Origin of the sequence: Archangium sp., assembly GCF_045802675.1 — a bacterium.
Taxonomy (GTDB): domain Bacteria; phylum Myxococcota; class Myxococcia; order Myxococcales; family Myxococcaceae; genus Archangium.
Genome location: NZ_JBJMQO010000091.1, coordinates 57672 through 115342, shown reverse-complemented (window position 1 = coordinate 115342; position 57671 = coordinate 57672). Strand labels below are relative to the sequence as shown.

General features: G+C 67.9%; 45 protein-coding genes and 2 pseudogenes (2 of these 47 cut by a window edge). 27 read left to right on the top strand and 20 right to left on the bottom strand.

The window, feature by feature from the left end:
• From ACJ8AN_RS26230 to ACJ8AN_RS26180, 11 genes are all read left to right on the top strand, one after another.
• On the top strand, positions 1-71 hold the end of the coding sequence (locus ACJ8AN_RS26230) for a protein CrdC (protein WP_407758204.1). Its footprint begins 280 nt before the window's first position; only the last 71 of its 351 coding nucleotides appear in the window; its start codon lies beyond the left edge, outside the window; its stop codon occupies positions 69-71.
• The gene (locus tag ACJ8AN_RS26225) at positions 68-1888 is read left to right on the top strand and encodes a methyl-accepting chemotaxis protein (protein WP_407758203.1); all 1821 of its coding nucleotides are present in this window, start codon (positions 68-70) and stop codon (positions 1886-1888) included. The genes ACJ8AN_RS26230 and ACJ8AN_RS26225 overlap by 4 nt, the downstream gene beginning before the upstream one ends.
• Positions 1889-1892: 4 nt before the next feature.
• A complete protein-coding gene (locus tag ACJ8AN_RS26220) occupies positions 1893-3707 on the top strand; it encodes a methyl-accepting chemotaxis protein (RefSeq protein ID WP_407758202.1) in 1815 nt (604 codons plus the stop codon).
• Positions 3704-6229, top strand: coding sequence for a response regulator (locus tag ACJ8AN_RS26215; RefSeq protein WP_407758201.1), 2526 nt, complete (start codon positions 3704-3706; stop codon positions 6227-6229). The genes ACJ8AN_RS26220 and ACJ8AN_RS26215 overlap by 4 nt, the downstream gene beginning before the upstream one ends.
• A 69-nt stretch (positions 6230-6298) precedes the next feature.
• A complete protein-coding gene (gene cheB, locus ACJ8AN_RS26210) occupies positions 6299-7363 on the top strand; it encodes a chemotaxis-specific protein-glutamate methyltransferase CheB (RefSeq protein WP_407758200.1) in 1065 nt (354 codons plus the stop codon).
• Positions 7364-7369: 6 nt separating this feature from the next.
• Positions 7370-8905: a CheR family methyltransferase gene (locus ACJ8AN_RS26205; RefSeq protein WP_407758199.1), complete on the top strand. Its 1536-nt coding sequence runs from the start codon at positions 7370-7372 to the stop codon at positions 8903-8905.
• 77 nt (positions 8906-8982) lie between these two features.
• Entirely contained in the window at positions 8983-9846 is an 864-nt protein-coding gene (locus ACJ8AN_RS26200) for a tetratricopeptide repeat protein (protein ID WP_407758198.1), read from the top strand.
• Positions 9847-9854: 8 nt separating this feature from the next.
• A complete protein-coding gene (locus ACJ8AN_RS26195) occupies positions 9855-9986 on the top strand; it encodes a hypothetical protein (protein ID WP_407758197.1) in 132 nt (43 codons plus the stop codon).
• 72 nt (positions 9987-10058) lie between these two features.
• A complete protein-coding gene (locus tag ACJ8AN_RS26190; protein WP_407758196.1) occupies positions 10059-10967 on the top strand; it encodes a 5'-nucleotidase in 909 nt (302 codons plus the stop codon).
• Between the two features lie 126 nt (positions 10968-11093).
• Positions 11094-11399, top strand: a complete 306-nt coding sequence (gene rpmE / locus ACJ8AN_RS26185) for a 50S ribosomal protein L31 (RefSeq protein ID WP_407758195.1) — start codon at positions 11094-11096, stop codon at positions 11397-11399.
• A gap of 196 nt (positions 11400-11595) precedes the next feature.
• Positions 11596-12477: a DNA-methyltransferase gene (locus ACJ8AN_RS26180; RefSeq protein ID WP_407758194.1), complete on the top strand. Its 882-nt coding sequence runs from the start codon at positions 11596-11598 to the stop codon at positions 12475-12477.
• 3 nt (positions 12478-12480) lie between these two features.
• On the opposite strand, the gene msrB is transcribed toward ACJ8AN_RS26180, so the two are convergent.
• Positions 12481-12903, bottom strand: coding sequence for a peptide-methionine (R)-S-oxide reductase MsrB (msrB, locus tag ACJ8AN_RS26175; protein WP_407758193.1), 423 nt, complete (start codon positions 12901-12903; stop codon positions 12481-12483).
• A 329-nt stretch (positions 12904-13232) separates the two neighbouring features.
• Between msrB and ACJ8AN_RS26170 the strand changes: the two genes are divergently transcribed.
• A complete protein-coding gene (locus ACJ8AN_RS26170) occupies positions 13233-13646 on the top strand; it encodes a ribosome-binding factor A (RefSeq protein ID WP_407758192.1) in 414 nt (137 codons plus the stop codon).
• Positions 13643-14800, top strand: a complete 1158-nt coding sequence (locus tag ACJ8AN_RS26165) for an RtcB family protein (RefSeq protein ID WP_407758191.1) — start codon at positions 13643-13645, stop codon at positions 14798-14800. Before ACJ8AN_RS26170 ends, ACJ8AN_RS26165 begins: the two co-directional genes overlap by 4 nt.
• Positions 14801-14851: 51 nt before the next feature.
• Here the strand turns inward: ACJ8AN_RS26165 and hxsC are convergent, their stop codons facing one another.
• From hxsC to ACJ8AN_RS26140, 5 genes are read right to left on the bottom strand one after another with little or no spacing between them, the layout of a single operon-like run.
• Positions 14852-16006, bottom strand: coding sequence for a His-Xaa-Ser system radical SAM maturase HxsC (hxsC, locus tag ACJ8AN_RS26160; protein WP_407758190.1), 1155 nt, complete (start codon positions 16004-16006; stop codon positions 14852-14854).
• A gap of 4 nt (positions 16007-16010) precedes the next feature.
• On the bottom strand, positions 16011-17453 hold the full coding sequence (gene hxsB, locus ACJ8AN_RS26155; protein WP_407758189.1) for a His-Xaa-Ser system radical SAM maturase HxsB: 1443 nt from the start codon (positions 17451-17453) through the stop codon (positions 16011-16013).
• A gap of 14 nt (positions 17454-17467) precedes the next feature.
• Entirely contained in the window at positions 17468-17824 is a 357-nt protein-coding gene (gene hxsD / locus ACJ8AN_RS26150; protein WP_407758188.1) for a His-Xaa-Ser system protein HxsD, read from the bottom strand.
• A 35-nt stretch (positions 17825-17859) separates the two neighbouring features.
• Complete coding sequence (locus ACJ8AN_RS26145) at positions 17860-18417, bottom strand: hypothetical protein (protein WP_407758187.1); 558 nt, start codon at positions 18415-18417, stop codon at positions 17860-17862.
• Positions 18414-20948 (bottom strand): hypothetical protein, encoded by a 2535-nt coding sequence (locus ACJ8AN_RS26140; protein WP_407758186.1) that lies wholly within the window; start codon positions 20946-20948, stop codon positions 18414-18416. Before ACJ8AN_RS26140 ends, ACJ8AN_RS26145 begins: the two co-directional genes overlap by 4 nt.
• 132 nt (positions 20949-21080) lie before the next feature.
• Between ACJ8AN_RS26140 and ACJ8AN_RS26135 the strand changes: the two are divergent.
• From ACJ8AN_RS26135 to ACJ8AN_RS26125, 3 genes and pseudogenes are all read left to right on the top strand, one after another.
• Positions 21081-21434: pseudogene (locus ACJ8AN_RS26135) on the top strand (RtcB family protein); the annotation flags it as partial.
• 416 nt (positions 21435-21850) lie between these two features.
• The gene (locus ACJ8AN_RS26130; RefSeq protein ID WP_407758185.1) at positions 21851-23773 is read left to right on the top strand and encodes an ATP-binding protein; all 1923 of its coding nucleotides are present in this window, start codon (positions 21851-21853) and stop codon (positions 23771-23773) included.
• Between the two features lie 160 nt (positions 23774-23933).
• Positions 23934-26330, top strand: coding sequence for a glutamine--tRNA ligase/YqeY domain fusion protein (locus tag ACJ8AN_RS26125; protein WP_407758184.1), 2397 nt, complete (start codon positions 23934-23936; stop codon positions 26328-26330).
• A gap of 85 nt (positions 26331-26415) precedes the next feature.
• Here the strand turns inward: ACJ8AN_RS26125 and ACJ8AN_RS26120 are convergent, their stop codons facing one another.
• On the bottom strand, positions 26416-27711 hold the full coding sequence (locus tag ACJ8AN_RS26120; protein WP_407758183.1) for a hypothetical protein: 1296 nt from the start codon (positions 27709-27711) through the stop codon (positions 26416-26418).
• A 235-nt stretch (positions 27712-27946) separates the two neighbouring features.
• Between ACJ8AN_RS26120 and ACJ8AN_RS26115 the strand changes: the two genes are divergently transcribed.
• The 4 genes from ACJ8AN_RS26115 to ACJ8AN_RS26100 all read left to right on the top strand — a co-directional run bounded on the left by ACJ8AN_RS26115 (position 27947) and on the right by ACJ8AN_RS26100 (position 32793).
• On the top strand, positions 27947-30052 hold the full coding sequence (locus ACJ8AN_RS26115; protein ID WP_407758182.1) for a catalase: 2106 nt from the start codon (positions 27947-27949) through the stop codon (positions 30050-30052).
• Between the two features lie 75 nt (positions 30053-30127).
• A complete protein-coding gene (locus ACJ8AN_RS26110; protein WP_407758181.1) occupies positions 30128-30319 on the top strand; it encodes a hypothetical protein in 192 nt (63 codons plus the stop codon).
• A 164-nt stretch (positions 30320-30483) separates the two neighbouring features.
• Complete coding sequence (locus ACJ8AN_RS26105; protein ID WP_407758180.1) at positions 30484-31224, top strand: WD40 repeat domain-containing protein; 741 nt, start codon at positions 30484-30486, stop codon at positions 31222-31224.
• Between the two features lie 129 nt (positions 31225-31353).
• Positions 31354-32793: a hypothetical protein gene (locus ACJ8AN_RS26100; protein ID WP_407758179.1), complete on the top strand. Its 1440-nt coding sequence runs from the start codon at positions 31354-31356 to the stop codon at positions 32791-32793.
• Between the two features lie 119 nt (positions 32794-32912).
• On the opposite strand, the gene ACJ8AN_RS26095 is transcribed toward ACJ8AN_RS26100, so the two are convergent.
• Both ACJ8AN_RS26095 and ACJ8AN_RS26090 read right to left on the bottom strand, forming a co-directional pair.
• Positions 32913-33821, bottom strand: coding sequence for an endonuclease/exonuclease/phosphatase family protein (locus ACJ8AN_RS26095; protein ID WP_407758178.1), 909 nt, complete (start codon positions 33819-33821; stop codon positions 32913-32915).
• 90 nt (positions 33822-33911) lie between these two features.
• Positions 33912-36200 (bottom strand): right-handed parallel beta-helix repeat-containing protein, encoded by a 2289-nt coding sequence (locus ACJ8AN_RS26090; RefSeq protein ID WP_407758177.1) that lies wholly within the window; start codon positions 36198-36200, stop codon positions 33912-33914.
• 223 nt (positions 36201-36423) lie between these two features.
• On the opposite strand from ACJ8AN_RS26090, the gene ACJ8AN_RS26085 reads away from it, so the two are divergent.
• Together ACJ8AN_RS26085 and ACJ8AN_RS26080 are read left to right on the top strand one after the other, a co-directional pair.
• The gene (locus tag ACJ8AN_RS26085) at positions 36424-36939 is read left to right on the top strand and encodes a transposase (protein ID WP_407758176.1); all 516 of its coding nucleotides are present in this window, start codon (positions 36424-36426) and stop codon (positions 36937-36939) included.
• A gap of 51 nt (positions 36940-36990) precedes the next feature.
• Positions 36991-37263 carry a transposase gene (locus ACJ8AN_RS26080; RefSeq protein WP_407758250.1) on the top strand — a complete coding sequence of 91 codons (273 nt, stop codon included), beginning with the start codon at positions 36991-36993 and terminating at the stop codon, positions 37261-37263.
• A 187-nt stretch (positions 37264-37450) separates the two neighbouring features.
• Here ACJ8AN_RS26080 and ACJ8AN_RS26075 read toward each other — a convergent pair whose 3' ends face one another.
• Positions 37451-38653: an ISAs1 family transposase gene (locus tag ACJ8AN_RS26075; RefSeq protein ID WP_407758175.1), complete on the bottom strand. Its 1203-nt coding sequence runs from the start codon at positions 38651-38653 to the stop codon at positions 37451-37453.
• Between the two features lie 632 nt (positions 38654-39285).
• Between ACJ8AN_RS26075 and ACJ8AN_RS26070 the strand changes: the two genes are divergently transcribed.
• A complete protein-coding gene (locus ACJ8AN_RS26070) occupies positions 39286-39501 on the top strand; it encodes a hypothetical protein (RefSeq protein WP_407758174.1) in 216 nt (71 codons plus the stop codon).
• Between the two features lie 108 nt (positions 39502-39609).
• Here ACJ8AN_RS26070 and ACJ8AN_RS26065 read toward each other — a convergent pair whose 3' ends face one another.
• On the bottom strand, positions 39610-41013 hold the full coding sequence (locus tag ACJ8AN_RS26065; RefSeq protein WP_407758173.1) for a hypothetical protein: 1404 nt from the start codon (positions 41011-41013) through the stop codon (positions 39610-39612).
• A gap of 729 nt (positions 41014-41742) precedes the next feature.
• On the opposite strand from ACJ8AN_RS26065, the gene ACJ8AN_RS26060 reads away from it, so the two are divergent.
• Positions 41743-42201: a hypothetical protein gene (locus ACJ8AN_RS26060; RefSeq protein WP_407758172.1), complete on the top strand. Its 459-nt coding sequence runs from the start codon at positions 41743-41745 to the stop codon at positions 42199-42201.
• A gap of 96 nt (positions 42202-42297) precedes the next feature.
• Positions 42298-43008, top strand: a complete 711-nt coding sequence (locus ACJ8AN_RS26055; protein ID WP_407758171.1) for a hypothetical protein — start codon at positions 42298-42300, stop codon at positions 43006-43008.
• Between the two features lie 266 nt (positions 43009-43274).
• Here the strand turns inward: ACJ8AN_RS26055 and ACJ8AN_RS26050 are convergent.
• The 8 genes and pseudogenes from ACJ8AN_RS26050 to ACJ8AN_RS26015 form a co-directional block, all read right to left on the bottom strand.
• Positions 43275-43625 (bottom strand): annotated as a pseudogene (locus ACJ8AN_RS26050) (DUF2019 domain-containing protein); the annotation flags it as partial.
• Positions 43619-44932 (bottom strand): hypothetical protein, encoded by a 1314-nt coding sequence (locus tag ACJ8AN_RS26045; RefSeq protein ID WP_407758170.1) that lies wholly within the window; start codon positions 44930-44932, stop codon positions 43619-43621. The pseudogene ACJ8AN_RS26050 and the gene ACJ8AN_RS26045, both read right to left, overlap by 7 nt.
• Positions 44933-45211: 279 nt before the next feature.
• Positions 45212-46180 (bottom strand): DUF2381 family protein, encoded by a 969-nt coding sequence (locus tag ACJ8AN_RS26040; RefSeq protein ID WP_407758169.1) that lies wholly within the window; start codon positions 46178-46180, stop codon positions 45212-45214.
• Between the two features lie 84 nt (positions 46181-46264).
• Positions 46265-48457, bottom strand: a complete 2193-nt coding sequence (locus ACJ8AN_RS26035; RefSeq protein WP_407758168.1) for a protein kinase domain-containing protein — start codon at positions 48455-48457, stop codon at positions 46265-46267.
• 181 nt (positions 48458-48638) lie between these two features.
• Entirely contained in the window at positions 48639-49013 is a 375-nt protein-coding gene (locus ACJ8AN_RS26030) for a helix-turn-helix domain-containing protein (RefSeq protein ID WP_407758249.1), read from the bottom strand.
• Positions 49014-49072: 59 nt separating this feature from the next.
• A complete protein-coding gene (locus ACJ8AN_RS26025) occupies positions 49073-49501 on the bottom strand; it encodes a helix-turn-helix transcriptional regulator (RefSeq protein ID WP_407758167.1) in 429 nt (142 codons plus the stop codon).
• A 7-nt stretch (positions 49502-49508) separates the two neighbouring features.
• Entirely contained in the window at positions 49509-50711 is a 1203-nt protein-coding gene (locus ACJ8AN_RS26020) for a serine/threonine-protein kinase (protein ID WP_407758166.1), read from the bottom strand.
• Positions 50712-50747: 36 nt separating this feature from the next.
• The gene (locus ACJ8AN_RS26015; protein WP_407758165.1) at positions 50748-51203 is read right to left on the bottom strand and encodes a hypothetical protein; all 456 of its coding nucleotides are present in this window, start codon (positions 51201-51203) and stop codon (positions 50748-50750) included.
• 2545 nt (positions 51204-53748) lie between these two features.
• Between ACJ8AN_RS26015 and ACJ8AN_RS26010 the strand changes: the two genes are divergently transcribed.
• On the top strand, positions 53749-54282 hold the full coding sequence (locus ACJ8AN_RS26010; protein ID WP_407758164.1) for a hypothetical protein: 534 nt from the start codon (positions 53749-53751) through the stop codon (positions 54280-54282).
• Here ACJ8AN_RS26010 and ACJ8AN_RS26005 read toward each other — a convergent pair.
• Complete coding sequence (locus ACJ8AN_RS26005; protein ID WP_407758163.1) at positions 54260-55384, bottom strand: site-specific integrase; 1125 nt, start codon at positions 55382-55384, stop codon at positions 54260-54262. The genes ACJ8AN_RS26010 and ACJ8AN_RS26005 overlap by 23 nt on opposite strands.
• Positions 55385-55953: 569 nt before the next feature.
• Here ACJ8AN_RS26005 and ACJ8AN_RS26000 point away from each other — a divergent pair.
• Positions 55954-57671: the 5' portion of an ATP-binding protein gene (locus tag ACJ8AN_RS26000; RefSeq protein ID WP_407758248.1), read on the top strand. The gene runs 475 nt beyond the window's last position; 1718 of the gene's 2193 nt are visible here — the first part of the coding sequence; it begins with the start codon at positions 55954-55956; its stop codon lies off the right edge, out of view.

Sequence of the window (57671 nt, the reverse complement as noted above, 5' to 3'; positions counted from 1 at the left end):
TGCTGTGGCCGTTGATGTCGCTGGTCGAGTTCGGGCGTTTCCTGACGCCCTCCACCCGGGAGGCCGCGTGAGCACGCCAGTGGCACAGCAGCAGGGCCCCGAGGGCCTCGAGGGCCAGGCGGTGTGGACCACGCGTCCATCCGCGCTGGGCGGTGGGGTGGGGCTGGTGCTGGCGATGCTGTACGGACGCCTCACCCACTCGCTGCTGCCCGAGGGCAGTGGCTGGCTCTTCTGCGGGTTGCTGGTGGCGGTGCTGGTGATGAACGCCGTGCTGTCCGGCGCCCAGGAGCGGCATGCGCTGCGCGTGCTGCGGGCGCTGGAGGAGGGCCGGCTGCCCCGTAGCCCGGACAACCTGCGCCGGGCGTTGCAGGAGGTCCGCCGCATCCCCGGGCGCTGCTTCTGGTTCACCCTCCAGGGGTGGCTGGGCGGCGGGCTGATGCTGGCGGTGACGTTCGTTCCCCTGGCGGACGCCCACTGGACGGTGGGGATGCGCATCGGGCTGGTGGCGCTGTCGCTCGGGCCGCTGTCCTCCATGCTCGTCTACCTGATGGTGGTGCGCCGGGGCCGCCGGACCGCCGAGCGCATCGCCGCGCAGGGCCTGTCGCCCCAGGAGGTCATCGCCGCCCTTCCCAACGAGCGGCTGCGGCTGCGGCGCCGGTTGGTGATGTTCACCGCGGTGGCGGTGCTCAGCCCGTCCGCCTTCATCCTCGACGTGTCGGTGACGCGCACGGTGCGCACCTTCGATCAGATCCTGGAGACGAAGAATCCCCAGGAGCAGCTCGTGGTGGTGCAGCGCACACGCAAGGCCACCGGGCTGCCGCTCGGGCTGTTCGCCGGGCTGGTGGTGCTGCTGGTGGTGGGCACCTCGTACGTGGCCGGCACCGCGCTGGCCGAGCCCCTGCGCGCCCTCTCCGAGGACGCCACGCGCATCGCCCAGGGCGAGGTGCGCACGCCCCGCTTCATCCCCGCCGAGGACGAGGTGTGGGCCGTGTCCGGCGCCTTCACGCGCATGCAGGCGCAGCTGGCCCAGGCGCTCGTGCAGTTGCAGCGCGCGGGGCTCCAGATCTCCTCCACCACCGAGCAGCTGGTGGCCACGTCGGCGGACCAGGAGTCCGGGGCGGGGGAGCAGGCCATCTCCCTCAACGAGACGCGCGCCACCACCGAGGAGCTGGCGCGCTCGGCCCAGCAGATCGCCGTCAACGCCGAGTCGGTATCGGCCATGGCGGAGACCACCTTCGGAGCGGCCCAGAGCGGGCAGCGCAGCGCGGCGGCCTTCCTCGCGGCCATGCACCGCATGAAGGGTGACAACCAGGCCATCGCCGACGCGGTGGTGCGGCTCAACAAGCGCGTGCAGCAGATCGGCAAGGTGGTCGAGTTCATCAACGAGATCGCCGACAAGTCGGACCTGCTGGCGCTCAACGCCGAGCTGGAGGGCACCAAGGCGGGCGAGCCCGGCCGGGGCTTCTCGCTGGTGGCCGCGGAGATGCGCCGCCTGGCGGAGAACGTGCTGTCCTCCACGCTGGCCATTGAACGGCTCATCGACGAAATCCGCGACGCCACCCAGGCGGCGGTGATGGCCACCGAGGCGGGCTTGAAGACGACGGATCGCGGTGCCTCGCTGGCGGCGCAGGTGGACCAGAGCCTGGGCCTCATCCTCGAGCTGGCGCGGCAGACCTCCCACGCGGTGCGCTCCATCTCCCTGGCCACCCAGCAGCAGCAGACGGGCACGGATCAGCTCGCCGCCGCCATGGGCGACATCCTGCGCGTCACCGAGGAGAACGCCTCGGCCACCCAGCAGATGGTGGCCGCCAACACGGACCTGTCCGCGCTGGCCAGGGACTTGAAGGCCACGGTGCAGCGCTTCCGCGTCGCGGAGAAGGAGGGCTGAGGCCATGGCACGCATGCCCCGTTTGAGCCGCTCCTTCAGCCGCAGTCTGTTGATGGCGATCATCTACGCCAACGGCACCACCGCCATTCTCGCGGGACGCTACGCGCAGCTCACGCTCCTGGAGCAGCTGCGCGACACCTTCCCGCTCTTCCTCCAGCTCATGGGCGCCTTCTCGCTCGTGGCCATCGGGATGGAGGCGTTCCTCTGCCTGCGCCGGCTGCGCGTGCTGCGCGGCGTGGAGCGGGAGGCCGGTCCTCAGGAGCCGGAGCGGCTCGCGCTGGCCCTGGGGGAGGTCCACCGCCTGGCGGACTTCGCCTTCGTCTCCACGCTCGTGCTGTGGCTGCTCACCTCCGTCTTCGTCAACCTGGGGATGTGGGCCTGCGGTGCGTCCACCAGCCTCATCCAGGCGCTGCGCATGGGCTGGCCGGGGCTGCTCTTCGGCCCCATGTCCGCGCTGCTGTCGTACTGCATGGTCACCCTGCACGCCCGGCGCGTGGTGCTGGACATGGCTCCCCTGGGCGTGACGCCCGAGCTCGCCATCTCCGTGGCGCCCCGCCGCGCGCAGAACCGTCCCCGGCTCGTCCTCTTCACCACCATCGTCGTGGTGACGCCGGCGGTGCTCATCTGGGACGTGTCCTCGGTGCTGGCGGAGCGGGCGTTCGATCAGATGCTCGCGGAGACGCACCCGGCGAAGCAGGCGGAGCTGGCCGCGCAGCTGAGCAACGATGCGCTGTGGTCCGGGGGCGCGCTGTGCCTGCTCGTCTTCGGCGTGGCCCTGGCCGCCGCCTACCTGGGGGGCACGTTGCTCGGCCGCCCCATGCGCCAGCTCGGCGAGGAGGCCCACCGCATCGCCGAGGGTGACCTCAGCCGCTCGAGCATCATCCCCGCCGAGGACGAGGTGTGGGCCGTGTCGGCCGCCTTCTCCACCATGCGCAGCCACCTGGCCAACGTGCTGGCGCAGCTGCAGCGCGCGGGCACCCGCATCGGCTCCACCACCGAGGAGATCATCGCCACCTCCGCCCGCTACGAGGCGGGCGCCGCCGAGCAGGCCAGCTCCCTGGACGAGACGAGCGCCACCACCGAGGAGCTGGCGCGCTCGGCGCGGCAGATCGCCGAGAACGCGGGCTCGGTGGCGGAGATCGCCCACAAGACGCTCGCGGCGGCCCGGGGAGGCCAGGCCAGCGCCGAGTCCTTCCTGGAGACGATGAACCGCATGCGCCACGACAACCAGGCCATCGCCACGGCGGTGGCCCGGTTGAACAAGCGGGTGCAGCAGATCGGCAAGATCGTCGAGTTCATCAACGGCGTGGCCGACAAGTCGGACCTGCTGGCGCTCAACGCCGAGCTGGAGGGCACCAAGGCGGGCGAGGTGGGGCAGGGCTTCTCGCTGGTGGCCGCGGAGATGCGCCGCCTGGCGGAGAACGTCATCGAGTCCACCAAGGAGATTGAAGGGCTCATCGAGGAGGTCCAGGACGCCTCGGGCGGGGCGGTGATGGCGACCGAGGGCGGCGTGCGCGCCACCGAGACGGGCACCGCGCTGGCGCAGCAGGTCTCCGAGTCGCTGCGGCAGATCGTGGAGCTGGCCGGGCGCACCTCGGACGCGGTGCGGGCGATTTCCCTGGCCACCCAGCAGCAGCAGGGCGGGACGGATCTGCTGGCCGAGGCCATGGCGGACATCCTGCGCATCACCCAGCAGAGCCACAACGCCACCAAGCAGGTCATCAGCGCCAATGGCGACCTGTCCTCGCTGGCGCGTGACCTGAGGGGCGTGGTGGAGCGCTTTCAGATCGACCCGCCGGCGCCAGGGAGCAACGGGTGAGCGCGCGGGAGAGGCTCCTCAAGCAGTTCCGCGAGCTGGTGGGGGTGCGCCTGGAGCGCATCAACCGCCGGATCGTGGAATTGGAGGCCGGGGCGAGCGTGGAGGCGGGCCGCACGGTGCTGCGCGAGCTGCACGGGCTCAAGGGCGAGGCCCGGATGATGGGCTTCGACGACATCAACACCGTCGTCCACGAGATGGAGGAGTTGGTGCGCTCCACCGAGCGCGTCGAGCATGCGCTGAGCGCCGGCTCCATCGACGCGCTCCTCCAGGCGGGAGACGCGGTGCTGGTGCTGGCCGGGGCGTCACCCGAGCCGCAGCAGACGCCGCCCGAGGTGGCCAGGCTGGTGCGGTGGTTGCAGCAGTGCACCCGCGCCGAGGCCTCTGGCCAGGGTGAGTCCGGCACAGCTCCGGGCGCGCCCCTGAAGGTGGACCCGTCCACACCGTCCGCGTCGGCCTCGATGCAGGCCGCCGCCCTGCGGGTGGACCCGTCCACGCCAGGCACGGCGACGCAGGCCCCGCCTGTGCGCAGGGAGCCGCAGGAGCGGGACGAACAGGACGTCACGCCGGCCTGGGGCTCGGCTCCCCTGGGCGTGGCCACGGGCCCCTCGCTGGTGTCCCGGCAGGCCCCTGCGCCGGCTCCGGCACCGGTGCCCCCGGCCGCGTCCCGCACGCCCATGGGGGGCCGCACGGTGGCGGTGGAGCCTCCGCGTGCGCAGTCCTCGGCGGCGTCCACGGCCAGCACCACCATCAACCGCATGCCGCCGGCCACTCCCGAGCCGCCGCTGACCCGCACGGCCACCGTGACGACGGGCGTGCGCAGCGGGGACAGGGCGGATGGCTCGGTGCGCATTGGCGTGGCGAGCCTGGACCTGCTGACGAGCGCGGTGACGAACCTCACCCAGGTGTCTCGCCGCCGCGAGCTGGCCACGCTCCGGCGCCTGGAGCTGGCGCGCGAGCTGAGCCTGCTGGCGCGGGCCGCGGAGGACCTCGGGCTCGCGGGCGGCATGCTGGCCGAGCGGCTCGGCCGGGCCAAGGAGCTGGCCGCGGAGCTGCACCGCGAGGCGAAGCTGCTGGCCAACGAGGAGCTGCGCGACCTGGGCTACGTGGCCGACGAGGTGCAGCGCCTGCGCATGCTGCCGCTGTCCGTCCTCTTCGAGCCCTACCCGCGCATGGTGCGGGACCTGGCGCGCGAGCTGGGCAAGGAAGTGGAGCTGGTGGTGGACGGCGAGGACACCCGCGCCGACCGGGCGGTGGTGGAGGCGTTGAGAGACCCCCTGCTGCACCTGGTGCGCAACGCGCTGGACCACGGGCTGGAGTCGCGGGTGGACCGGGTGGCCTCGGGCAAGCACCCGCGCGGGCGGCTGACGCTGGGCGCGGCGCGCGAGGGCAACCGGCTGGTGCTGCGGGTGGAGGACGATGGCGTGGGGCTGGAGCCCGCGCTGTTGCGCCGCTCGGCGGTGCGCAAGGGCTTCCTGGACGAGGCCACGGCGTCGGCGCTGACGGACCAGGCGGCGCGCGAGCTCATCTTCCTCTCGGGCTTCACCTCGCGCGAGGTGGCCACGGACATCTCCGGGCGCGGCGTGGGGCTGGACGCGGTGCGCAGCTCGCTGCGGGCGCTGGGCGGGGACGTGCTGGTGGAGTCCACGCCGGGCCGGGGCACGCGCTTCGAGCTGCGGGTGCCGGTGTCGCTCACCGTGGCCCCGCTGCTCTTCGTGAAGGTGGCCGAGGAGACGCTCTGCCTGAGCGCCGCCCATGTGTCGCGGGCGGTGAAGGTGGAGGCCTCGCAGGTGAAGGAGGTGGCCGGGCGCGCGGTGCTGGAGGTGGAGGGGGAGGCCATGCCCTTCGCCTCGCTGGGCGCGCTGCTCGGGCTGGGGCCGGATCAGGTGGCGGAGGAGGGCGCGCTGGTGCTGGCGGTGCGCAGCCAGGGCGCCACGGCCGCGCTCGCGGTGGACCGGGTGCTCGAGGAGAGCGTCCAGGCGATCCTCCCGCTCAAGGGCCTGCTCGGGAGCTTCCCGCACCTCACCGGGGCCACCACCCTGGCGGATGGCCGGCTCGCCATGGTGCTGTCGGCGGCCCACCTCATCGCCGGTGCCCAGGGGGCCATGGGCCTGCGGGTGCCTCGCGCGCCCGCTCCCGCCAGGCCCCCTCCCGCGCCCCGCCGCCGCATCCTGGTGGTGGACGACTCGCCGCTCACCCGGGAGCTCATCGGCTCGCTGCTGGAGGCCGTGGGCTACGACGTCCTCATGGCCACCGACGGCATGGAAGCCCTGGAGCTGCTCAACGGCACCAAGGTGGACCTGGTCTGCAGCGACCTGGAAATGCCTCGCGTGGACGGGCTGGAGCTCACCCGCCGCCTCAAGGCCCACCCGACGCACAAGGTTCTCCCCGTGGTCATCCTCACCACCCGTGGGGGAGAGGAGGACCGGCAGCGTGGGTTGGCGGCCGGCGCCAACGGCTACATCACCAAGGGTGACCTGGTGCGTCAGGATCTCGTGGACGTGGTCGGCCGGCTCCTGGGCTGACATGCCCCTGGGGGACACGCGGCCACATTGGGTATACTCGGCCCGTCGCGCACGGGGTATGGAAGCCACATGGGCAAGAAAGTGTCAGTGCTGGTCGTCGACGACTCGCACATCTGCCGACAGCTGATCTGCGAAGCACTGGGCCGGGATCCGGATCTGGAGGTCGTCGGGACTTGCACCAACGGCAAGGAGGCCCTCGAGGCCGCGCGTGAGCTGCGTCCGCAGGTCATCACCATGGACGTGGAGATGCCGGTGATGGATGGGCTCACGGCCGTCGAGCACATCATGTCCGAGGTGCCCACGCCCATCCTGATGCTCACGGCGGATCCGCGTCAGCAGGCCCCGGAGCTCACGTGCCGGGCGCTGGAGCTGGGGGCGCTGGCGCTTCAAATCAAGCCCTCGATCGACGCGGGGCCGGAGGCGTGGAACCTGTCGCGCGAGGTGAAGCTGCTGTCCTCGGTGCGGGTCATCCGGCACATCCACGGCAAGCGCCGGCCGCCGCTGCCGGGCCAGGGTGGGACGCCCGCGCCGACCCAGTCCATGGGCATGCCCTTCGGGGTGCTGGCGGTGGCCAGCTCCACGGGAGGCCCGCAGGTGCTCTTCCGGATGCTCTCCGAGCTGCCGGCGGACTTCTCCGCGCCCATCTGCATCGTGCAGCACATCAACGCCGCCTTCGCCGAGTCGCTCGCGGGCTGGCTGGCCAACTCCTCCAAGCTCAAGGTGCGGCTGGCGACGGACGGCGAGCAGCTGCTGCCGGGCAACGTGCTGATTGCCCCGCCGGGGCAGCACATGGTCATCCCCTTCCGCGGGAGGGTGGCGCTGCGGCCGGGTGTCGAGCGCGATGGGCACATGCCCTCGGGGACGGTGCTGCTGGAGAGCGCGGCCAAGGCGTACGGGCGGCGCACGCTGGGGCTCATCCTCACCGGCATGGGCGAGGACGGGGCGGACGGCATGCTCGCCATCAAGCAGGCGGGAGGCCTGACGCTGGCGCAGAACGAGGAGTCCTGCGTGGTGTTCGGCATGCCGGGCACGGCGGTGGCGCGCAAGGCGGTGGACCACCTCGTCCACGGCGACGACATCGCGGGCGCGCTGGTGAAGCTGGCCCGGGGTGACGCCCTCCCCGCGGGGCGCTGAGGCCCGGTGGCCCCTACTTCCCCGTCCGTCCTCTCCCAGCTCCACGCGTTCGTGGCGCGGCGGACGGGCATGGCCCTGAGCGAGCTGCAGTGCCGGCGGCTCGGCGAGAAGCTGGCGTCGCGGCCCGGCGGCATGAGCATGCAGCACCTGCTGCACCTGCAGTCGCCCGCGGGCGCCGCGGACCTGGCCGAGCTCATCGACGCCATCACCGTGCAGAAGACGGGGCTCTTCCGGGACGAGTCGCAACTGGCGGCGCTGCGCTCGCACGTGTTGGAGCCGCTGGTGGCGCGGATGCACCGGCCGCTGCGGCTGTGGAGCGCCGGCTGTGCCACGGGCGAGGAGGTGGCCACGCTGCTGGTGATGCTCGCCGAGGTGGGCGCCGACCCTTCCAGCACGGTGCTGGGCACGGACATCTCGGACACGGCCATCGTGCGGGCGCGCGAGCTGTGCTTCACCTCGGAGCAGTTGCAGCGGGTGCATCCCGGGGTGCGGGACCGGTGGTTCATTCCCGTGAGCCCGGGCCGCTTCACGCTGGTGGGGCACCTGAAGGAGCGGGCCAGCTTCCAGTGCCACAACCTGATGGACCTGCCGTACCCGACGGCGGCGGAGGGGCAGGGCTTCGACGTCATCCTCTGCCGCAACGTGCTCATCTACTTCAGCTCCGAGTCCTTCGAGCGGGTAGTGGATGCGCTGGCCGGGCGGCTCGCGCCCGAGGGGCTGTTGGTGCTCTCCGCCGCCGAGCCGCTGCTGCGCGCGCCTCCGAGCCTGCGCACCATGCGCTTCGATCAGGCCTTCTTCTATGCCCGGGCGCAGGAGGCCACGCCTTCCCCTGACGCCGTGCGGACACCGAGTTCCCCGGGCCTGTCATCGGTGGGGGCCCGGTCCGCCTCGGACGCGGGCTCCACGCTGGCCGGGACGGAGCGGGGCCCGGAGCGGACCTCGGGGCGTTTCCCGGCGGTGGGTTCCACGAAGGCGCCAGAGTCGCCGGCCTCGGGCCGCTTCCAGTCGGTGGGTTCCACGAAGGCGCCGGAGTCGCCGGCCTCGGGCCGCTTCCCGGCCGTGGGTTCCACGAAGGCGCCAGAGTCGCCAGCCTCGGGGCGTTTCCCGGCGGTGGGTTCCACGAAGCCCGCGGAGCCCTCGGCCGTCTCGGGGCGCTTTCCGGTGGTGCCCGCCGCGAAGGCGGACGCATCTGGCGGAGCACGACCCGGGCAGGCCGGTGCGCACGAGGTGGATGCCCTCTTCGCCCAGGTGTTGGAGTGGGCCGCGGGCGGCGATGCGAGCCCCCAGACGGCGGAGAAGCTGCGGCGCTGCCTCGAGTTGGACCCGGACCTGGCCGCGGCGCGCTACCTGCTGGGGATGCTGCTCGAGCAGTGGGGCTCGCTGGCGGATGCCGCCGGGGAGTACCGCAAGGCGCTGCGCTCGCTGGAGGAGGGGCGGGCCCGTGCGACGCCCTTCTTCCTCAACAACGCCCGGCTCCAGGTGGCCTGCGTGCGCGCCATCGAGCGGGTGGAGCGGGCCTCGGGGAGCCCTCCGCCGCGTTGACGAGCGGGCAGGCGGGCTCCGGGGACGTGAAGAAGCCCGGGCGGGCCGGGGGGTTTGCCCCTAAGATGCGCCCCCCTATGCGAAGGCTTGCTCTGATCGCCCTCCCACTCGCGCTCTCCGGCTGCTTCTACCCCGCGGACCGGGGCCGGAAGCTGGAGGCCCGCCTCGAGAAGATGGATGAAACCCAGGCGCGGCTCCAGGCGGAGCTGAAACAGACGCACGAGCAGCTCGATGCCACGCTGCCGCGCATCGACGCGAAGATCGCCGAGGTCTCCAAGGCCCTGCAGAGCCTGGACACCGCGTCGCGCCGCTCGGGCGCGGACATCGGCATCCAGCTGCAGAAGACGGTGGAGGACCTCTCCCAGCTGCGCGGCCAGGTGGAGACGTACCTCCACAAGATTGGCGAGCTGGAGACGGCGCTCGCCAAGACGAACGAGGAGACGGACAAGAAGCTCACCGCCCTCAAGGGCGACGAGGCCGTGAAGGAGGCCGAGGCGCGCAAGAAGGCCGAGGAGCTCAAGCGCCCCACGGACAAGAAGGACTTCCTCGCGCTGGCGCAGGACAAGGCCAAGGGGGGGGACGTGGCGCTGGCGCGGCAGCTCTACTCGGAGTTCCTCAAGAAGTGGCCCAAGGACGCGCTGGCCGCCGAGGCCCACTACGGCCTGGGCGAGACGTACTACGCCGAGGACAAGTGCCGCGAGGCCCTCTTCGAGTATGGCAAGCTGCTGCAGGAGTACCCCAAGGCGGACGCCACGCCGGACGCGTACCTGCGCTCCTCGGAGTGCTTCAAGAAGCTGAAGATGCAGGAGGAGTCGCGGCTGGCGCTCGAGGAGCTCGTGAAGGGCTACCCGAAGTCGGACGCGGCGAAGACGGCCAAGGCCCGGCTCGCGGACCTGGACAAGGCGAAGAAGGCCGAACCGAAGAAGGGGGGCAAGAAGTGAGACTCCACGTGGCATTGGGCCCGCTCCTGCTGGCCCTGCTCGCGCTGCTGCTGACGCCCTGGGTGGCGGGCGCGGCGCCCAAGCAGGTGGTGCTCCTCTTCACCGGAGACAACGGGGGCGAGATCGCCCCCTGTGGTTGAAGCCACAACCCGTCTGGCGGTCTGGCCAGACGAAAGACGGCCGTCGCGCGCGAGCGCGCGAAGGGCGGGGCGGTGCTGCTGGTGGACTCGGGCAATGCGCTCTTCAAGGCCCCCATGCCCGGGGAGCCGAAGGAGAAGGAGCGCGCTTCCCTGGTGCTCGAGCAGATGGAGGCCCTGGGCACCACCGCCATGGCCGTGGGCTGGAGAGATCTCACACTCGGCGTGGACTTCCTCACCCGGGGGGCGAAGGGGCGGAAGATGAAGCTCCTGTCCGCCAACCTCGTGGACGCGGGGGGCAAGCCGCTCTTTCCGGCCTCCACGGTGGTGACGGTGGGCGGGCTGAAGTTCGGCCTCGTGGGTGTCTCGCCCGAGGGTCCGGTGGCCAATGCGAAGGGCGTGGTGGGCAAGCCCCCCGTGCCGGCCGCCATCGCCGAGGCCCGCCGCCTGCGCCAGAAGGAGAAGGTGGACGTGGTGGTGGTGCTCGCCGCCGTGCCCTACCTGGAGGCCATCAAGCTCTCCCAGGAGGCGGGCGACAGCATGGACTTCATCCTCCAGTCGCATGAGAGCCGGCCTCCGGGCATGGCGCAGCGCAATGACTTCGCCTCCCTCGTCCCCTCGGGAGAGAGGGGGCGGCACCTCGCCCGCCTGGAGCTGTCCGTGGACGGTCCGGGCGCCTTCGCGGACCTCGACGAGGCCACGCGCGCCGAGCAGAACCTCCGCATCATCGACTCCAACCTCCAACAGGCGCGCGAGAGCCTCGCGGTCGCGAAGGACGAGCAGACCCGGAAGACGTGGCAGGCCACCATCGAGAACTTCGAGGCCCGCCGCAAGGGGCTGGTGACCCAGACGGAGGCGAGCAAGCAGGGGCTCAAGCGCACGCACCGGCTCTCGTATGTCCTGTTGGGGAGCGAATTCGAGGAGGACCCGGAGCTGAAACAGCGGGTGGAGCGAATCCAACCTCCGGGCAGCGCATCTCATTAGGACTGGATGGGGCCCGGTCTCGGGCCTTGTGCCAGGGCCGGTCCGCCGTTATAAGCGCCGGCCTACCCTAGAAACGCCAGACCTCCCACCTCGAGGGGTGGGGGCAAGGCGCAGGAGTCGTCCCACATGAAGCCCGATCTGCACCCGGTCTACCCCGCCTCCCGCATCAGCTGCGCGTGCGGCCACACCGTCGAGACCAAGTCCACCCGTGGCTCGTTCACGGTGGAAGTCTGCTCGAACTGCCACCCCTTCTTCACCGGCAAGTACAAGCTGCTCGACACCGCGGGCCGCGTGGAGAAGTTCCGCAAGAAGTACGCGGCCAAGCCCGCCGCCGCCGCCGCCGAGGGCGCCCCGGCCGCCGAGGGTGGCGCTGCTCCCGCCGAGGGCACCGCTCCCGCCGCGAAGAAGACCGCCAAGAAGGCCAAGGCCTAGTCTCTTCCGCGCAACCTGGTTGCACCCGCCGAGCACGGCGCTGGAGGTCTCCCCGAGAGACATCCCGCCGTGCTCGCGGCGTTTCCGCACCCCGCGTTTCGCGTCAAGTTTCAGGGTGCTACAGACCAAAATTTGGACGTAGCACGCTGTTGCCCGCACATTCCCGCCCGTCACGACGACCCCTGACGGAGGCGAGATGTCCGCGGAAGCCACTGCCCTGAAGCTCGTTCAGCAGCCCTCTCTGCGCGAGAGCCTTTACGCGAAGAGCGATGCGTACCGGCTGTACCAGGGCGACAGCCTGGCGCTGATGGAGCAGTTCGAGCCGGGCACCTTCGACATGGTGTTCGCCGACCCGCCCTACTTCCTGTCCAACGGCGGCTTCACCTGCAAGAACGGCAAGCGCGCCGCGGTGAACAAGGGCGGCTGGGACGTGTCGCGCGGGGTGGAGGAGGACCATGCCTTCACCAGCGCCTGGCTCAAGGCCTGCCAGCGCGTGCTCAAGCCCACGGGCACCATCTGGGTGAGCGGCACGCAGCACGTCATCTTCTCGGTCGGCTTCGCCATGCAGAAGCTCGGCTACAAGCTGCTCAACACCGTCACCTGGTACAAGCCCAACGCCAGCCCCAACCTGGCGTGCCGCTACTTCACGCACTCCTCCGAGCTGCTCATCTGGGCCTCGCCCAAGCCGGCGGCGAAGCTCCAGCACACGTTCAACTACGCCAAGATGAAGGCGGAGAACGGCGGCAAGCAGATGCGCGACGTGTGGGCGCTGCCGCGCACGGGCGACGAGGAGCTCACGGCCGACGAGTCCGGCCGCGTGTGGACCATGACGGCGCCGCGCCGCGAGGAGAAGGCGCACGGCAGCCACCCCACGCAGAAGCCGGTGTCGCTGCTCGAGCGCGTCATCGAGGCGAGCACCCCCGAGGACGCGCTGGTGTTGGACCCCTTCAACGGCAGCGGCACCACGGGCGTGGCGGCGCTGAAGCTGGGCCGGCGCTACGTGGGCATCGACATGGACGCGCAGTACCTCGAGCTGTCCAAGAAGCGCCTCGTCGAGGCCGAGCGCGCGGCCCGCTGAGCCCTACTTGGTGACGAGCTGGAGGGCCTGGCCCTCCGGCACGTGCTTCATCGCCACCGAATTCATGCAGTAGCGCAGCCCCGTGGGCGGCGGGCCATCCGGGAAGACGTGTCCCAGGTGGCCATCGCACCGGCCGCAGCGCACCTCGGTGCGAGTCATCCCGTGGGACACGTCCCGGTACTCCGTCACCGCGTCCGCCTGGAGGGGCTGGGTGAAGGAGGGCCAGCCGGTGCCGGACTCGAACTTCTCTCCGGCCTTGAAGAGCGGGTTGCCGCAGCCGGCGCACACGTACGTGCCGGGCTCCTTCGTCCCGAGGAAACACCCGGTATAGGGCCGCTCGGTGCCGTGCTTGCGCAGCACCTGGTACTCCTCGGGTGTCAGACGCTTCCGCCATTCCTCGTCATTGAGGACCAGTTTGTCGACCATGGGTTTCATCCTGCGGTCCGGCACCCTCGGGGGCAACGGTTTCCGCAGGGGTCCGCCCGGGCGTTGACACCTGGGACGGGCGGTCTCATTTTGTAGGGCTGGCTCGCGCAATCGGACCTCGCGAGGCGGGAGGTGTGCCATGGGACGTGTGCGAAACGGTGTCTCTGGCCTCTCCACGCCGCCGCTCGAGTGACCGGGCGCGTTCCGTCTTCTCGCTAGAACGGACCCGCTGACTCCGGCGCCCGAACGCCGGCGTGGAGCCTCGTCTTCACCTGACACGACGCGCCGTGCCCGCTTCCGGGTGCGGCGTGCAGGGAACCGTTCGCTCCATGAGCTCGAAGCCTCGTCGTCCCCGCGCGTCCCATCGGCGCGCGGGCGCTGATTCCTTTTCGTCCGAAGAAGCCACCATACCGGCGCGCCACCTGCGCCTGCAGTCCACCCTCTTCGAGGAGGTGTCCCTCCTCTTCCGAGGCGAGCTGTCCGATCCGCTGCTCGAGGGCGTCGCGGTGACGACGCTCGAGCTGTCCCCGGATGGCCGCCAGGCCCGCATCGGTTTCACCCTCCCTCCCGAGCGCCAGGAGTCCGGCCCGGCCCCGGTGGAGGAGGCCCTCGAGCGCGCGACGGGGTACATCCGCTCGCAGCTCGCGCTGGGCCTGAATCTCAAGCGAGTGCCGCACTTGCGCTTCATCTGCGTGGGCGTGGCGCCGCACCTGGCCTCGGGCGGGGAAGGAGACGAGCCATGATGCCTCGTGTCCTCGAGAGCCCGTCGGGAGCCGTTCCCATCCTCGCCTGGGCGCGCGAGGTGCCACCGGGAGCGGAGAAGCAACTGCGGCACCTCGCGAGCCAGCCGTACGTGGTGGAGCACGTGGCGGCGATGCCGGATGTGCACATGGCCCAGGGCGTGGCGGTGGGCACCGTCTTCGCCACCGAGCGTACCGTCGTCCCGGGAGCGCTGGGAGGAGATCTGGGGTGCGGCGTGAGTGCGCACCGGTTCTCCTTCCCGGCGGCGTCTCTGGGGAGGGCGGACCTGGAGCGGCTGCTGTCCTCCATCGCGAGGCGGGTGCCGGTGGGAGACGCCGTGCATCGGGGCTCGGGCTTGCCGCTGCCGCCCGGGCTCCAGGCCGCGAGCCTCTCCACCCACCGGCTCCAGAAGGACTGGGAGCGGCTGGCGCCGAGGCACCTGGCGACGCTCGGGGGAGGCAATCACTTCCTCGAGCTGGACCGGGACGGCGGGGGAGACCTGTGGCTGCTCATCCACTCGGGCTCGCGAGGCGTGGGGAGTGCCATCGCCGCGCACCACCTGCGGGTGGCGGCCGCGAGGGGAGAGGGCTCGCTGCCGGGCCTGCGCACCGACTCGTCCGAGGGCGCCGCGTGCCTGGCGGATATGGAGTGGGCCTGCCGCTTCGCCCGGGCCAACCGCGAGGTGCTCGCGGTGAGAGCGGTGGAGGTGCTGGCTGAGGCGCTCGGGTGCGAGCCGGAGCCGGGCGCGAGCGTGGACGTGCACCACAACCACGTGGCGGAGGAGACGCACGGGGGCCGGGTGCTGCTGGTGCACCGCAAGGGCGCGGTGGGGCTGGAGGCGGGAGAGCGGGGGCTGATACCCGGCTCGATGGGGACGGCCTCGTACGTGGTGGAGGGGAGGGGAGAGCCGAGGGCCTTCCGCTCCTGCTCGCACGGAGCGGGGAGGGTGCTCACGCGGAGCGAGGCGAGGGCGCGCATCCGCCCGGCGGCGCTGGAGCACGCCATGCGCCGGGTGGTGTTCGACCGGGGCCGGGTGGAGGACCTGGTGGAGGAGGCGCCCGAGGCCTACCGGGATATCGCGGAGGTGCTGGAGGACGAGGCGGACCTGGTGACGCCCGTGTCGAGGCTCACGCCCATCGCCGTGCTCAAAGGCTGAGGTGAGTGGGGGCGGCGGGAGCGATTCCCGCCGCCTCCTGCCTTATCGGGGTTACGAAAACGGGGAGATGCCTCGACTGCGTTTCAGGGCTGCGGATGCAAAGAAGCCTCCGCAGGCATCTCGTTGAGTGCAGTCCCGACATTCGTTGAAGTACACATTCTTCCAGTCCGAGATGCTCTTACGTGCGAACGGATGCAGCTCGCGGGGCAGGACACACAGGGGGTGATTGTAGACTGAGGTTTTCAGCCCTGCCCGGTGCAACACACGCACGGCAGTCGTGAGCTCATTTACATAGTCGACAGGGTCGATCCAAAGAGAACGGAGGTTCGTCTTCGCGAAACCCATCAGTTCAAGCCCCATGAGGGCGACATGATCAACGAACAACAAGTTGCGCGTGACGAAGCTCGCGAACTCCGGGAGGCGTGAGTACGTCTCGGCATGGATGACGAACCGCAACTCAACCCGCACCCGTGCGCGCTTCAGGTTCAGGATTCCCCGGATGGTCTCATCGAAGGCCCCTTGGGCTTGCACGACGTAGTCGTGCTCCTCGGCGAGCTCGGAGTACAATGGAATCCCAATCATGAGGTCCGGGTGTTTCACCCGAGCCAGTGCGTGGGCGAGTTCGTGTTTCGAGAAGTTCCGCCCGTTGGACAGGATGTGAACGGCTGTTCTGGGCAGGTACTGCTTCAGCATCTCGACGAGTTGGACGAGGCGATCTCCCAGCAGGCTGGGTTCTCCGCCTGTAATGCCGATCTCCCGCGTCTCGGGATCGATGAGCGGAATGACCTCCTCCAACTCATTCAAGAGCCAGGAGTCGTCCTTCTTCCGCGGAGGCTGTGAGCACATCAAACAGTAATTGTCGCAGCGCTCGGTCACGAGCAATGTGTTCGACGGTGACGAGCGACGATAGAGGGCAGTCAGGGTCTTGCGCGCCGGATCGAGGCGGATGACGTCGCCCTCGGCCAGGTAGCGCTGCTCGGGCCCGAGGACGTACACGTCCTGAGGGGCGGCGTTCGTGGTTTCCTCCTCCAGCAGGTATGCACGGAATCCTCGGGGGAGGTTGTCGAACTTCCCTCGGACGAGCAGGATCTCCCGCGCACGCGCGGCTTCTGGATGGTCCGGACGTCCGCAGATGCGACCGATGAACGGAGATGGAGAGACTTCCGACAGCGGGCGCAGCCCCGGCGGCGAGAGATTCAGAGGCATGATTTCAGACCCACCCCAGAAGCGTAGCGCGGGCCTGTGCATTGTTCTCGAGAAGCCCAATGACGTGCCTCAGGACCGCCATCTGCTTCTTGCAGAAGGCGCTGAAGGCCTTGTGCCCGACGGCGTCTCCCAAGGTGGCCCGGTGGAAGACGGGGTCCGCGCCACAGTAGGGGAGGAACGGGCAGTCACTGCACATCGGGGCGCCCTCCGGCATCGTGTCGCTCAGGTGGGAGAGGAGGGTCTCGGACGTCATGATCGTTTCGTAGGAGTCGCGGGCGAGATGCCCGAGCCTGAACGAATGATCACCCATCTCGGCGAGCATGCGTCCCTCGTCGGACGCGTACACGGCGCCGTCGTAGTTGTAGACGATCGCACCAATGCCAATGCCAGCAGGCGATTGCAGATCGACGTATCTGGAGCCCCTCGGGGAGAACATCTTCTGGAGGAGAATCGACGTGAACTCCTCCCGGAGCGGGTATCCCTGGCCGTTGAGCTTCAAGATGTGCGCGAGACCCCGCTTGTAGAACTCGACCCAGTCCTCGACGCTGTACTTGCGGGATTCGCGCTGGCGAACGGCGAAACCGTAGGGGCTCAGATTCCGCAGGAAGATGCTGTGGAAGTCCTGGCGCACGTACTCGTCGATGATCTCTTCCACACGGCCCAGACTCGCCTGGGTCGTCGTCATGAGCGCGGAGACGGAGTCCGGACCGAGCGCCCGTCTCGCCCGACGGATGGCCTCGACGGTCGTCTGATGGCTGTTGCCGCCGCGCACGGGGCGCTGGGCGTTGTGGAGGTCCGCGGGGCCATCCAAGGAGGTAGAGAGAATGATTCGGTGCTCTCGACAGAACGACAGGATGTCGTCGGAGAGCCTGGACAGATTGGTGGCGATGACGAACTGGAGATCCTTTTCGTGCTCCTTGTTCAGCTCCGAGGCCCGTTCGACGATGTAGCGGATGAGCTCGAAATTGAGTAGCGACTCACCGCCCTGGAACTCGACCTTGATGGTCGGCGAGGGGCTGCGGAACGTGAACTCGAGCGCCCGGTCCGCGTGCTCACGCGACATGTCGAAATTGGCGCGACCCTCGGCCTGGCGCGACACCTGACAGTACTGACACGAGTGGTCGCAGCGCAGCGTGACCACGAAGATATGCAGCCCCGTGAACCATGCGAGGTGCTCGGCGCGGGTCCTGTACTTCAGGGCAAGCAGGTCAAGTGCCACCCGCGACCTGTCATCGAACAGGAAGTGCTTGGACTTGAGCGCTTTGTAGGTTGGGTGCTCAGGGGAGAGCTTGCGGCCAGCGAAGGCGACGAGGTCCTCCCGCGAAAGTACGACGTATTCGCCGACATCATTGGTCGCGATGTAGCGGTCGCCCTCCAACCGTCCGAACCGGAAGGGGGCGAGCTTGTAGTCCGGGGCCGGCTTGTATTCGGAGCGATCACGGAACATGGGGCGACTCGCTGTCAGTCATGCCGGATGAGGTTGGTTCGCGAGAACGCCTGCGCGAGAATCAGTGCACGGACGGCCCGGGTCTCGTCGCCAATCTGCTCACGCAATTCTTGGTCCAGAAGCTCCTGGAAGAAGAGCCGTACAACCTCGAGCGCGTCTGACTCGACGGTCTCCGGACGAAAGACGAATGTGATGGGCAGGCCATTCCCCTCGGGCGCGCCAATCACCGCCGTGCACCGCTCCGCGAGCTTGTAGGCCGTCTTCTGGACCGCCGCCAGGCGGTAGGCGCGCATGTCGACCGTCACCTGAACGGACGCATTCCGGAAGACGAAGGCCGTGCGGGTCTCGGCGTCCTGCTCTCTGGTTGTCACGTGTTCTCACTCCATAGCCGGGCTGATGGCGGCGCCTACCATTCGAGCTTGAGCTCGCCAGTCTGGCCTTCGCTGAGCTCGACCTCGACCGTGGTGCTACCGAGGAACCGGTTTTCGACGTGCACCACATGTTTTCCCGCGGCCAGATTGAGCCGCCCCGTCGTGTCCTCTCCCACCGGTTTTCCGTCGACGGAGATACGGCCGCCCGGATAGGCCACGAATGAGACGGTGGCTGGCTTTGGCGGGGAAGGCGGCACGTAGGGCTCGCTGTAGCCACTGCTTCCGCCACCGCTGTAGCCACTGCTTCCTCCACCGGAGTAGTGACTGCTGTGGCTGCTGTGCCCGGAGTAATGACTGCTGTGGGAGGAGTGAGAGCGGTGTGAGCGGTGCGACGCGAGGATGACCTGGGCCCCGTCTGGAGGAACGGCGAGGAGGAGCTCCTGGGTGTCTTCCTCCTCGTCCCGACGCCGCAACACTGGCTGCGTGATCTGGGCTTCCGCGCTGGGAACGAGGAGCCCGGAGGAGGCCGCTCCCGCCAGCAGTGCCAGGATGGATGCGCTGACCGAAAGGATGCCGGGTGGCTTGGACGTCATGGTTTCGCATCCCCGATTCGCAGTTCCATCAGGCTCGAGTCACGCCACCTTGCCACGACTGTTACCCCTCCGTCGTTCCATCTGGTCAGCGTGAGAGCTTTTCCACTGACGGTGCTGGGTGGAGAGGGGAGTGAGGTGGGATGGCCCAAGGCCTGTGACAAGAGTTCTGTGGTGGCAGCGGCATGAGCGGAGTCGTTGAGCACGCGGGCTCCCTTGGTGCTGCCAACGAGGTACACGCCCGCGCATCGCCCTCCCTTCATCGCGCAGTACACGGCCACCGGAGAGCGCTCGGTGCTGAGGATATCCGTGCCGGTAGAAGCGGGGATGCCCAGGAGCTCGGCGGCGACTGCCCGTTCGGCTCCGACGAGCGGAATCTTCCGGCGCTCGTCGCGGGTCCACGTGGCAGCCGCTCGCGCCTTCGCGCTGAGATCCTCGTCCCCGGGCATCTCGCTGATCGCCTTGGCAAGCGTGGCGACCTCGTCGAGTCGCTGGAGCCGCGACTGCGCCGGCTCACCTGCGCGGGGTTGGGGCGTCAGCCCCTCCACGATCCTGGCACGGGCGGCGATCAGCCGCTGTTTCCGCTCCTCCGACGGCATGGCGCGTGCTGCCTCGGATGCGGCTCTCCAGCGGCAGGCATCCGTCGCACACTCCGCGAATTCAGCGTCTTTGGCCTGTGCGCTCAGCTCCGCGAGATCTCTCCCGAAAGGTTTCTCCTTCGCGTCCCCCTGGAGTACCGGCGTTGCCTGGGCGAGGGTGGCCTGGGCAGTCCCCAGGTCCTTCTTGGCGAGTTGTTGCTGGACGGTGAGACGGGTGAGTTCGTAGAGCCGCTGCTCGGCGGGCTCTCGCTGCGGAAGCCCTTTTGGGATCTGCGCGGCCTCGCTCGCAACGGTACCGACATCGTTACTTCTGAGCGCGTACGCGAGGTGGAGGGCGGCCCAGGCTTGAGCGTGGGCCTCCTTGTCGGGCTCTCCGAGTGCGGCGAGCTCCATCCTCGTTTTCTCGAGATGTCCCTCCGAGAGATGTCGCTGCGCCGCACGCAGGCTCGGCTCCGCTCCCACGGCCATGCCACAAGCGAGCATGACAGTGGCGGCTACGGCCGCCGCCCAACGGCGGGCTCCTTCCCGGCCCAGAGTCGCTTCCCGCACGAAGCGCTCGCCGGCAGCCGCTGCGCCCACCACACAAACGGTCAACGCTCCGACCCATCCGTTCCAGAAGTAGGAACCGCGGACGAGGTACGCGAGCGGAACTCCGGCCCCCAGCACCAGGAGCGCAGCGCGAGCGAGACGGATCTTCTGGGCTCGTGCCTCGAATTGCTGGTCGACGGACGCCGGTGGCGCGAGCATCCGACGCCCTTCGAAACCAATCACCGTTGGAGGGCCATCCGCGACCGAGTACGACAACTGGACGCTCGGAATCTCGTAGAACCGGAGCGTCTGGCTCTGGATGCGCTCTCCAGGGCGTAGCCCTGGCTGGAGCGCCCGCCAGTTCGCCTGAATCCAGGCGCGCGGCACAATCTCGGCGACCTTCTCTTCGTCGAGCGCTCCGTGAGCCGCGATTTCACCGAGCGGCTTTGCATCAGCTTCAATCTCCGTAGGGGATGCTTGTGGCCCGGCGGTGCTCCACCGGAATGCGCGCAGTTTGTCGCTGTCCAGTGCGACCTGCACGACGCTACGGCTCGTCTCGAGGAACTCGAGCCAATGCTCCATCCGGCCTGTCTCGCGGCATGTCTGACACGTCACCCGGCCTTCGGTGCAGGCAGTGCATTTGATCTCGCCCTTAGCGTTGCACTGTTTGCAGTTCATGAGCCGGCGGGAGCCATTCGAGGCGTAGCCATACGCCTTGCGGGTACCGTTGCAGCTGAGGCACGTGGTACTCAGGGTACCGCGACACGTGGAGCAGGGGACCTTCCCCGCGCCAGTGCATGGGGTGCATGGGGCAACGTACAGGCTGGCGCTCCGGAGCGTTTCCGGTGAGAACGCCCATGGGTCGACGGCGTCCGGGGCAAGCTGGGAACTTGTTGTTGGTGAAGTCCCACGATGGGGCGCCTCTCGCGCTACGACCTTGCGCTCGGCGATCGTCGTGGCGAGCCGACCGGTGTATTGCACTCGCAGTTCGAGAGAGCGCACGAGGTCGGAGGGATTTTCCGGAGCCATCGGCAGTTGGCGTGCCCAGGTCACGAAGGTCTTGATCGCTGCTGCCTTGGCCTGCGCCGGATCGTCGAAGACCGTTGGGTCGATGGGAACCAGCGAGCGGAACTGGTCGCTGGGTAGAGGGGTTGGGCCGGGCGCCCCCACTGGCACGGGCTGGGATGGGCTCGGTGTTGCGCGCGCTCGCCGCGCGAGCACCACGGCCATCCAACCCAAGAGCGCCAACGCTCCTCCAATGACCAGATAAAGCCAGATCAATGAGAGCAATCGCGCCATCAGCCCAATGACGAAGATTGCGCCGATGATCGACGCGCCGCTGGGTCCCCTCCGCCTGCTCTTGGTCACGTTGACCTCAATGTAGAGCCGGATGCTGCCGTCGAGCAAGAGACCCTCGGACAGGAGTTGTGCTGCGAGGATGTGTCCGAGGCCTCGACACGCGCGACTCGAATGCCCCCAAGTTTGGCCCTCCAAATAGCTGTACGGTGTGAAGCACCTCGTACGGCCCATCTGCTCGGGCTGCTCGTGCATCGCAAGGGCGCGGTGGGGCTGGAGGCGGGAGAGCGGGGGCTGATACCCGGCTCGATGGGGACGGCCTCGTACGTGGTGGAGGGGAGGGGAGAGCCGAGGGCCTTCCGCTCCTGCTCACACGGAGCGGGGAGGGTGCTCACGCGGAGCGAGGCTCGGGCGCGCATCCGCCAGGCGGCGCTGGAGCAGGCACTGCGCCGGGTGGTGTTCGACCGGGGCCGGGTGGAGGACCTGGTGGAGGAGGCGCCCGAGGCCTACCGGGATAACGCGGAGGTGCTGGAGGACGAGGCGGAACTGGTGACGCAGGTGTCGAGGCTCACGCCCATCGCCGTGCTCAAAGGCTGACGTGACCCGCTCGATGACTTTCCGGACACCCAGTCCCCTCGGCGATGAGCTTCCCGCTCAGGGGCCGGGCCGCCACGGAGCGCGTCGCCGTGCTTCCAGGTCAGTCCGGGAGCGTGAGCCGCACGGGGCCTCCATCCTGGGTGAAGGTGACGTGCGCATCCAGGAGCGGATTGCCCCGAGCGTCCACCACGGTCACGAGGACCGCCGGGTGGGGCGGGGTCGCGCGGAACGGGCGCTGTCCCTCCCTGCCGGACCCGCCCCGCTGTTTCAGATTTCCCTGGGCCCGGTGGCACCGGGGGGGGCCCGTATGGGGGCCGGACGGGCAGCCATGGGTCTCTTGCCGGCGAAGTCCGGCGCCATCGCACCATGCCCCTTGAGTCGGGGGGGCCTTTCCTCCTCACAATGGCTCCCCGGACATGGTGCTCCCTACTCCCCCCGAGACTCGCCAGGACGTTCCCACGTCACCCGCGCTCCTCCCCACGGCCGCCCCGGCTCCCGAGAAGGCCCCGGGCGTGCTGGGCTGGCTGGACTTCTTCCTCTCGGAGCCCCTGCGCCACGCGCCTCCCGAGGAGCTCGTGCGTCACCGGGTGCTCATCGGGGTCACGTGGTTCATGCTCATGCTCGCCTCGCTGTACCTGGTGAGCACGCTGTTCGCGCCGTACTCCCCCCTCCCGGGTTTCGCGGGCGCGCTGTACGTGGTGACCCTGGTGGCGGCGCGCAGGGCCTCCACGTTCGTGGTTCCAGCGGTCATTCTGTTGGCGACCCTCGCGGCCGGCTTCCTGGGCGGAGTCTTGGTGAACAAGGCCAACATGGAGGGCGGGGTGCACCCCATGAACCTCCTGCTCCCCGCCTTCTCCGTGTACCTGCTGGGGCCGCGCCGGTCGCTGCTCTTCACCCTCTTCCTCGCCGTGGTGATGGATGGGCTCCATCCCCTCTACCTCACCACCCACATCGACCTCTCCGCCGAGTCCTTCTCCCTGCCCCGGTTCTGGGTCCGGCACTTCATGTCGGCGATCTCTTTCATGGGCATCTGGGGACTGAGCGCGTTGCACACCACCGCGCGGGACGCGGCCCACCACTCCCTCGAGCGGGCACTGAAGCAGCTCCGGGGCAGCGAGAGACAGTTGAGCAGCATCGTCGAGAGCACGGACGATCTCGTGGCCTTGCTGGACCCCGAGGGGCGCATGCTCGTCGCCAACCAGTCCCTGAAGCAGTTCTACCGGAGGCTCCTCGGGAAGGAGGCCGAGCCGGGGCAGTGGCTCTTCAGCGAGTCGGGGCTGGAGCGCGTCCCGCGTTGGAAGGAGCGCCTCGTCCTGATGCGGCAGGGCCAGCGTCTGCGCTACGAGGAGACGTACTCGCTAGGGGACACGCGCATCGTGCTGGACGTCACCCTCCACCCCATCCTCACGGAGGACGGCCAGGCGGCGGGGGTGACGCTCATCTGCCGGGACATCACCAGCCGCAAGCAGGCCGAGGCCCGGCTGGGAGAGATGCACCGCACCCTGGTGGAGGTCTCCCGCCAGACGGGCATGGCCGAGGTCGCCACCGGCGTGCTCCACAACGTGGGCAACACGCTCAACAGCGTCAACATCTCCACCACGCTCGTCACCGACCGGCTCCGCCGCTCGCGTGTCACCGGGCTGGCCAAGGCCACCGCCCTCCTGCGCGAGCACGCCCCGGAGCTCGCCGCCTTCCTCACCCAGCATCCGCAAGGGCAGCAGCTGCCGCCCTACCTCATCGCGGTGTCCGACCAGTTGGTGGAGGAGCGCAACGCCATGCTCGAGGAGATGCAGTCGCTCGGGCAGAGCGTCGAGCACATCAAGTCCATCGTCAGCATGCAGCAGAAGCACGCGCGTGCCGCGGGGGCCGTGGAGCAGGTGGCCGTGCCCCAGCTCATCGATGAGGCCCTGCGTCTGCACGCCGTCTCCTTCGAGCAGCTGGGCATCCGCATCGAGTGCGACTACACCGAGGTGCCTCCCATCTTCGTGGACCGGCACAAGCTGCTGCAGATCCTCATCAACCTGCTGAGCAACGCGCGCCACGCGCTGGTGGACAGCGAGCAGCGGAACAAGTGCCTGAGCATCCGTGTGCGGCAGGCGCCCGAGGGAGAGCGGCTGCTCCTCGACGTGACGGACAACGGCCTGGGCATCGCCGCGGAGAACCTGGCGCGCCTGTTCACCCAGGGCTTCACCACCAAGAAGTCTGGGCACGGCTTTGGCCTGCACATCAGCGCCCTGGCCGCCGCGGAGATGAAGGGCCGGCTCACCTGCACCAGCCCCGGCCCGGGCCAGGGCGCCACCTTCTCGCTCGAGCTCCCCGTGAAGGGCGAGGGGGCCTGAGCCCCCGCGTGAGCCCGGACCGGCGCCTCCGAGGGACTCCCGGGCCTCGGGGCGTTCCGGTGGGCCCTCCGGGTTGGGGCAGGGCGCCCGCTCGCCGGGCGGTGGGCCGGGCGCGGTTTTCGCAGGACTTCCGTCCCGTCGCGGGCCATAAAATGGTCCCATGAGCAAGCCGTCAGCTGCCGACCTGGTTCCCGCGCCCGAGGCGCGCCGGGTCTCCCCGAACTTCATCACGGACGTCATCGACGAGGATCTGCGCGCCGGGCGGCACACCCGCGTCGTCACGCGCTTCCCGCCGGAGCCCAACGGGTACGCGCACCTCGGCCACGCGTTCGCCAGCTACCTGGACTTCATGACCGCGCAGGACTACGGCGGCGTCTGCCACCTGCGCATGGATGACACCAACCCCGAGGGCGAGACGCAGGAGTACGCGGACAGCATCATCCGCGACATGCAGTGGGTGGGGTGGGACACCTCGCGCCTGTTCTACGCCTCGGACTACTACGAGCAGCTCTACCAGTTCGCGGTGCAGCTCATCCAGAAGGGCCTCGCGTACGTGGAGAGCGTCAGCGCCGAGGAGATGGCCCGCCTGCGCGGCACCGCGGAAACGCCGGGCACGCCCAGCCCGTACCGCAACCGCGGCGTCCAGGAGAACCTGGACCTCTTCCGCCGCATGCGCGCCGGGGAGTTCAAGAACGGCGAGCACGCGCTGCGCGCGAAGATCGACCTGGCGCACCCCAACTTCAAGCTGCGCGATCCGGTGCTCTACCGCATCCTCCACGCGTCCCATTACCGGACCGGGGACACGTGGTGCATCTACCCGATGTATGACTTCGCGCATCCCATCAGCGACGCGCTCGAGGGCATCACGCACAGCATGTGCAGCCTGGAGTTCATCGATAACCGGGCCATCTACGACTGGCTGATGGACAACCTGTTTCCCGCGAAGGAGACGGGCCGGACGCCGCCGCGCCAGTACGAGTTCGGACGGCGCAGCATGGAGTACACCGTCGTCAGCAAGCGCAAGCTGCGCCGCCTGGTGCGCGAGGGAGTGGTGAAGGGCTGGGATGATCCGCGCATGCCGACCATCAGTGCGATGCGCCGGCGCGGTGTGACCCCCGAGTCGGTGCGCGCCTTCGCGTCGCAGATTGGCGTGAGCCGCACCAACCGCACGGTGGACCTCGCCATGTTCGAGAACGCCGTGCGCGACGACCTGAACCTCCGCGCGCCCCGCGTGATGGCCGTGATGCGCCCGCTCAAGGTCGTCCTCCAGAACCTCGGCGAGGAGCGCTTGCTGAGCCTTCCGTACTGGCCCCAGCAGGAGACGAGCAGCGCCGACGGCAAGGTGCCGCTGCCCAATGGCGAGCGCGTGCCGGGCGAGCGGGCCGTGCGCGAGGTTCCGCTCACGCGCGAGCTCGTCATCGAGCGCGAGGACTTCAGCGCGAACCCGCCCAAGGGCTTCAAGCGGCTCACGCCGGGCGGCACGGTGCGTCTGCGCGGCGCGGGCATCATCCGCTGCGACGAGGTGGTGACTGGCGCGGATGGAGAGCCCACGGAGCTGCGCGTCACGCTGCTCGGTGAGGACGCCAAGGCGAGCGGCGTCATCCACTGGGTGAGCGCCTCGCGCGGCGTGAAGGCCGAGTTCCGTCTGTTCGACCGGCTGTTCACGGTGCCGGAGCCGGACAGCGAGGCGGCGCAGTTCGATCCGGAGCAGCCCGGCCACGAGGACGACACGCAGCCGGTCAACACGGACTTCATGCGTTTCGTGAACCCGAACAGCCTGGTGGTGACGCAGGGGCTGGTGGAGCCGAGCGTCGCGAAGGAGCCGGCCAGCGCCCGCTACCAGTTCGAGCGCGCCGGCTACTTCTGGCGCGACCCGGTGGACAGCCGCGACACCGCGCTCGTGTTCAACCGGATCATCACGCTCAAGGACACCTGGGGAAAGAAGGCGGAGGCCGCCGAGCCCAAGGCGGAGAGCAAGCCCCGGCCCGAGAAGAAGGTGGAGACTCCGGCGGCGCCCGTGGCCCGTCCGGCGCTCTCGAGCGAGCAGGAGGCCGTGTTCTCGCGCCTGGTGAAGCAGGGCGTCAGCGAGAACGACGCGCACCTGCTCGCCCGCGAGCCGCAGCTCGCCGCGTACCTGGAGGGCGCGGGAGGCAAGCGTCTCGGGGAGCTGGCGCCGTGGGTGGTGAACGATCTGGGCACGGCCATCCGCGAGGGCGGCAACCGCGTGGGCGTGGAGGACCTGGCGGCGCTCGTCGCGCTGGTGTCCGAGGGCAGCATCAGCGCCCGCATCGCCAAGGACGTGCTCGCCGAGGCGCAGACCTCTGGCGAGGCCCCCGCTCGCATCGTGGAGCGCAAGGGCCTGCGCGTCGTCAGTGACGAGGGGCAGCTGCGCTCGGCCATCCAGGGCGTGATGGACGCCAACCCCGCGAAGGTCTCCGAGTACCGGGGCGGGAAGAAGGGCCTGATGGGGTTCTTCACGGGCCAGGTCATGCGCGCCACCAACGGCCAGGCCGACCCGAAGGCCGTCGCGCGTCTGCTGGGCGAGATGCTCGGGTAGTGCCGCGCGAGCGCGCGAAGACGGTGCGGTGAGGCTCGGCCCCGGGGAATCTCCTCCCGGGGCCGATTCGCTTCAGCCGCCGCTCCTAGTTGTCGCCCCAGGTGAAGCCGGTGCCCACCGTGAAGGTGACGCCGTTGGCCCAGGGGGACGTGGCGGGCGCGAAGGCCCGGTACTGCGCCTCGGCGCTGAGTGAAATCCTGCGATTGAGCAGCGTGTGGACGCGCAGGCCCACCGGCAGGGCCGGGCGGTTCATCCCATTCGCGGAGCACAGGTCCGCGCCCGCCGTGGCGCGCAGGTCGAGCCCTCCCGAGTCACCGAGCCGCGCCGTCAGCAGGGGAGGAGAGAGCAGCGCCAGCGACCAGGTGCTCCCGGTGCCCCCCAGCAGCGGATTGCCGAGGGCCCGCGTGTAGCCGGCCGACAGTCCCATGGACCAGGGCAGGGGGAACAGGGCTCGCGCGCCCGCCACCGGAATCGCCCCGCGCAGCGAGGTGACGGCACCGCCCACGAGCTCCAGGGCGAGCGAGGGAGAGGGCTTCCACTGGGGCTTCATGGCCACGTTGGCCGCGTTGCGAGCCTCCGCCAGCGCGGTGAGCCGCTCCGAGGCCCAGGCGAGGAAGGCACGGGAGTAGGCCACGGCCGACTCGACTCGCGCGTCCACGAAGTCGTCGTACGCCGAGGGGTCCACCTTCCACGTCCGCCCCTGGTAGCGCACCTCCTGGGAATCGAACACGTTGCCTACCGCTCCGTAGGCGCCGAACGCTCCCGCCTTGACCAGGGTGGGCTCGGCCCAGAACGCGCTCCAGGGGATGGCGCCTCCCTCCACGGGCAGCGAGCTCGTGCGCACCACCTTCAGCGTCTCCTGCGCCAGCGCGAGCTGGGCGTCCTCACCCGAGAGCGGAGCCAGCTCCCGGCCCAGGGTGAGCTGCCCCGCGGGGTGCTGCTCGAAGCGATCCGAGAGCCCGTGCATCACCGGCACCACGTGCATGGGCACGGCCATGTCCTGGATGTGGTGCACCAGGTGGCCGACGCGGTCGAACGCCCGCTCCAGGTCCCCGTTGTTCGCGGCCTCCTCGGCCTCCTGCCACAGCACGCGCACGCGGGCTCCGGAGTCCTTGCGGAACGAGGAGTCGAGCGACGTGCCCGGGTGGAAGAAGTGGTTGTAGCCGGCCCACTTCACGGGGAGGTTCAGATCCTCCGCCCGGCTGCCCTCCACCACGGCCGCCTCGTACTTCGCGAGCTGGGGATGGCCGCCCGCAGCCACCGCGTCGACGGACACCCGGGTCATCGTCTCGTGGTCCGGAACGGAAAAGGCCCTCGCTCCCAGGGGGAGGACGAGGGCGAGCAGCAGCAGGAACGGGCGGCTGGAGCGTCTGGAGTTCATAGGGCGCGGAGCCATCGTAACCGCTGGTGCGGCGAACGCTTCCCCGCGTGGCCCGGAGGAGGGAGGCGCCTGCCTGGACGCACGCTTTCCGACAGGCGCCTTCGCGGCTGCCCTGGAGGAGACAGGCCCGGTGCCGGTCCGTTCGCCAACGCGCAGTCCATTGGAGCCCGAGTGAGGGAATCGCTCGCTTCGGCCGTGGCCCGTGTGCATTGCGGTACGCCCGGGAGGAGACACGGTGAAAAAGAACGATTCGGGAACGGTGGGCATCAACGAGCACAGCAAGCATGAGGCCCTCGCGAAGGACCGCTCGGACCCCACGGGCCAGCGGATGACGACGGACCAGGGCATCGGCATCGAGCACACGGATGACTCGCTGCGCATCGGCGCGCGCGGGCCCACGCTGCTCGAGGACTTCCACTTCCGCGAGAAGATCACCCGCTTCGACCATGAGCGGATTCCCGAGCGTGTCGTCCACGCACGTGGCTCGGGTGCGCACGGCTACTTCCAGGTGTACGAGTCGCAAGCCGAGTACACCAAGGCCCGCTTCCTCCAGGACCCCGCGGTGAAGACGCCCGTCTTCGTGCGCTTCTCCACGGTGGCCGGCTCGCGCGGCTCGGCGGACACGGTGCGCGACGTGCGCGGCTTCGCCGTGAAGTTCTACACGGAGGAGGGCAACTTCGACCTGGTGGGCAACAACATCCCCGTCTTCTTCATCCAGGACGGCATCAAGTTCCCGGATGTCATCCACGCGGCCAAGCCCGAGCCCCACCACGAGATGCCCCAGGCCCAGACGGCACACGACTCCTTCTGGGACTTCATCTCGCTGATGCCCGAGTCGGCGCACATGGTCATGTGGACGATGTCCGACCGGGCCCTCCCGCGCAGCTACCGCATGATGGAGGGCTTCGGCGTCCACACCTTCCGGCTGGTGAACGCCAAGGGCGTCTCCCGCTTCGTCAAGTTCCACTGGAAGCCGGTGCTCGGCGTGCACTCGCTCGTCTGGGACGAGTGCCAGAAGCTGGCGGGCAAGGACCCGGACTACCACCGGAGAGATCTCTGGGAGGCCATCGATCAGGGCGACTTCCCCGAGTACGAGCTGGGCGTGCAGCTCATCGAGGAGTCGGACGTGGCGAAGCTCGGCATCGAGCTGCTCGACCCCACGAAGATCATCCCGGAGGAGCTGGTGCCGGTGAAGCGCATCGGCAAGCTCACGCTCAACCGCAACCCGGTGAACTTCTTCGCCGAGACGGAGCAGGTGGCCTTCTGCGTCGCGAACATCGTGCCGGGCATCGACTTCACGGATGACCCGCTGATGCAGGCGCGGCTCTTCTCGTACCTCGACACGCAGCTCACGCGGCTCGGCGGGCCGAACTTCGCGGAGATTCCCATCAACCGCCCGCTCGCGCCGGTGCACAACCACCAGCAGGACGGCTTCAAGCGCCACACCGCCAACGTGGGCCGCGCCAACTACCACCCGAACTCGCTCGGCGGCGGCTGCCCGTTCCTCTCCTCCGCGAGCCAGGGCGGCTTCACGCACTTCCAGGAGAAGGTGGGCGGCGAGAAGACGCGCGCCCGGAGCGAGTCCTTCTCGGACCACTTCAGCCAGGCCGGCATGTTCTACCGGAGCATGTCGCGGCCCGAGAAGGAGCACATCGTCGCGGCCCTGAGCTTCGAGCTGGGGAAGGTGGAGTCCAAGGAGATCCGCCAGCGCGTCGTGGAGCGGATTCTGGCGAAGATCGACGGGGAGCTCGCCACGCAGGTGGCCACGGGGCTCGGGCTGGCGGTGCCCCCGCTGTCCCCGGTGAAGGGGAACATCGACAAGTCGCCGGCCCTGAGCATCGAGAACACGAAGAAGAACTCCATCAAGACGCGGCGCATCGGCTTCCTCGTGGCGGACGGGGTGGACGCCCGGGAGGTCGAGGCGGCGAAGGCGGCGCTCGAGAAGGCGGGCGCGAAGGTGAAGGTCATCGCCAAGCACCTCGGCACGGTGAAGGCCGTGCACGGCAAGAACGTGGAGGTGGACAAGAGCTCGCTCACGACGGACTCCATCGAGTACGACGCCGTCTTCATCCCCGGAGGCGCGGCGAGCGTGGCGGTGCTGAAGAAGGACGGCGAGGCGCTGCACTTCGTCCAGGAGGCGTACCGTCACTGCAAGCCCATCGGCGCGACGATGGAGGGCGCGGAGCTCCTGGCGGCCTGCGGGATTTCCACCTCGGCGCCGGGCGTCGTCGTGAGCCAGGACGGTGCGAGCGCCGGCAACGCCTTCGGCGCCACGTTCATCGCGGCGATCGCCGAGCACCGGTACTGGAGCCGCCTCGACCGGAGCAGCATTCCGGCCTGACGGGGAGCGGGATGAGCGCGGCGGTGGGCTCATGAGGCCCTCCGCCGCGCCGTTCCGCGCTACAATGCCCGGGCCATGAGCGACTCCAAGAAGACCGAGCAGTTCGGGCAGCCGCGGGAAGAGACGAAGAAGAACCCGAAGGTGTTTGGCCTGCGGGTGAAGATCGATCCGTACCTGACCACCCCGCGCGAGAAGCCCAAGCGCAAGGAGGAGCCGTTCGATCCCTTCGCCGTCACCTACAAGGGCCCCAAGCCCGAGGATTTCTGAGGGCGGGACAAGCAGGAGCCCGGAGAGCGAGGACCGCATAGGATGGCGGCCCACTCGAAGGAGGCTCTCACCTGCGCTACCTCAACCTGGGTCTCGTCCTCTTCCTCGCCGCTTGTGGCTCCGAGCCCGAGTCCCCCGACACCACGCCCGAGGGACCCCAGACGGTGACGATCCCGATGCCGTCGGGCGTCACCGCCAACTCACCGCGCTTCTCCCCCGATGGACAGCGGCTCTCGTTCGACTACGGCGAGGGCCTCAATGACTCGCTCGCCGTGGTGGATCGCGACGGGAAGAACCTCCAGGTGCTGGCTTCGGGGTGCTCCACCTTCTGCGAGAACGCCTGGCACCCCACGAGCGGGGAGATCTACTTCGCCAGCGAGGATGGCGTGAGCGCGGTGGCGGCCGCGGGAGGCACGCCGCGTCTGGTCCACGATTCGTTCGGAGTGACTGCCCTGGATGTCTCGCCGGACAGCCAGTACGTGGCGTTCAACGAGTTCGATCCCGTGCTGCTCAAGCTCTCGGACAATTCCACCCGGACAGTGTCCATGCCGGACTCCTCCGGCATCTACTCGCTCCGCTTCTCCCCGGACGGCAAGAAGCTGCTGTACCACGACTACGACACCCACTCGATTCGCATCCGCGACCTGGTGACCGATGCCACGGCCACGGTCATCGACACCGACAACTATCTCACCGGGGCGGACTGGTTCCCCGATGGCAAGCGGCTCGCGGTGCTCACTGACAAGGGGCTCGAGCTGTTCACGCTCCAGGAGGGGGCCGAGCCCACGCGCCAGCTGCTGAAGTCGGGCAGCGCGCTCAAGGACGTGGACGTGTCGCCGGACGGCACGGCGATCGCCTACTGCATCAACGGCCAGCGCTCGATCTTCGTGCTGACCGGATTCTGAGGCGAGCCCGTCTCCCGGGAGGCCGAGCCGCTCCCGGGAGACGTCGGCCCGGGACTTGCGAATGAGCTTCCGTTGACGGAGGCACGGATGGGCATTCGCGCAGGTGTGGTGGGGGCGGGGCTCGCGATCATGTCAGTGCTCGCGGGGGGTTGCGCTGACCGGACCAAGACAGTCGACCCGCCGGGGACCCAGGAACCCGGTCCCTCGGAAGGAAACGAAGTTCCCTCGGAGACTCCTCCGCTTCCCTCGGAGGACGCGGGCACTCCCTCCACGCCGGGCGAGGACGCGGGGACGCCGCCCGATGCGGGCGAGCCGGGGGACGCGGGAACGCCCGATGCCGGTGAGCCTCCGGATGCGGGTCCGTGGCCGGTGGACGTGGTGCTCGACTACTCGCGGTCGTTTGGCGTCGGCACTCCGCAGAGCGTGGGGCTCGATGAAGGGCTGAACCTCTGGCTGCTCGAGGGCAACCGCATTGGCGTGCTGCGCCCGGGCGAGACGGCTCCGAAGTGGAGCACGGGTATCGGTCAGGCGCGTCAGTTTGGCGGCCGGGAGGCGCTCGCGGTGGGCTCGACGGTCATCTGCGGCGGTGAGGCCGGGCGCGCGTACGTGGGGTATCGCGCGTATGAGATGCAACGGGCGGAAGGCATCGTGCAGCGCACGTACATCCCCGGGCCGGGCGACGCGAACTACACGCCCGAGCGCTACGCCGAATACCAGAAGGGCGATCTCGACGCGGTCCGGCTCCAGCCGGATGGGAGCGTCGCGCTCGAGGAGCACATCTGGCGCACCACCGGCGCGTCGAACGCGGGCAAGCAGATCGGCATCCACAACACCAATGACTTCCACTACGAGGAGGACCGCAGCATCCTCAACTGCGCTCGCGTGACGCGCGGCCCGTATCGCGGCGACCTGTACATCACGACGAACCACGGGGTGACCCGCATCCAGGGGCTCACGTACAACAGCCACCGTCATCCGGGCTGGTACCTCATCACCCACAATCCGGATGGCTCGACGGACGAGTCGCTCCAGTGCCCGTACATGTACGGGCTCGGCATCGCGCCGAACGGAGACGTGCTCGTCGCGAACGAGCAGATGGTCGGAGTGCTCGTCCCCAGTGCGAAGCTCGAGGAGTGGGATCGCGAGTACACCTGGACGGGTCCCACGCCGTGGCGCTTCAAGGGCTTCAACGAAGCGCTCAATGGTCAGGCGGAGGATGATTTCTGGCGTGCCTTCGAGCAGACGACCTCGGGCAAGTACTACCTGGGCAGCGCGGAGTACGGCGTCTGGGCAATGACGCCGAAGTCACGCTCCACGGGCAACTGGTCGAGGCTCTCCGGGTTGCCGACGAATCGCATCCTCTCGCTCAAGGCGACGGACGATGGGGCGCTCTACATCGGCACGAATGGCGGAGGCCTCTGGCGGCTGGAGCCGGACGGCACGACGCTGGCCCGGGTGCCGCAGGTGTCCGGCCAACGCGTCCTGCAACTCGTCTACGAGCACACCGTGACGCCGAGCATGTTGCTCGTGCTCACCGAGCAGGGATTGACCGTCCTCCGGGGTCCGTAGCCCCGCGGGTGCTTTCGCCCGGTGGCCTCTTCGTGGGGGTCCCGGGCGAATGACAACGGACTTCAGTCAACAGGGCCCCCATCCCGCCTATACGCCCCCCGCCTCCGGACGCCGAGCGCTCACTTGAAGACGGGGTACCCCTGCACCAGCCAGTGGTCGGTGGAGCCGGCGACCTCGATGATGAATGCGTCGTGGCCGAAGCTGAATCGATCGGCGCGAACCATGATGTAGTCTAGTTTGCGGGTGATTGTTTTGTTTTTCGTGCTTCTCCAGGTGGGCCGACCGTCGCGATCATTGTCGGCGTCGAGCCAGAACCCGTTGAACCATTGCTGCATTGCAGGCTCGTCCTTGCTCATGTTGAAATCACCCATGATGATGGCGCGGTGTTCTGTGTTCAGGACGTTCGCGATCGCTCGGATGTCATCCGCCTGCTGTCGGCGCACCTCCCGCGAGTGGGTGTCTTCGCCATTCACCAGATGGACCGAGCAGTACCAGGTTCTCTCGGGGAAGTAGGGCCTTCCGCACACCATGTTTCGCTTCTCCTCAGTGGCTGCTCCATGGATCTGGTGACTGTCGGGAATCCAGAAGGTCTTCGCCTCTGCGTGGCCTCCCAACCAGAAGATGGCGTTTCCGAACGCCTTCCCCTCGCATGCGGGGTCTTTTTTGGGGTCATGGAAGATCGAAGGCCCAAAGTGGCCCGTGTATCCCAGGACCTGGAGGCGATTGTAGAGCCGCTCCCACTGTTGGAAGCACACCTCGTTGACTGAGACCGCGAGCGGCAACCCCGGCGCACGATCGGCGACGGAGTCCACCAGCCTGTCGGCGACGGCAAGGTTGGCTTTATTGATACTCCAACCCGCGATGTTCAGTTGCATGACATTCAGGCGACTCCGATCGACGTGTCGCGCCTGGGCTTCCGGTGGTGACAGCACAGCCACCAGGCCGCCAATAAACGCCAGGGTCACCAGAACCGTCCGCAGCGTCTGTCTTTGAATTGTTGGCATTTTGTTTTTCTCCCGCACTTCCATTCAGATAGACGAGGCCCCTTGGTTTTCAGGAACTTCTAGACGGGGCTCGAAAGGAGTGTGGCAGCCATCCGCCAGAGGCAGCAGCGGCGGTCACCCGTTGCGCACCGTGACAACGATGGGCGGACTCTTGACGACCGTGCGGGTCGTGCCCACCACCGTGACGACATGGGCTCGGATCTCGTACGGGCCGTCGGCCACGGAGGTCGTGTTCCAGACGACGGCGTATCCAAACCCCCGGTTGACCGTCGCGCCCACGTTCGTCGTCGTCGTGGAGCCAACCCGGTTGAGGTGGTACTCGACGCTGGTCACCCTCGCTGGGTCCGGTACGTTGGTGGCGAGGGCGACCGCCGGGCCACTGATCGTCGCTCCGTAGGCCGGTGCTCGCATTTGCAGCGTCGGCCACGCCAACGCGCCCCGGTTGACGGGTGCCGGGGCGGCGGGCACGCCGATGGCGGCGGCCACAGCGGCCGGCAGCGGGTCCCCGCTTGCCCGGGCCGGGCTACTGGCCAGCAAGGAGAAGTCGCCGGCCGCCGCGTCGACGAAGAAGGGGTCCGCCACCTGATCGAATGCCAGGCCATGGTCTTCGGCCGCGGTGAAAGCCTGCACCGACGCCAGGCTGGCGTGGTCGACGTGGAAGGGGCCACCCTGGGCCGCCGGGCGGGGGTGGAGCCATCCGGCGAACGTCGGCGGCGTGGGCGGGCCGCCAGCGGCGGTCGACCGGTGGTACCCGTTGTGATCCATGGCGGTGATGAAGGTGTCGGCGGGCACCCGAGCTGCCAGGTTCGCGACGCCCGTGGAGGAGTTGAACAGCCGCCTCGAGCCCGCACCACCGGTGAGGTTGTTCCTGATCACCACGTTGCGGGTCCGCCACCGCTCGACGCACCCTGCCTGGGGGCAACCGGGTCGTTGCAGGTCGAACACGACCAACTCGGCGCCGAACAACTCACCGGGCCGGGTGTCGGCATTGCCATACAACGTGTTGTTGTAGATCTGCACACCGTCCGCCCCGCCGATGGACAGCCCGGCTTCGGAGTTGCCGGTCAGCACGTTGGAGGCGATGACCGCCCGCTGCGAGACCTCGTAGAAGATGCCGTTCCCGTTGTTGTCGCGACTGACGTTGCGGGTGATGGTGGCGTTGGCACAATCCAGGTCACACCAGAAACCGCTGCCGTCGTTGTGGTCGAAGATGTTGTCCCGAACGGCCAACGGCGAAGTGGAGGTGATCTTGACCCCGGCGGCGTTCTCGGCCTCGCCACCGGTCAGGGTGTCGTGCAGACCCTCGGAGTTGTTGCGAAAGACGCGGTTGCCGTCGAAGGTCAGCCCGCCGGAGGTACCGGTGATGTTGGCACCGACAAAGCCGTTCTCCGCGAGCACGTTGTCGCGGATCACCGCGCCAGTGGCCTTCACCGCGGTGAGGGCGGTGGAAGCGGATTGCGTAAAGGTGTTGTTCTCCACCCGGGTGTTCGAGACGTTGTCGAGCAGCACGACACCTCCCTTCGGCGGGCGCTCCGTCGACTGCGTCGCCGTCTGCTCCTCGGTGGCGTAGTGCTTGAATCCGAGCCCCTGGATGACGGTTCCGCTCCCGCCGGTTCCCGCACCAAAGCCCGAGACGTGCAGGGCCAGGTCGCGATTCGAGGCCTCGATCCTGGCACCGGCCGGCGAGTCACCGATGTAGAGGTGGCCGAGCGAGGTATCGACGAAGAACCTGCCGGGGCCCACCTCGGCGAGGGTCGCCACCTGGCGCAGCGGTTGGTCATTGCGGAACACCATGTCCTGAGCGCCGGCCATGGGATAGGTCGGGTTGTTCAGTGACGGGTGCTTGCAGAACCGGTCGCTGCGGCCGTCGGTCGGTCGCTGGCAGAAGCGGGTGGTCCACCCGGTGTGGCGCCAGCGGTTGGTCCCGACCGAGGACCAGCCCGTGACCCTGACACTGCCCTTCAGCCAGACCTTCTCGCGGCCGTGGGGTTGGATCGTGACGGGGAAATCGATGGTGTAGGGGCCAGTCGAGCCCGCTGCCGCGGCCCCTTCTTCGTAGATGCCGTCCCGCAGGACGACGGTCGCCGGTCGGGGGCCCGTCTTGGCCACGGTCAGCGCTCGGCCCAGGGTCTTGAACGGCGTTTTTTCCAAACGCCCGTCGGCGGCGTCGTTACCGGTGTTCGAGACGAAGTACACCGACCCGACCGTGGGCACCGGATAGTCGACGTTCTTGGGATTGGGTTCGATGGTGGGCGCCTGAGCCATGGCCGGGTCGAAGGGCGCGAGGGTGGCAGCGAGTACCGCGGGGGCGGCGTGGGCGGCCGGGCTGGAGACCACCACGCCACCGAGCAGGCTGACGCCCAGTGCGGCGGCGCTGGCCTTGCTCTTCAGGAGCTTCATCATTGAGTACTTCTCTTTCGGAACTTCGTTTGCCTTTATCCAGATGGAGGAGGCCCAAAAGAAGTGTGACGGAGAGCGCCTGCCCTCGCAGGAAGGGTGTCAGACTCGACTTTCGCCATTTTGAGGAGAGCAGGCGAGTAAGCGAAGAAGGGAGCGAGCGCAGGAGAAGGGGGGCCAACGGGACTGGTTGAGAAGTCGACCAAGACTTTTCCCGTCCAGTGCACCGATGACCGCCCCTTCATTGAACACGCTGCTACCGATATTGCTGCTCGTCAGCCCCGCCTTCACCCGGCCCTCGTTTCGCCGCTTCCTCACCCTGTTTTCAGGCTGGGTGCGTACCAGCGGGCTGCATGCCGTCACCGAGTCACTGGTGGTGGCAGGCGTCTCCGGCACCCTGCACCATGCCGCCTTCCACCGCTTCTTCTCCCGCGCTCGCTGGAGCCTGGACGAGGTGGGGCACCTGCTGCTGCTCAAGCTGGTGGAGCTCGTGCCGGGGCCGCTGCGCCTGGTGCTCGACGACACCCTGTGCACCCAAAAGGGGCCCAAGGTGTTCGGCCTGGGCGTCCACGTCGACGCGGTGCGCTCTACCCGCGGAAGGCGCCTGCTCACCTTCGGCCATGTCTGGGTAGTGCTGGCCGTGCTGGTGCCCGTGCCCTTTACCGGGCGAGTCTGGGCGCTGCCCGTCCTCTTCCGCCTCTTCCGCACCCAGGCCGACTGCCAGAAGAGAGGGGGAAGCACTTGAAGAAGACGCAACTGGCGCGCCAGTTGATAGAACTGGTGGCGTGGTGGTTGCCTGGCAAGCCAATCGAAGTGGTGGCTCTGCACGGACTCCACTCGCACGGCTCGTCAAGTCATTGAAAGCTATTGCTGTCGCTGGGCTATAGAAGTGCTCTTCCGCGACCTCAAGCAACTGCTGGGTTTCTCCTCTTCGCGTGCGCGCTCTCGTCTGGCGGTGCTGCGCACGGCTCCTTGGGTGGGGCTGTGCTACTCCCTGCTGGTGCTCTGGTACATGCAACTGGGCCTCGACACCTCACAGATGGGTCTGCCCCTCCGCCCCCAGGATTGATCCAAAGTCCGTAGGAGAGGCTTTGAAGAGGCGGAGAGCAAGTCCAGACATTCACAGGCAAAGAGGGAGCATCCCTCCGGACGGCGCTTGAAAGAGGGGCGCCGTGGAAGGACAGGGGAGGAGCACAGGCCGAACAGCCAGGGGAGAAGAGGCGCGGGAGACCGGAGCGGGAGCAGCTGGCGGGCGCTCAGGCAAGTGTGGCCAGACTCTCGGGCAGCACGGCCAGGCCCAACAGGCCCTGGTAGAGCACCTCCATGGTGCGTGCGAAGCTTTGGGGCCGCTTATCGCGAGCCGGCAGGTGCGTGCGCACCAGGGCCAGCAGGTTGTAGGCCAGCAAACGCAGCCAGCTGAGCACCAGGGGGGCCTGGCCTCGCAGGCTGGGCGAGGCGCTGTCCTCTTCCAGCACCACGTCCGCTGTCCAGTTGGGCCCGTTCTCAATCCCCCAGTGCCGGCGTACCAGCGTCAGCATCTGCTCCGGGGACAGTTGCCCTGTGGCAATGGAGGTGAGGAACAGCCGCGTCTCCACCTTCGGCAGCTCGCCGTCTCTGGTTCGCGTCTGCCGCACCCATACCCATTGCTGGGCGCCGGGAAAGTCCTCCTCTGGCGGCTTGTCCACCACCCTCAACTCCCTCTCCACCCACTCCCCCTTCACCCGCTCGCGCACTCGCCGCTTCACTGGCGCCACCGCCAGCGCCACCCACGCCTTGTCATGCAGCCGGTGGAAGTTCTCCTTGAGCGCCATCAGGTAGTGCTTGCCCGCCTCCCTCACTACGCTCGCGTTGGCCGCGCTCGTCATTCCCGCGTCCACCGTCACGTACTCGAAATGGCGCCCAAACTTCTCCACCACCCGCTTGAACAACTCCGGGAACGCCCTCGCCTCTCCCTGCTTGCCTTCCAGCAACTTCTGGTCGAGCACCGGACACGCCGCGCTGCTGGTGAGACTGGCGCGCAGCGCGTACGGGTACCAGTACTCCCGCCCCTGCTCATCCTTCGTCGTGTGGCTCGGCTCGCACGGCGCCTGCCCCGGCGTGCTCTCCCCCGCCTTCCCGTCAATGGACACCACCCCTCGGCTGAAGAGCTCATGGCGTATCAACCCCTTGTCCAGCCCACGCCGCACCACCTGGTGCACCTCCTGCTCCAAGCCCTCTGGCTCCACGCTCATCAGCAGCCTGTCCAACGTCGTGTCCGACACCGGCCGCCTCAGCCTCTCGGGCGCCGTGCCCTCGCGCAGCATGTCCTCGCCCAGCGCCTCGGCTCGCCTCAACACCCGCCGCCCCACCGCCAGCGCCTGCACCAGCAGCGTCAACATCGCCGCCAGCGGGTGCCTCCGTCCCCGGCGTGCCCTCGGGTCCTTTACTCCCTTGAATGTCAGCCCCAGGCTCGTCATCATCCTCTGCACGTGGGAGAGGGTGTCCTGCTCATTCTTCCCCTTCCCGCTTCCCGCATGGGGTGTGGAGGGCCCGCCAGCCCTCCCGCCCCGGTTTTTCTTCCCGCGCACTCTTCTTCTCCCCGGACCTGCCCGGCCCGTCTCCGGCTCTGTGCAGGCGCACCCCGCGCGATCAGCCCGCGGCTGCTCGCCACCGGTGGGCGCCTGTCGGCGGGACTATACTTCAGCCGTAGGGCCGGGTGGGATAACCTCTCCCGTGGGACTTTGAATCAAGCCTGCCCTCCGCCCCTGGTACCGCACCAAGTGCACCGTCTCCTTCGCTGACATCCTGCGTCTGGCCCAGCGCACTCTCTCCTCCGCCGACTGGGTGGACCCGCTTCTTCTTCTCACCGGCTTGCAGGACTCCACTTCACCGCCTCAGCCGAAAGCCGCATGAACTGCGGCTCTCTCCGGGCCTAAAAATGGCGAAAGTCGAGTCAGACTCGACTTTCGCCACTTCGAGGAGAGCAGACGAGTAGACGAGCAGGCCCGCGTCGCCCGTCCAGCTGGGCCGCACGGACACATCCACCATCGCGACCAGCGCCCTGGCGACCGACGGCCACTACGCGTACGCGGGCACGCCCAACGGCGGCGTGATGGTCTTCGACGTCTCGAGCGGCACCGCGTCCCCGCTCACGCAGGTGAGCGCGGGCGGCACGCTCGCCATCACCGACCTCCTGCTCGATGGCGGCGTGCAGGTGACGAACGCGCATGGCCACTTCTTCGGCACCACGCCGTTCGGCAACGCCCTGACTATACGCCACATCCGCTCACTCCACGGAGCTCGAGACCTCACGGGGCTGAAGGACTAGTCCTACTGTGTCATAAACGTTTGGCTTCCCGTCGAGAATGCCCTCTGACGACGGCTCCGTCAGCACGCCGTTCTCCCGAGGGAAGGCGGGTTTTATGACACAGTAGGACTAGGCCGTCGTCGATACGTCGTCGCGGTCAGGCGGCCACAGCGCGTCGGCTTCTGGCAACGTCAGCCACGGCCGCGGCCCGTACTTCTTCTCGAGCTCCTCGGCGAGGTACGAGCGCACCGGCTGAACGAATCCCATCGAGTCATCGAACCTGGGCGTGACGTCGACGGGGTTGCCGTCGAGGCCGAGGTAGACGCAGCTCGCCAGGTGCGTCGAGGCCGCGAGTGCGACGACACCCGCCTCGCCGATCGCGTTGTCGAACAGGCGCACCCAGCGGAGGTTGCGCGCGTGCTCGCTGCCGGCGAGCAGCTTCACCTCCGCATCGCCGAAGCCCGCCCCGAGTTCGATGAGCTGGAGCGAGGTCATGCGCGCGAGCAGCGGAGATGCGACGACCGCCGCGAACTCCAGCGGCGCGATCAGGTTGACGTGCTGCACCGGCGCGAGCTTGACGAGCTTCGGCATCACGGTGAGAAACGCGGCGCCGGACAGCGTGACCTCAGCGAGGCAGCCACGATGGAACGCGAAGGACTTGACGAGCGGCGCGACCTCCCCTGCCCACAGCTTGCCATGTCGACGAACGAGCACGTTGAGCTCGCGAGAGAGCTTGACTGCCTCATCGGCCCACAGGGTTTGCTCGAGGCGGTACTTGCGCAGGCGCAGCTGCCTCTCGATGAGCTCGGCGCGCGAGTCGTTGGCCGTGCTCCACTCGATGGCGAGGGCCTGGCGCGCCGAGAGCGAGCTCGGCTCGGCCAGGACACGCTCGTAGGCGGCCATGGCCTGATGCGCGTGCGACGCGTGACTGTGACTCGACTCGGTACGAGTCACGCCGTGCGGCTCGGTGAGCTTGGCGTGCGACGCGTGACTGTGACTCGACTCGGTGCGGGTCGCGCTGTGCGGCTCGGTGAGCTTGATGAGCTCGTTCGCACAAACGAGCGCGCGCTGGAGCGCAGCGGGGTCGCCGCGCGAGAGCGGCAGGAGCCGCTGGAGCTCGGCTTGGAACGACTCGGCCGGGATCAGGAACGACGGCAGGTGGCTCAGCTCGTCGGCACCGTGGGGAGGTGCCTGGGTGGGGTCGCCCTCGGTGGCGTAGGTGAACGAGCGCGCGGTGCCGCACGATGGGCACGTGGCCGTCAGCGTCCACGATGAGCCAGCGCCCGTGAGCTCCGTCGAGCGGATGCCGCGATGGCCGCACGTCGGGCACGGCTCGAGGCCCGCCGCGAACTCCATCTCGGCGCGCGTGCGCGCGGTCGCGGGCTTGCGGCCCTTGCGGATGTGCCAGACGTGAAGCCGCGCCGCCTTCAGGGCCTCGAACGCTTCCTGCCTGGCCTCGGCGTTCGGGTCCCGAGGCTTGCGCATCTGCTCGAGGATCCAGTCGGCGAGCGCTCTGGGGTCAATCTCACTCACGCGTCCTTCTTATCAGCCTTTAGGATGACCGGTACATGCTAGGCTCCTCTGCCTATGGCCGGTGGGCCACACGCCGCGAATATCCCGTGCATGAATTGGCTCATGGTCGGAGTGATCACGAAGGCGGCTCGCAGCTACGATGGGTACGAGGACGATGACTTCGTGGATGAGTGGAGGCGGCGGGAAGCGAAGCCGCTAAGGGCGGATCCGCCTCCACTCGGGACCAGAGGCACACCCCCCGTTTTCCCTCTGAAAATGGGGCGCCCATCTGTCCGGGCGGGTCCAGGCGCGTCCGTTCGATTTGGTCCTTTTTTGGTCCCCTTGGACCCCTCGCCGGGCGATAAGCGGCGTGCCCTCCGCCCCCCGTTCTGGCTTCTGGCGCTGATGCCTTGGCCTACTACCGCCCCGGCTCCTGGTGGCCGCCACTGGGCCCGAAGTGCCCGCAGGGGGTGCCCTGGTGGCGCCTCTCTGGCCCCGAGTGACCACCGGCTCTAGCACCCTCTTACCGGACCAAGCGTCGGCTGCCGGGGCCTCGGGACCCGCCAGCGGGCCCGAGTTTCGCCTGCCGGGCCCCAAGGTGCCCCCTCCGGGCCCCAAGGTGCCCGCCGTGTCTGCCGCTGTGCCCTGGCGCCCTTTAGGCCCGAGCCTCTTCTGCCGCGCCCACGCTTGATGCTAGGGGACAGCGTGTCCGCCCACGCTGGTAGACTCGCGGTTCTTCCGAGGGAGTGCATGATCAGCCTGACTCTTGAAGGCGTGGTACGGCAGGGACGGTTTCCGGTCGTGATCCGCATGAGGAACCCGCCACTCCTCTGCAAAACGCCGTACATGGAGGACAACCGGGCGTTCCTTCAGCTCACTAGGAAGAAACCGGTCTGGAACCGGACGCGCAAGCTGTGGGAACTCCCGCAGGCGTGGTTCAACGACATCGTGAGGAAATGCGCGCAGCGATGGGGGACCGTTTACGTCATCCAGCCACACAACGAGATGGAGAAGTGCGCTCGGGCCTGCTGGGATGCCGTCGGGCTGGAGTGCAACTGCTCCTGCATGGGGAAGAACCACGGCGCGGGGCAGCCTTCGGGACGCTGGTACGAAATCTCTGAGTCGTGCGCCATCTCGTGGCAGGGCGAGAGCCTCCGGATCTCGATCCTCCACGCGAACAACAATCTGGGCGGAGCGCCTCAGCCATGAGGCTGCGTCGGTGCTAGGCACCAAACGCGCAAAGGGCCGAAACGGGTGACCCGACAAGTTCCGCTCGTCCAAATGAACTCAGATAAAACTAAGCAAGTGAACGCCTCAGATAATGCTAAGCAAGTGAACGCCTCAGAGGAGATTCGCCGCCTCTTCGCTCGCGCTGGTGACGTCCTCTATCCGCTTAGGATGAAGGTCATCACCCAACCCGTGGACGGGCGATTTGAAGATGCAGTAAAGGAGATGAGGCAGAAGATCTCGTGCCTCACTCCATGCTCGGGGATTTACATTTGGTCCGTTGAGGGTCGCCTTCGGGATATCGCGTCCGGATGGTCAAAGCGAGAGGCGCTTTACCGTCGCATGATGGCTCGCAACCAGCAGGAGAAGTTGATCAAAGGGAAGCGGAGTAAGGAGCTGCTTCCATTCGCGATTTCGCAGCTAAGCAAGCATACAAAAGAGTTGAATGACGCCGCCCTTGAGAACATGGGGACGCACATATTCTATGTTGGTAAACGAGAAGGAGGCAAGCTATTGAGCAGGCTTGATGAACATTGCGTCAGCCATCCTCAGAATGGGTCCCTGAAGCTTGGGGGATTCGACTTTGATGAGACGCCCTACAGCAAGCCGCAGCAGTCGGCATTCCTGCGTACATTCAAAAGCGATGACCTGCGACTACGCAATGAACTCGGCATCAGGGCGATCTCGATTGAGGTAATAAATACGACTGGCATCTTTGAGGACAGTTGGCTTCCAGCGTTCGAGAGCATTCTGAGAAACAAACTCAATCCTATCATCGGAAAGAGGTAGCGAGGCATTCTCGATAGAAACACCTTCTGATGCATCCCGAGGTGCGCGCAGTGTCGGCCCGAGCTTCGCCTGTCGGGCCCTGGTGGCCTCCACCGGCCCGAGCCTCGCCTGCCAGTTCTGGCGCGCTCTTCTCAAGATCAACCGTCGGGCTTGTCCCGCTTGCTCCCCCTCCGTCTGTCGGTAGTGCCGCGCCCCGTGCGTGGTCGGCTGCGCTGGCTGGGCCGTGCTGGGCTAGGCGCTTCTGGCTGCCCCGCAGCATCCTCGGCTGGGTCCAGGGCCCACGTGCCGCTTTCCCAATTCTTCAATACTAACGAAGCCTCAAAGGGAATCATCCCCACCCCCCTCGCCGCCTCTTCCAGTATCGCTCGGGCCTCTGCCGTCCGGTATCGGAGCAAATACGCAGCCGCCGACACCCGAACATCCATGCGGGGGTGCGTAAACAGCACAGCGAGCGCATTGCGCCCGGCATCACCATGTGCGGTCAATCTGTCGAATGCGGCAATGTATCTCTTGGCGTGCTTGTTGCCGGTCTTCGAGTCACCTCTCCAGATTGAGTCCGTCTGTGCAGCCACGTTCTCGGCAAACTCCGCAACGAGCTTCTCAATATCAGTCACCAGATACCTCCGGCAATGTTCTTGATGGCCAACAAGCCGAACTCGCGCTGTGCCTCATAGGACTGGGCACTAAGCCACTGTCGCACTGTCAGCGTTTTTGAGTTCGTGATCCTTGGCTTGATTGCAGAGTAAAAAGCGCTCACCTTGTCGTGCAGCGCCTTATCCAACGCAATAACGTTTTCAGTGTTGTGCAGGGCTTCTCCGCCAAACCGCTTCGCGTTGCCCTTGGTCTGCTCCACGATGTGATGCCATTCCTTTCCGGGGCCTGCCTTTCCCATTGCCGACTTAAAACCACCGTAAGATCCCCACGCCCTGTGCCCATTGGGGAGGAGCTTACCCCGAGTCGGGGCAGGGCTCCCAGCGGCAACGCCCTGGGCAGCCATGGCCACGGCGTGGGGCGCCAACACCACGCGGATCGTCCCCTCTGGCACAGAGACAATCAGGCGCTCGGCTCCGGTTGCCGTCTCCAGCAGGCCCAAGCCGGTACGAGTCGCGACTCTCTCCGATGCTTGCGCGAATCCGGGGAGCTTCGGGGCCTTGGAAGCAAGCGCCGCCGTTTCCCCTATCGCCGCTGTTGCCACCACCACGAGAATACGCACACTTTTAGGACCGATGGCACGCCCGAAACGCTCGCCAATCTCGCGCAACTCCGCGAAGGTAGAGGCCCGGGGCGCATCCTCGTAAAGCTCCGCATAGGCTTTTATCACATTGAAGAATTCCCAACCGAGGTATGCCCACATGGCCGCGCTGAACACCAGGGCCGCACCCTTTGTTATGGGCTCGGGCACTGGCGCCAACAGCAGCGCCATATAAGCCGTGATGCTAATGCTCAGCATTGCGAGCATTCGCGTAGGGTCGAGCATGGCCCGCACTTCCGCGTTTACGCCTTCCAGGGCTGGCCCAATCGCCAGGGCGAGCGCAAGGCTTCGCTTGTCGTCATCCTGGAAGCGGGGCCCGTCTTCAAACAGCGTCAGGCAATCCCCTGGCGTGCCGCACCGCTCGCAAAAATGCCCATAGGACCGGGCCAGGTCTGATCGCCACGCTTCGCCACTCAAGGGCGCGGAAGCCAACGCAAGCCTACGGCCGACATACAACGGGGGACGGGACGCGGCCACCCGAAGCGGCATGTTGAGCCAAAGCGTTGTCATGGCTGCCGAAAACTCGGCGTCGCTTACCTGCACAGGTGCGAAGTCCGTGGGCAGCTTGGCAAAGAAAGCCTCTCCCTGGCTCCCGTCCTCGGCTTCCGACTCCAGCGCCCACGATTCGGGCGAGTCATGCGGCACGGGTGGACGGTAACGGGAAGCCGTCAACCCTCCACCCATGGGGGCCCCCGTGGCGCACGCTGAAACCAGCATGAGCGCCGCCAGGGCCAGCGCACCCGCGCGCAGGGGCCGCCGTGTGTCCACGGGGCGAGTATCGACAAACTGCCTAGACATTGCCGCACCTCTCCGGGCGAGCCGCCCGAGTTGGAAGCCCAAACCCGTCGATTACAGAGAGTGGCGGACAGCTAGGTCAAGCCGTCGGGTCTGGTGAGGTGCTGAAAACCCATCGGGTAGGTTACGCTTCCCTCGCGCCGCGTGGGGCGGCGGCTACTCGCGCGCCGCGCCTTTCCTCCCTGCTTGCTCCCCAGCCGGGAAGGTGACGTTCCCGAGGGTGACAGTGCGGGGCCCTTGCTCTTCCCACAGCTTGAGGGTGCAGGGGCAGGCGAGTTGCCCCGGCTCCCTTTCGGCGCCCATCACGACAAAACCAAGGGCGCCGGGAGCAATGGCCGACTCTTGCCACGCGGAAAGCTCCACCTCCGCGCCCGTCAAGTCCTTCAACACCGCCCCTGCCGCCGTCCAGGGCTCGGCGCCAGGGTTTAGGAGCTGAAGCCTCACCGCCATGCCTCCCGGGAGGGTTACGCCCTTGGGCTGGCTGTAGCTTCGGGCCTGCTCTGTCCTGAGTGCGTTGGCTGGGTGGGGTTCCAAATCGTACCAAATGTCTTTCGATTCAACCGCCTTTTCACGCTCCAGCCATGCGGCCCCCATGAGTCCGCCGGGCTCCTTGCGCTCGGCCAGAAGCCGCGCCCTGTCCTCCTGGCATTGGCGCGCTTCCGCCTGTGCTTCGACCTTCTCTCGGTTGAGCACGTCCGCCGGGCGCGGCTTGCGGAACACCTCCACGCGCTGCGCCCTCCTTGCCGCATGGCCCACGAGCCAGAAGGTTGCGCCTGCCGGGGCCTCGCCATCCGCGAAGCGCACCGTAACCTTGACCCTCTCCCCTGGCAGAAAATCCCCCCTGGGGATGACGTGGAGAGTCAAGCCCTCTTTGCCTGGGGTCCAATCCGCAAGGCGGCCCTCTGGCTGAACCTCCACCGCCCCCGCAGCAAGGCGGGAGTCAAACACAAACGTTGTCGTCTCGTTCGGGCTGACACACACCTCGGACGCCTGCCCCGAGGAGTCCGGCGCCACGTCAATGCGGGGAGTAGCCGCGCAGCGCGGGATGGGGGGCGCCTCGGCGGCCTGCGCGGCGCCAGCGAAGAGGGCGAGCGCCAGGAGGGCGCCAGGGGACGGGGGCAGCACGGGAATTCAACCTCCAGAATGCAAGCGGGCCCGCGTCCGACAACCGGCGGGCCCGTGTTAACCGCAACGGCGCGGCGGTAGTGTCTAGAAAAAACCGCCTCTGTAGCTAGAGCCCTTCGGGAACACCCAAAAGCGAGAGAAGGTTTTCACATTGCCCGGCTTGCTCTCGGGCGCAGGGCACGACCCCAGCCCTTGGGGGCAAGTCGAGCCACCGGGATAAGCGGCCGGGACGTCCATGCCAATGACGAGACAGACGGGGTAGGCGTCTCCGCCGGGAATCTGCGCCTGGGTGAAGGTGCCATAGAAGCGGCTCTCCCCAAGCTGCCACGTCCCGTAAAGCAACGCCCCCCGAGGTAGCTTGCCGATGCCGTCCCCGCTCAGCACCACGGTAACGGGGCCCTCGCGCAGAGGGGCCCTCTCGGTGTTCTCCCCCTCGTACCCTTGCAGCACGACGGTTTCCCCACTGAGAATGCCTAACCTTTCGTGTGACGCCTTCCAATCAGAAGGGCATTCGATAGGCGCGGGCGTGGGGCGCACCTGGGGGGCCGTGCCTCCGGTGCATCCCTCAAGCAGCGCACAGGTAGCGCCGACAGCAGCGGCACTCTTCAAGGGGGCGAGCCTGCCCGCGCGTTGCAGTTGGGGTTTGGGTGCGTCGTCTGGCTTTTTCGTTGCGTCTGGCTTGCGAAGCATGGCGGTAGGGGTAGGCGCGGGGGGTTGGGCCCTGACGGGCGCCGCGACCCTGTTAGCTTCGGCTGGGTTGCCGGGCTGCGCCACTTCGCGGACGGGTGCGGCCCCTGCCATCTCCCCACCAGGAGAGGATGCGCTAGGTGGGGGCGCGGCCCTCTGGGCCATGGAAGCAGGCCCGACGCTCGGTGCGGGGGCGGGCTTATGCAGCGGCCCCACGGAGCCCACCGCGAGCGCCACCACCGCGAGCCCCGCCACGAGCGCCAGGGGAGGCCGCTTGAGCATGTCCACCAGCAGGGGCCCCATGGGAAGGAGGCCCGAGGCCCCCAACCAGCGCCGCACGCCCCGCGCCCCTCCTGGCGCGGCCCCGTCCGCCACTGGGCCCGCAGCGGGCGCCTCTGGCGCTTGTGCGGCGGCCTCGCCTTCCTGAAGGGCCTGGGTGTCTGCCGTCACGGTGGCAGCCTTGGAGGGGGCCAAGGCTGCCGCCTCCGGGTTGGCCTCGGGTAGAGGCAGCTCGCCCGGGAGTGGTGCCGGTGGCGCCTCCTGTGCTGGTGGCTCTTCCACGGGCCACCAGCCGCGCCGGGGTTTGTGCGCTGCTATCCATCGCTGTACTTCGTTTCCCCTTTCGTTGGGCACTCCCTCCGCGCCCGGGTCGCCCGCCGTCGTGGCGTCGTGGGGTGATTGGGGGTCTATCAACGGCACGTCCCAGCTTGCATCCCCCTCGGCGGCTGCCAGCACCGTTTCAAGCGCGGCGCACAACTCGTCGTCATCCTTGAAGCGTGCCTGGGGCTCCCTCTCCAGCATTCGCATGCACAGGCGGCTTGCCGCCTCGGGCACGCGCGGGTTTATGAGGCGCGGCGCCCTGGGTGTATCCAGGCGGATACGGTCATTCAGCCCAAGTTCCAGCCGCCCCCCGAAAGGCAGCACATCCGTCAGCAACCAATACAACAGCACACCCATTGCCCATAGCTCGTCAGACAGCGTATAGGTGTATATTGCTTCTTCTGTCTCGCCTCTCAGGAATTTGACTATTTCGGGGCTGCGGTATTCGGGCGTCCCGGGCGGCACCCGGCCCGGCCCTGTCTCGGTGGGCGCCCCCTTCATCGCACCGAAACCGAAATCAATCAGCACGGGCTCGCCGTCGTCGGCTCGGATTATGATGTTCAGGTCCTTCAAATCCCGGTGCAACACGTCGAGCCGATGCACCTCCCGCGCACCTTTGGCAATCTTTAGAAACTTGCACAGCCCCACCCGCGCCGAGGGGTTGAACCGTTGGACCCATTTGTCCATGGTCAGCCCGGGGACAAAATCCATGACAATATATGGATAGCCCATGTCCGGCTCTGGCCACCGCTCACACCCACGAAAGCCCACCACGTTTTGAATCTGGAGGTTCAACACCTGGAGGCGGACCATGATGGTGACTTCCCGCCGGTTCCAGCCGGTCCACTCCAGGTCCGAAAGGAACTTGATGGCGAAGAAACGCCCGCCACGCTCGGCCTTGTAGACATGGCCAGAGCCACCCTCACCCAGCTTGTGGAGAATGGTGTAATCGCCTACCCGGGCGCCGTGTTTTGGAAGGTGGATGACCATGCCGCGAACCTCCGAAGGTTCGCGACTCTAGCAGAGCCCAACGTGCGCGGTTGGGTCATTCTCGCGCCTGCTCGCCCGGTTGGAAGTTGGGGCCGGGGCGGTGGGCAGTCCCCTCCATGGCACGTCCGCGCCGAGCACGGACGCGAGCCGCCCAAGCCCCGGCCCCAACGCCAAGGCCCGCTCACCCCTCCGGCTCGGAGTCGGGCACTGTCACCGGCTCCAGCAGCTTGGCGAAGCGCAACAGGAGCTTGACCTTTTCATCAGGCCACGTCTTCACGGTGCGCACCAGTCGGCGCACCTCGGGGCTCAAATCCCCCTCGGGCGGTGGCTCGTCCATCTTCTTGGCCACTTCCTTGGAGGTGATGCCCAACAGCACGTCCGCCGAGATGCCGAGGGCCACCGCGACTTTGCGCAGCGTGAGAACGGCGGGCATCATGTGGCCACGCTCAATCCTCCCATAAACGGCTGGTGAAATCCCGGCATCCTTGGCGATTGCGGCTTGATTCATTTGCAACCGTTCCCGGGCGGCGCGGGTAGCCTCGCCAAGGCGTTTCATCAGTTGTTCATACTCCATGCGTCATGCCCCTCTGGCTCAGAAGTTGTGCGGGTAGACCCCTACCGGCGGTCATATTTCTTCAGGAAGGTTCTGGCAACGTGGCCCATGGCGCGGATTTGTTCTGGCTTTAGCTTCTTGAGATAGCGGAACAGGCGCCGCAAGGCGGGCGAGTCCTCTTGCGTAGCTATGGGCTCCTCCAGGGTGTCCACAGGTAGAGGACCCGACGCTTCCCCGCGTGGAGGCGCCGACGCGGGAACGTCCAGTCCTAGCAACTTGTTGGCATCCGCCTGGAGGGCACGACACAGGCGCCGGAAGGTGGGCAAGCTCGGGAGCATTCCTCCTCGCTCAATACGGCCATATACCTCCGTGGCAATGTCAACGAGGTAGGCGACGTCTGCCTGTGTCATGTTCGCGCGCAACCGGGCATCACGCACGGCGGCCCCCAGGTATCTGGCTAGTTTTATTTGTGTGGGATGGCTTTCAGGCATGATTTGCTCAGCCGCGCTTCTCGTTGCGCTGCAAGTCTTCTAGGTCGGGCAGCACGCCGTATTCCATTGGCTGTGCAGCCAGCAGCTTGCTTTCGGTGGCCATCCGCACGATGGCTTCAACCTCGGCCATGACTTCCTGTCGCCCGTAGGAGGGCCCACCTGTTTCGTGGAGATAGTTGCGCAAGTCATCGCGCATGTCGGCGGCTGTCCGGTAGCGCTGCTCGGGGTCCGACGCGAGGGCCTGAACCAAGATGGCTCGCAACGGCTCGAAAGCAAACGCTGATGCGCGCAGTACCTCTTCCGTCCCAAACCGCAACACGCGGTTGGCCAATACGTCCAGACCAATCCATGTGGAATGCTCGGTGCGGATGCCCGGCGGGAAGCGCGTAGCGGGGCGGTCAGGCAGGAGCCCAAGCGTGTCTAGCGGATACTTCGCCGTAAGCATCTCCAGCAATACCAGACCCAGGGAGAAAATATCCGCCCGCCCGTCGAGTTCTTTAGGGGCGAGTGGGTCTGACTTCCTCTGGTTGGCGGCGAAGATGGCGCGGAGAAGCTCCGGGGCGATGTAGGCCGGATCTCCTCTCAGCAAGTCGCGCGGTGTGGGCATACGCCCGGCCAGCTCGGAATAGGCCGCCCCAAAGTTGGTCAGCTTGACGCGGCCATCCAAAGTCAGACGAATACGCATGGGCCCCACAGCACGGTGGACGATGTGCAGGGGAGTCCCCATGTCATCCTCACACTCGTGAGCATAGGCCAGGGCGTCGGCCACCTCGGCGGCAACATGGACAGCGAAGGGGATGGGCAGCCGGTGGGCCACCGCCGCCGCCAAGTCCAGGAGAGTGAAAAGGAAAGAGCCCTTCAAGTGCTCCATGACTACAAAGGGGATTCCGTCGTGCACGACGAAATCAAACACACGTGCGATTCTGGGGTGATGCAGGAACCCGGCAAGGCGCACTTCTTCCGTAGCGCGTGCTCGCGCTTCGCGCCCGGTGATGGCACCGACCTTTTTAAGGATGACCTTACGGCTCTCCTTCTTCGTGAGGTGCCGACGGGTTGCGACCAAAAGCGTGTCAAAGTCGGGGTGAAGCAGGAGAGGGGCTTCTACGTCATAGCGGTATTCACCCGACTCGAAAGAGAAACGGTAGTCTCTGTAACGGTCCTCGCCCTGGCGTGTAGCAGCGCGCGGGGGGCTTTTCTTGGGCGTTGGCATGGGGAAGCTCCGTGCTTGGGAAGGCTTTGAAGAGGGTTATTGAGCGGGTTTGAAGGGTGGGAGGAAGATGACGCGCAGCCAGCCGCCATGGCCATCCGGTGCGTAGAAGCCGCCCACCTCGAATTCACCCGCCCGCAGCGCGCCGCCTTTCACCTCCACCGGGCCGATGCACTGGGCGGGGGTGCCGGTGAGGGCAGAGGAAAGGAAGCCGTCGGAGCCCATGACGCTCAGCTCCCGGTAGCGCAGCAGGCGTGAGTCCAACTCGGAGCGCTTCACGGGGGCCGCGCCGTCGATGACCTCCCGCAGCAGCATGTCCGCGACGAGTCGCGGGCCGTAGGTGCGCGGAGTGGACGGGTACAGGCCGAAGGCGACGCGCAGCCGCGTTGCTTCCTCTGGCGTTACCTCTCGGCCCGGGAGCAGCGTGTCCGCTGGGAGTCCGGCCAGCAGCAGCAGCGCGCCGAAGTCGTCCAACTCCGCGAGCACGTCCCGCATGGCGCGGAACACCTCGGGGCGTGGGCCGCTGGCACATGCGGTGGGACACAGCAGCAGCACGGCCAGCAAGGCAGGCGGGAGGGGAAAGAGCCGGGGGCGAGCGTAGGCAACACGAGCCCCAATCCGGCGCGCACGGGGGGCGTTCGGCATGGACACCTCGCGGGTTGTGACAACTGGCGGACGAGTAGACTAGCGGTGAACCTCAGTGGGTAGACGGCTAGGTAACATGCGGGACCAACCAAGGGAAGGACCAGCCGACTGCGGGAGTCAACAGGGCCGCCCCGACATGAGCGGGCGGGAGAGGTGCGCCCCGTGCGGGCCCTCCTCGCGCCCGAGCGTTGGCTGCCGTCCCGTGGCGCCCTGCCCCCCGAGAGGCCCGCTGTGCTCCTGTCACCCGCCACCGGGCCCGAGCTTCGGCTGCCGCGCCCTGGTGCTCCACCGCGCCCGAGCTTCGGCTGCCGCGCCCTGGTGGTCCCTACCGCGCCGCTGATGCGCTCCGCTCCACGGGTCCGAGGCTCCGCTGCCGTTTTCAGAGCCTCCCTCCACTGGCCTGGGGACCGCACCGCCCGACACTGCGCCCAGCTCCCTAGTGCTCAGACCTGGCGCCCCGGTTGCGCGGCACTCCGGGCCTTTGGAGTGCGCCGGAATCGGCGCGGCTCCGAAGTCCTCGAGCACGACGTCAGGGCATGGTGGAGGACGCCAGCAAAGCGGCAGCCGAAGCTCGGGCACGGTGGGTGAGGGCCGCCAGGGCGCGGCGCGCACCTCGGGCAGCGTGGAGCGCCAGCAACGGAGCGCCAGCAACGCCCCCAGCGCAGCGCGAACCCTGCACGCAGCGGAGGGCGCCAGCAGCGCGGCAACCGAACCTCGGTCCGGTGGAGCGCATCAGCGGCGTGGCAGCCGAACCTCGGGCTCGGCAGCAAACACGGCAGCTCATGCCGGTGGAGCGCATCAGCGGCGCGAACCTCGGGCGCGTGGGACGGTCAGGGTTGGCGCGGGTCTCGGACCGGTGAAAGCCCCACCAGGGCGCGGCAGCCGAAGCGCGGGCGAGGGGCGGACACCAGCGGCGCAGCAGCAGACACGGCGCAAACCTCGGACCCGGTGGAGGGCGCCAGCAACGCAGCAGCCGAGCCTCGGCCCGGTGGAACTCACGCGAAGCTCGGGCGCGGCGGAACGCACCACCAGGGCGGTGCGCGGCAGTCGAAGCTCGGGCCGGTGGAGCACGCCAGGGCGCGAAGCTCGGGCACCATACAAGCCACCAGGGCGCGGTGGAGGGCGCCAGCGACGCAGCAAGGGCACCCGAGCGCGGCGCAAACGTCGGGCCGGTGGAGCGCATCAGCGGCGCGGTGGAGCGCACCAGGGCAGCAGCCGAGCCTCGGCCCGGTGGCCGACGCCAGGGTGCGACATCAGACACGGTACGACTCTCAGGCGCAGTGGAGCCACCCGAAGCGGCAGCAGCGGCACCAAGGCGCGGCAGCCGAAGCTCGGGCAAGGGTGGCGGGGGACCAACGACCAGGACGCGGCAGCTCCACCAGCGGCGCGGCGGCGGCGCCAGGGCGCGGTGGAGACCACGAGGGCACAGCAGCCGAAGCTCGGGCGCGGCAGCGGCACCAGGGCGCGGTGGAGCGCACCAGCGGCGCGGCAGCCGAGCCTCGGGCGCGGTGGAGGGAGGGCGCCAGGGGCACCGCGGCCGATTCGTGGGGCCCATGGATAGGACCCGGTATGGCTCCAGCTCAGGCGCAGCGGAGGAGCCCCAACACGGCGCACACCTCGGGCACAGTGGCAGCCACGGCGCGAACCTTGGGCGCGGGTGGAAGGCGCCAAGTACGCCGGCCCAATTTTGGGTGCGGGCCAGGACGCGGCGCCATTCCTGCGCCAGCGGAGCGGCAGCCACGGCGCGAACCTTGGGCGCGGTGGAGCCCCCCGCAGAGGGAGCAGCCGAGCCTCGGGCGCGGTGGAGCGCCAGCAACACGGTAGCAGCCCCAGCGCAACGGCAGCGGCACCAGGGCGCGGCGCAAACCTCGGACCCGTGGAGCGTATCAGCGGCGCGGTGGAGGCCAACCAGGGCCCGGCAGCCGAAGCTCGGGCGCAGTGTTGGCCACCAGGGCGCGGCAGCCGAGCCTCGGGCCGGTGGAGCGCATCAGCGGCGCGGTGGATGACACCGGGGCGCGGCAGCCGAAGCTCGGGCGCGGTGGAGCCCACTAGGGCGCGGCGCGAACCTCGGGCGGCCTGCCTGGACGCTTCACAACAGCGGCGTTGTGGTGGCCCCGGTGGTGGCGCGTGGTGGCCCCGGTGGTGGCGCGTGGTGGCCCCGGTGGTGGCGCGTGGTGGCCCCGGTGGTGGCGCGTGGTGGCTCCGGTGGTGGTGCGTGGTGGCTCCGCTTGTTGCTCCCCCGCGTTACTTGGCTGCCTGTCTATGTGCAGGCCAGTCATCGGCAGCCCTCTGCTAGCAGCCTGGACACATCCCACAGGGTTGTGTCACCTTCGCTCCTGTCGATGTATCTGGTGGGTTGTTTGGTTGGGGTTGGTTGTTTGGACGGGTGGCGGGTATGGCGGAGATCGACGTTTGTACGGAGGGGGCTCCCTCCACGGCGGGTGGGCGGGCGGGCGCCTCTGATTGCTGCGGATGTGCCTCGGCGGGTGCGCAGGGTGCTCCAGAGGCCAGGGCGCAGCCATCGGCCCGCCCTGACTCGAGTGGCGAGGCCGACCTGCTGCGGGCGCTCTACGAGGAAGTGCGGGGCCTGCGCGAGTCCGTGCGTGAGATTACGCACCGGCTCAGCAACACGGCCACCGCTCAAGCGGCGCGGGCCGTCTCGATTGAAGCTGCGCAGGCCATGCTCGGCTGCGGGCGCTCGCGCATCTTCGAGCTTTTGAGGAGTGGCGCGCTCCGTCGTGCCCCGAAGCTCGGGAAGGTGGCCATGATCTACCTGCCCAGCCTCGAAGCTCTCATTGACGGCATCGCTCGCGAGCCAGCGCCCAAGCTCAAACGCGAGCCAGCGCCCAAGCTCAAGCGGCGCCCCGCCCAGCGCAACGCCGGGCGGGGGGAAAAGGATGAAATCCTCAAGCTGATTCGACGAGCCTGATTTGCGCTCGCCGCACGGGCAGCACTGCCGGATCGTCGGGGTGCTCCAGCTTGAGCGGAATCTTGATCATTGGGGGCACCTTCACGTTGTCGTAAAAGCGTTTGGTTGTATTTGCCGAGTGATGGCCGACCACGGCGGCAATCGCGGCCAGTGGGAGCCCTCCCGCCTTGGGCCTCACCTCCTGGCCGCACTCCGAAGCCCAGGTAACGAAGCTGTGCCGGTACTCCCCGAAATGAACCGGCTCGATTCCAAGGGTTTCACAGGCGCGAGCCACAACCCGGCGGATATGGCTATCAACCGGCGCGGCCCCTCGCGCCTGTAGCCGCTGCACAGCCGCCAGGGTTTGCCGGTCGATGCTCTGACGGTGAACGTTCCCGCTCTTGTGGATGAACGTCACCGTTGCGGCGATCTCGCCTTGGTCCTTGAACACGGCAACCTTGCCTTCCCCCTTCGCCAGCCGTTCTATCTCCGTGCCGTGCATCCCGGTTTTGGCGTGGATGCACAGCACGTCGCGCACGCACTGCACGTCGGTCATGCGCCGCGTTTCCTCCTGCCCGAAGTTGGTGAACTCCCATCCACTAATGGCCCGATAGAGCCGCTCGGTGGTCTCGATGCTGTAACCCTTCTCCCGCACGGCCTTCTCGGGACGGGTCACAGGCACCTTGAGTGAGACGGTGGGGTCTTCGGCCAGGGAGAGGGCCCCTTGCTCCCTCAACCAAGCGGCAAACGACTTGAGCGCCGTTATCCGGTTCTTCCTGGCCGTCTTGTGCTGGGCCAACTCCCGCAGCAGTTCCTGGAGGGTGACGGTGCGCAGGTCCCTCCCCGAGAGAGCTTCCGCCCAGGTCGCCAAGTAGAAGCCGACGTTGCCCACGTATCGCGCCGTGGTCTTCGCTTGCCTCATGGAGTCGAGGAAGCGGCCCACGGTCTCAGCGTTGACATAGACGGCGGATTCCTGCTGGTGCTGCCGCGCTTCCTTCTTGGTGCTGTAGCCCTCTGCATCTCGCATGAAGAGGGCAAGCTCGGCTTCCGCTTCCGTCTCGCTGCGGGCGTCCAGGTGGACCGTATAGGCCCGCCCTTGAACCATCTTGCGCAGCACGAACACCGGACGGCCATCCTTCCCGTTGAACGTCCGCCCCCCCTTCCACTTCCCAGCCCATACCCTGTTGTTGCCCACGTCGTGCGCTCCGTTTTGGTCCGAATTTGGACCCCAGGGAGCCCGATTTGGTCCCCAAAAGCAAGCCGCGCCCCCCTGCCAGGAGAGGAGCGCGGCTCAGAGCGGCGGGCAACCTCTATTGGAGGCGGCGGGAATCGAACCCGCCGCCCCTCTGGTCGTCTGGCGGGTGAGGGGGCTGTACGAATCGTCTGACACCTTCTGCGGCTTCCCTTCCATCCTCGGTGGTGTCTCCCCCGCGAGATGACGGCCGAGGCCCGGCGCGGACGTCTGCCGCGCACGGGAGCGAGGCCTCCGCACGCTCACTCGGATTGCCGTGAAAAATAAGCATGAGGGGAGATGTTTTCGTTGTCCCCTTGCTTCGTTCGAGGGCAACCGGTCGCAGGTCCAGCACCGCGTGTCGTGCGGGCTGCTCGATCGCTGGCCAAGCCAGGACACCCCAGATGCCGTCTTCGCTTTCCCAACCTTCCGCCTCTCTGGCCCGGGCAACGCTTCTCAAGATGGGCGTGCGCATCGCCGGTGTCATCGCCCTGACCACGCTCGTCAGCTACTTCCACATGCTCCGCACCCTGCGCGGGGATGCCCTCCAGCAGATGGAGCGGCATGTCGCGGAACGCAGCCAGCGCGAGCAGGCCATCTTCCTTCTGGCGGAGGACAACCACGGCCTCCTGAAGACGGCCCTGCGCGAGCGGCTCGAGGCCTGGAGCCAGCGGGACCCCAACCCCCGCTTCGACAGCCTGTTCACGCAACTGCCCGACGGCTCGGTCCGCTCCCGCGCCGAGGGGTTCGACGGGACGCGCATGGCGAGCGTCTTCGTCCCCAAGGGCGTTTCGCTCGACATCGGGCTCCGCCGCCGCATCCTCGCCGCGTACGACGTGGTCGCCCAATACGGGCCGGCCTTCTCGGCACGCTTCCTCGACACCTACATCACCCTGGCGGAAGGACCGGCCATCTCCTTCTGGCCCGGGCACCCCAACTGGAGCCTGGAGATCCCGGCCGACTTCTCGTCCCTCGGGTACGACTACTACACGATGAGCCTGCCCGAGCAGAACCCACGGCGGCGGACGGCCTGGAGCGGCATCTACCTGGATCCCACGACCCAGAGCTGGATGGTCACGGTCACCACCCCGTTCGACATGGACGGCCGTCAGGTCGCGTCGTTCGGTCACGACGTCCTGCTCGATGAGTTGATGACCCGCTCCATCAAGGACCATCTGCCCAACGCGTACAACCTGCTCGTGCGCGATGACGGCCAGCTCATCGCCCATCCCGAGCTGGAGCTGGAGGGCGCCACCGTCGGCTACGACCTCCAGGGCACCGCCGCGTCGACGGGAGAGGGGCGCCCCCCGCGGTTCGCTTCCGAGGCACAGCGGGCCCACCTGCGGGCCCTCTTCGAGCGGGTGAAGAACCGTCAGCCCGGAGAGGTCATCCTGGAGCTCCCGGAGTTTGGCGAGTACCTAGCGGTGGCCCGGCTGCGCGGGCCCGAGTGGAACTTCATCACGGTGCTGCCCAAGGGCGTGGTGTCCGCGGCCGCCTTCGGTGCGGCGCGCTATGTCCTGCTGTTCGGCGTGGCGTCGCTGGTGCTGGAGCTGCTCATCATGGCCTGGGTGCTCCAGCGGGAGATCTCCCAGCCGTTGCAGTCCCTCACCCTGGTGGCCCACGCCGTGGCGGCCGGCGACTTCCAGATCAAGCTGGGCACCTCGCGCGGTGACGAGCTGGGCGTCCTGGCGGGTGCCTTCCGGATGATGGCCGACAAGGTGCAGCAGCGCGAGGAGGAGCTGCGCATGGCGAACGAGGGCTTGGAGCAGCGGGTCGAGGAGCGCACGCGGGAGCTGAAGGAAGTCCACGAGCAGCTCGTGCGGACGGCGCGGCAGGCGGGCATGGCGGAGATCGCCACCAATGTGCTGCACAACGTGGGCAACGTGCTCAACAGCGTCTACACCTCGGCGCAGCTCGCCAAGGAGCGGCTCGAGCGGCTGAGGCTGGAGCAGGTGGGCCGCGTGGTCACCCTGCTCGAGGAGCGCCAGACCGACCTCTCGACCTTCCTCACCCAGGACGAGCGCGGGCGCAACGTGATGCCCTTCCTGCGCCGGCTGGGGCAGAACCTGGTCGAGGAGCGCCAGGAGCTCTCCACGCTGCTCGATGACGTGGGCCGCTACACCGAGCACATCGGCGACATCGTCAAGGTGCAGCAGCGCCATGCCCGCATGCCCCGGCT

What these genes read in the sequence shown, in the direction of transcription:
- ACJ8AN_RS26035 (WP_407758168.1), bottom strand. Translation starts at nt 48,457, where the DNA reads ATGGTCATCCACCTTCCAAAACACGGCGCCCGGGTAGGCGATTACACC.
- ACJ8AN_RS26120 (WP_407758183.1), bottom strand. Translation starts at nt 27,711, where the DNA reads ATGAACTCCAGACGCTCCAGCCGCCCGTTCCTGCTGCTGCTCGCCCTC.
- ACJ8AN_RS26220 (WP_407758202.1), top strand. Translation starts at nt 1,893, where the DNA reads ATGGCACGCATGCCCCGTTTGAGCCGCTCCTTCAGCCGCAGTCTGTTG.
- ACJ8AN_RS26020 (WP_407758166.1), bottom strand. Translation starts at nt 50,711, where the DNA reads ATGCCAACGCCCAAGAAAAGCCCCCCGCGCGCTGCTACACGCCAGGGC.
- ACJ8AN_RS26085 (WP_407758176.1), top strand. Translation starts at nt 36,424, where the DNA reads ATGACCGCCCCTTCATTGAACACGCTGCTACCGATATTGCTGCTCGTC.
- hxsB (WP_407758189.1), bottom strand. Translation starts at nt 17,453, where the DNA reads ATGTTCCGTGATCGCTCCGAATACAAGCCGGCCCCGGACTACAAGCTC.
- ACJ8AN_RS26145 (WP_407758187.1), bottom strand. Translation starts at nt 18,417, where the DNA reads ATGACGTCCAAGCCACCCGGCATCCTTTCGGTCAGCGCATCCATCCTG.
- ACJ8AN_RS26030 (WP_407758249.1), bottom strand. Translation starts at nt 49,013, where the DNA reads ATGAAACGCCTTGGCGAGGCTACCCGCGCCGCCCGGGAACGGTTGCAA.
- ACJ8AN_RS26100 (WP_407758179.1), top strand. Translation starts at nt 31,354, where the DNA reads ATGTCAGTGCTCGCGGGGGGTTGCGCTGACCGGACCAAGACAGTCGAC.
- ACJ8AN_RS26125 (WP_407758184.1), top strand. Translation starts at nt 23,934, where the DNA reads ATGAGCAAGCCGTCAGCTGCCGACCTGGTTCCCGCGCCCGAGGCGCGC.
- ACJ8AN_RS26015 (WP_407758165.1), bottom strand. Translation starts at nt 51,203, where the DNA reads ATGCGGGACGTGCTCGCGGAGTTGGACGACTTCGGCGCGCTGCTGCTG.
- ACJ8AN_RS26110 (WP_407758181.1), top strand. Translation starts at nt 30,128, where the DNA reads ATGAGCGACTCCAAGAAGACCGAGCAGTTCGGGCAGCCGCGGGAAGAG.
- ACJ8AN_RS26170 (WP_407758192.1), top strand. Translation starts at nt 13,233, where the DNA reads ATGAGCTCGAAGCCTCGTCGTCCCCGCGCGTCCCATCGGCGCGCGGGC.
- ACJ8AN_RS26075 (WP_407758175.1), bottom strand. Translation starts at nt 38,653, where the DNA reads ATGATGACGAGCCTGGGGCTGACATTCAAGGGAGTAAAGGACCCGAGG.
- ACJ8AN_RS26165 (WP_407758191.1), top strand. Translation starts at nt 13,643, where the DNA reads ATGATGCCTCGTGTCCTCGAGAGCCCGTCGGGAGCCGTTCCCATCCTC.
- msrB (WP_407758193.1), bottom strand. Translation starts at nt 12,903, where the DNA reads ATGGTCGACAAACTGGTCCTCAATGACGAGGAATGGCGGAAGCGTCTG.
- ACJ8AN_RS26090 (WP_407758177.1), bottom strand. Translation starts at nt 36,200, where the DNA reads ATGATGAAGCTCCTGAAGAGCAAGGCCAGCGCCGCCGCACTGGGCGTC.
- cheB (WP_407758200.1), top strand. Translation starts at nt 6,299, where the DNA reads ATGGGCAAGAAAGTGTCAGTGCTGGTCGTCGACGACTCGCACATCTGC.
- ACJ8AN_RS26070 (WP_407758174.1), top strand. Translation starts at nt 39,286, where the DNA reads ATGGTCTTCGACGTCTCGAGCGGCACCGCGTCCCCGCTCACGCAGGTG.
- ACJ8AN_RS26180 (WP_407758194.1), top strand. Translation starts at nt 11,596, where the DNA reads ATGTCCGCGGAAGCCACTGCCCTGAAGCTCGTTCAGCAGCCCTCTCTG.
- ACJ8AN_RS26010 (WP_407758164.1), top strand. Translation starts at nt 53,749, where the DNA reads ATGGCGGAGATCGACGTTTGTACGGAGGGGGCTCCCTCCACGGCGGGT.
- ACJ8AN_RS26200 (WP_407758198.1), top strand. Translation starts at nt 8,983, where the DNA reads ATGCGAAGGCTTGCTCTGATCGCCCTCCCACTCGCGCTCTCCGGCTGC.
- rpmE (WP_407758195.1), top strand. Translation starts at nt 11,094, where the DNA reads ATGAAGCCCGATCTGCACCCGGTCTACCCCGCCTCCCGCATCAGCTGC.
- ACJ8AN_RS26060 (WP_407758172.1), top strand. Translation starts at nt 41,743, where the DNA reads ATGATCAGCCTGACTCTTGAAGGCGTGGTACGGCAGGGACGGTTTCCG.
- ACJ8AN_RS26095 (WP_407758178.1), bottom strand. Translation starts at nt 33,821, where the DNA reads ATGGAAGTGCGGGAGAAAAACAAAATGCCAACAATTCAAAGACAGACG.
- ACJ8AN_RS26025 (WP_407758167.1), bottom strand. Translation starts at nt 49,501, where the DNA reads ATGCCTGAAAGCCATCCCACACAAATAAAACTAGCCAGATACCTGGGG.
- ACJ8AN_RS26130 (WP_407758185.1), top strand. Translation starts at nt 21,851, where the DNA reads ATGGTGCTCCCTACTCCCCCCGAGACTCGCCAGGACGTTCCCACGTCA.
- hxsC (WP_407758190.1), bottom strand. Translation starts at nt 16,006, where the DNA reads ATGCCTCTGAATCTCTCGCCGCCGGGGCTGCGCCCGCTGTCGGAAGTC.